Raw genomic sequence first — 52,592 nt, forward strand, 5'->3', positions numbered from 1 at the left:
CGGCCAGCGTCGTCGTGGACTGGAGGCGCGTGGCGCCACCCCCAAGGCGGAGGACCGGACCTATCACGCGGCCCACCGCAAGGCGAAGTCGGCGGACCGCAAGGCGCAAGGTGCGCAGCAGCGCCGCCAGTACGCCCAGAAGAAGGCGGACGGGCCCGAGCTCGTGGTGGGCCGCAACCCGGTCGTGGAGTGCCTGCGGGCCGGGGTCCCGGCGACCGCGCTGTTCGTGGCGGTGGGCGCCGACAACGACGAGCGACTCACCGAGGCCGTGCGTTTCGCCGCCGACAACGGGATCTCGATCCTGGAAGTGCCGCGCGTCGATCTGGACCGCATGACGTCCAACGGCATGCACCAGGGGATCGGGCTGCAGGTCCCGCCGTACGAGTACGCGGACCCGGACGACCTCATCCAGAGCGCTATGCACTCGTCGCAGCCGGCGCTACTGGTGGCGCTCGACAACATCACGGACACGCGGAACCTCGGCGCCGTCATCCGCTCGGTCGCGGCCTTCGGCGGCCACGGCGTCCTGATCCCGGAGCGTCGCAGCGCCTCCATCACCGCAGTGGCGTGGCGGACCTCGGCAGGCGCCGCGGCCCGCTTGCCCGTCGCCCGCGCCACCAACCTCAACCGCACGCTGCTGGACTGGGCCAAGTCCGGTGCCCAGCTCGTCGGCCTCGACGCCGGTGGCGACGTGTCGTTGGACGACTACGACGGCACCGGCCCCACGGTCATCGTGGTGGGATCCGAGGGCAAGGGCCTGTCCCGGCTGGTACGCGAGAACTGCGACTCGATCCTGTCGGTCCCGATCGCCTCGAAGGTGGAGAGCCTCAACGCCTCCGTCGCCGCGGGCGTGGTGCTGTCGGAGTTCGCGCGTCAGCGGCGCGTCAAGGGCTGACGCCGGCTGTCCGGCCAGGCGGGTACATTGCTTGGTGCACTTCGCTTGTGACCTCTGATTTAGGGAGATAGACATGCTCGGTTCGCTGTACAACGGCTCGATGGAGATCGCCGGTGGTATCGCCAACCAGTTCCCCGGCACGGAAGGCGGGGGGATCAGCCTGGGCTCGCTGATCGTTGGATCTGCGGCGGCCCCGTGGAGCCTCGTACAGGCGGGCGCGCAGGCGCTGGGGATCCCGCTTGAGTGGCTCTTCCCGGCACCCTGATCCACCCGCCGCGGATGCCCGCGCGAGACCTGACGCGCTACCCGTGGGGGCCGACGGTCATGCCCGCGGGCGGCGGGGTGAGCGGCAGCGATCGAAGGTCGATCGCGCGTACTCCCACGTCTCCTCGCCGTAGTACATGTGGCCCGCGAGCATGTAGAGCCCGGCCAGCCGCTGGTAGGTCCACGCCCGGTCGAGAAAGTCGGGGTCGATACGGCCGACATAACGAGCGAGGACGTCCTCCACGAAGCGCGGGCCGTATTCGTACAGTTCCGCGAAGTCGATGGCCGGGTCGCCGATGCACATGTCGGTGAAGTCGATCAGGCCCAGCCGTCCGGCCGGGGCGGCGCCCGCGTCCCAGTACAGGTGACGTTGGTAGATGTCGTAGTGCACGAATACCCGGGGCAGCAGGGTGGACTGCAGCGCGGCCACCTCGTCGCAGATCTCGCGGGCCGTGCGCATCTCGTCCGGTGCGAGCACGTCGGGCATGTTGTTCTCCACGATCCCACGGACAAAGTCGAGGTTCTCGGGCTGGTACGACGGCGCGACCAGATCCATCGGCGGCGCCGAGGTGTCCTGGACGTGCAGCGCAGACAGCAGAGAACCCAGCTGTGTCGCGATGATCGTCTGCTCGGTGACGGGCAGGCTGTGCAATAGGTCCGGGGTGAGGCGTTCTCCGTGGATCATCGGGTAGCCGGCGAATGGGACAAGACGCTTGTCTGGCTGCGCGCTCGCAGACACATGCGTGTAGCGGGGGAGCGCGGCCTCGATCCGGGGCGCCAGGTGCTCGAGCACCGCGATCTCGGTGGGCAGCTGCGCGAGCGCCTGCTCGTCGGAGGGGAAGCGGAACACCAGATCGGCGTATCCGAGGGCGTCCTCGCCGGAGCAGCCGCGGCAGATGATCACCACGTGGTCCCAGCCCTCGTCGGTGCGACTGACCGACTCCCAGCGCAGCGACGGGTAGGCCGTGCGGATCGCGTGGAGTTCTGCCCCGGCTTCAACCCCGGCCACGGCGTCGTCGGCGTCGGGTCCGGCGCCAGCGTCGGGCTCGGGCTCGGAGGCGGTGTCCATCATCTCCCAGACGTTAGTAGCGACAAGCGCGGACGCCGTGCTTCCTCGCGGCATGGCGGGCTGACCTGGCCCGACCCGGCGTCGCGAAGAGGGTTTCGCGCAGTGCCTCTCGGGCGATGTGGGCGAAAGGCTCTTCGCGACGATAAGCGGCGGCGCTGTGGAGCGCTGTGGAGCTCTGTGCGGCGGGCGCGGCGGGGCCGGGGGCGTCAGCGACGCAGGGCTGCCACGACCCGGCAGGCCAGGTAGATCACGAACGAGATCGTGGTGACGAAGACGGAGACCGGCACGCCGGGCGCCAGCGAGAGCAGCATCCCGCCGACCGCCGCGATCTCGGCGAACAGGATCGTCAGCCCGATCGCCTTGGCCGGGCTGGAGGTGACAGCAGCTGCGGCGGCGGCCGGGGTGATGAGCAGCGAGAGCACCAGCAGCGCACCCACGACCTGCACGGCCTGCGCGGCGGCGAGTCCCACGAGCACGGCGAAGACCATGTTGATCGCCCGCACCGGCACGCCGCGAGCCTCGGCGACCTCGGGGTCGGCGGAGGAGAACACGAGTGGCCGGTACAGGGCCACGAGCGCGGCGCAGATGATCGCCGCGACGATCGCCATCTGCAGCAGGCCGTTCTCGGACACCCCCACGATCTGCCCGGTGAGCAGGGCGAAGGCGGTTCCGGACCGGCCGGGGTAGAGGTGGATGAACAGCACCGCCAGGCCCAGTCCGAACGCCAGCACCACGCCGATCGACGAGTCGCGCTGGGAGGCCCGCGATCCCATGAGCCCGAACATCAGGGCGGCGATCACCGATCCCACGATCGCGCCGAATCCCAGGTTGAGGCCGAACAGCAGCGCGGCGGCGGCACCGGTCAACGCCAACTCGCTGGCACCGTGCACGGAGAACGACATCTGTCGCATCACGATGAACGGCCCGATCGCCCCGGCGAGCAATCCGAGCAGCGCGATGGCGGCCAGGCCGAGCAGGACGAAATCCTGCTGCAGCAGGTAGGCGGTGACCTCGGTGTCGGCGATGGACCCGAAGATCTCGAGCAAGCGGTCCATCAGTGCGCTCCGTGTCCGTGGTCGTCGTCGTCATGATGGTGGTGCCCGGTCGACCAGGGCTCGGCCACCAGGTGCTGCGTGTCGCCCACCACGACGATCTGCCCGCGCACCCGCAGCACCTCGACGGGCGAGGAGTACAGGTCGGACATGACCTCGGAGGTGAACACCTCGTCGGGCGTGCCGATGCGGTGCCGGCCGTCGACGATGTAGAGCACGCGGTCGACCATCGGCAGCACCGGGTTGATCTCGTGGGTCACGAAGACGATCGCGGTGTCGTCGTCGCGACGCCGGTGATCGAGCACGGAGGCGACGGTGCGCTGGCCGGTGAGGTCGAGGCTGAGAAGCGGCTCGTCGCACAGCATGACGCACGGGTCGCACGCGATGGCCTGGGCCACGCGCACGCGCTGCTGCTCGCCGCCGGACATCCGGCCGAGCGGCTTGTCGGCGAGCTTTCCGGCCTCGAGCCGGGCCAGCGAGTCCTCGACGATCCGCCGCTTCTCACCTCGCCGGCCGGGCCATCCGGGACCCCAGCGGGTGCCGTCGATCCCCAGGCTGACCAGGTCGCGGCCGCGCAGGGTGATGCCGGGGTCGAACGCGCGCTGCTGCGGCACGTAGCCGAGGTGGGTGCCGCGGTCGCCGGGCGCCCGGCCGTCCACGACGACACGGCCGGCGTCGGGGGAGAGCTCGCCGAGCAGCACCTTGAGCAGGGTGGACTTGCCGGCGCCGTTGGGTCCGAGCACGGCCACGAACTCGCCGGGCTGGATCTGCAGGTCGAGGTCGCGGATCAGGGTCCGGCCGCCGCGCGAGATGGTCACGCCGTCGAGCGAGACCACCGGGCCGGGCCCGGGGATGCCGCGCTCGTGGTCAGTGCCCACCGTCGCCCTCCGGTGTGGCGTCGGAGAGGGCGCGGGTCAGCTCGGCGACGATGTCGCGCATCCAGGTGAGATAGTCCGTGCCGTCGGGGAGGGTCTCGGTCAGGTCGACGACGACGACACCGGCCTCCACCGCGGCGTCACGCACCCGGGCGGTGACGGCCGTCTCGGTCTGCGAGTTGAACGCCAGGAACGCGACCTCCCGCTTGTGGAGGAGGTCGATCAGGGCGGCGAGGTCGGCGGCCGCCGGGTCCGTATCGTCCTCGACGGAGGAGAGGAACCCGCGCGGCGTCAGGTCGACCATGTGTGCGTAGTCGAACAGATGCGCGCCGATACGCTCGGTCTGGGCGTAGGGGAAGTGCCCGCGCTCGTGGATCTCGTCGAGCTGCGCACGGAGCGGGCTCAGCTCCTCGCCGAAGTCCCGGGCGTTGGCCCGGTACTCCTCGGCGTGCTCGGGATCGAGTTCCGAGAGCTGCTCGGCGACCCGCTCGGCCACGGCGGCCGTGGTGGGCAGGCTGAACCAGACGTGCTCGTTGGTCTCCGAATCGTGCGAGTGGCCGTGGTCGTGACCGGTGTGATCTTCGTGACCCGCGTCGTCACCGTGGTCGTGGGAGTGCTCCGGCGCGGCCTCGCCGGTGACCCGGGAGTACTCGTCGACGGCCCGCACCACCGGCACATCCCCGGCGTTGGCCAGGGCGAGGTCCACGAACGAGTCGTAGCCGCCGCCGTTGTAGACCACGAGATCGGCGGTGGCGACCCGGGCGGCGTCGGCGGGGCCGGCCTCGTAGGAGTGGGGATCGGCCGCGGGGTCGGAGATCACGGACTCGACCTCCGCGTTGCCGCCGGCGACCTGCCGGGCGATGTCCGCGTAGACGGTCGTCGACGCCACCACGGACGGGCCGTCGCCGTCGGCGGGCCCGGTGCCCGAGGCGCCGCCGCAGGCGGTCAGCGCGCCGGCGCCGAGGAGGGCGGTGGCGAGCACGGCCAGAGTCCGGGACAGGCCGGCGCGGCGGGGCTGGCGGGAGGCCGGGCGGGAGGTCGACACGGGCACCACTCCTCGGGGTGAAGGCGAACGGTAATGGGAACCGTTGTCGGTAAGTGTACGACCGCGCCTGCGCGGGGCGACAACCCCGGGGGTGTTCGCCGCATTTGCTCAGCCGCGGAGGTCGGCCAGGGTTCCCAGCAGGCGCACGACGGCGGGGATGTCCTCCACGCGGTGGCCGGCCGCGGTCTCGCCCGGACCGACCTTGATCCCCACGTCCTGCGGGCGCAGTCGCGCGAAGCCGCGCTCGTCGGTGACGTCGTCGCCGATGAAGATCGTCACGTCGGCGTCGGCCTGATCGGTGAGCCGCTCGAGGGCCGCACCCTTGCTCGCCTCGCGGACCGCGATTTCCACGACGTTCTTGCCCTCGGTCACGAACACCCCGCCGGCGGCCGCGGGCCCGGCCATCGCCCGGGCCGTCGCCCGCTCGCGTGCGGCCGGATCCTCGACCGGCCGGACGTGCAACACGGCGGCGGTCGGCTTGGATTCGACGTGCGCCCCGGGTGCGTCGGAGGCGATCTCCGTGAGTTCGGCGTGGATGCGGGCCAGGAGGGCGTTGTCGTCGTCGTCGAGTGGGGCGTCGAACCCACCCTCCCACTCCGAACCGTGGCTGCCCACCAGCACCACCGGGGTGCCCGCGCCGCTCACCTGGGCCAGCGCGGCGCGGTTGCGGCCCGACAGGAGGGCGACAGTCGTGCCGGGCAGTTCAGCGAGTCGCGCGAGGGCCTCGAGCGCGCCGGGGGCGGCGAAGGCGCTCATGGGCTCGTCGGCGAAGGGAGCGAGGGTGCCGTCGTAGTCGCACGCCACGACGAGGGCGGATGCGGCGGCGGCGCGGCGCAGTGCCTCGGCCAGGGCCGGGGTGAGGTCCGGCCCGGTGGGCTCTGAGGTGGAGGCGGTGTGGTCGGCGGCGCTCATGGCTCCAGCGTAGAAGATGTCCTTGACGTGGCGCGGGTCGACTGTACGATTGTCGACAATCCGACGAAAGGTGGCCTGATGACCGCGTCTCTCACCGCACTGCAGCTCGCCGAGCGGTTCCGACGCGGCGAGCTGTCGCCCGTCGACGCGGCGCGTGACGCGCTGGCCGCGATCGAGCGGGTCGACGGCCGGCTGAACGCGATCTGCCACACCGGCCCCGAGGAGACGCTCCGGCAGGCACGGGCGGCCGAGCGGCGCTACCGCGACGGCGCGGCGATCGGCCCCATCGACGGCGTCCCCACCACCATCAAGGACATCTTCTACACCCGTGGAGTGCCGACGCTGCGCGGCTCCCACCTACTGGCCGACAAGCCCGGCGCGTACGACCCGGCCTCCTGGCCCGACGACGCCCCCGTCACCGCCGCGACCCACGAGGCCGGCTGCGTGGTGATCGGCAAGACCACCACGCCCGAGTTCGCGTGGAAGGGCGTCACCGACAACACCCTGACCGGCATCACCCGCAACCCCTACGACCCGGCGCTCACCCCGGGCGGCTCGAGCGGCGGCGCGTCGGCCGCGGTCGCCGCGGGGCTCGGGCAGCTCGCGCTCGGCACCGACGGCGGCGGATCGGTGCGGATCCCGGCCGCGTTCTGCGGCATCGTCGCCCTCAAGCCCACCTACGGCGTCATCCCCATGTTCCCGTCGAGCCCGTTCGGCACGCTGGCCCACGCCGGGCCGATGACGCGCACCGTCGCGGACACTGCCGCGTTCATGGACGCGCTCCTGCGCCCCGATCCACGCGACTGGTCCGCGGTGCCCGCCCGAGCCACCACGCCCACCGCCGGTGGATACCTCGCCGCCGCCACCGACGGCGCCCGCGGCGACCGGTCGCTCGAGGGGCTGCGCGTCGCCTACAGTGCGACCCTGGGATTCGGGAGGAACGACGACGACGTCGAGCGTGAGGTCGCGCGGGCCGTGGGCGTGCTCGAGGCGCTCGGCGCGCGCGTCGACACGGTGGATCCCGAGATAACCGACCCCGTCGACGCGTTCCACGTCCTGTGGTTCGCCGGGCTCGAGGCGGTGCTCGCGCCCCACGGCCCGGGGGCGATCGAGCGAGTGGACCCGTCGATGCGGGAGGCGCTCGGCCGCTACCACGAGTTCTCGGCCGCCGACTACCTCGACGCGGTCGCGATCCGGATGGCGCTGGGCGCCCGGATGGCGGACTTCCACCAGAACTACGACCTACTGGTCACGCCCACCACGCCGATTCCCGCGTTCGCCGCGGGCTCGGACGTCCCGCCGGACTGGCACAGCCCCGACTGGACCTCGTGGACGCCCTACACGTACCCCTTCAACATGACCCAGCAGCCGGCGCTGTCCGTGCCGTGCGGGCTCACCGATTCCGGGCTGCCGGTCGGGGTGCAGCTGATCGGGGCCCGGTTCGAGGACCTGCTCGTGATCCGCGCCGGGGCGGCGCTCGAGGCCGCGCTCGGTCAGGTGGTCCCGGCACCGCCCGTCCACGCCGATGCGACGGCGCTACCGGGGAGCGCCACGGCATGACCGAGCCGGATCATCTCGCCGGGCTCGACCCGGTGGTGCAGGAGTCGACGCCCGCGATCATCGCGCGGGCCCTGCGCCGAGCGATCTCCGACGGCACCTTCGCCCCCGGTGACCAGCTGGGGGAGGCCGCGCTGGCGCGCACCCTCGGGGTGAGCCGGGGGCCGCTGCGGGAGGCGATGCAGCGGCTCACCCAGGAGGGGCTGCTGGTCTCACATCGCAACCGCGGGCTGTTCGTCGCCGAGCTCACCCCCGAGGCCGTGGCCGACATGTACCTGCTCCGCACGACCATCGAGACGGCAGCGCTTCAGCGGGTCCTCGAATCGGGGGCGGGTTCCCGGACCGCTGACGAGCTGGACTCCGCCGTGGACGCGATGGCGGCACTGGCGTCGGAGCCCCGCTCGGCCGCGATGGTGGCTGCCGATCTCGACTTCCATCACGCGTTGGTCGAGGCGGCGCGCAGCCCGCGATTGTCCCGGGTCCACGAGACGGTGCTGGTGGAGACGAGCATGTGCCTGCACGCCATGAGCGCCACCTACTCGGACGCCGAGTCCCGGTTGTCGGAGCATCGCGCGATCGCGGACGCGGTCAGGGTTGGGGACGCCGCGCGTGCCACGTCGCTGCTGGTGGAGCACATGCAGGACGGGCTCGCCCGGGTCCGGGCGGCCGGTCCGGCGACCTGACCCAGGCGAGCCGGCCGGGTCAGGTCGCCGGGTCAGCCGAAGGTCGGAGATGGTGAGGTTGAGGCGGTTGCGGATTGCGGTTGTGTCGGGAGCCACAAGTGACCCGTGATAAGTTCGGAAACAGCTAAGAGAGCATCGGGCGTGAGCCCACGTTCCGGTGAGACGTGAAGGTCGGACCGCGGGAGGGCCCGCGGTGCGATCGCGACCGGAAGGCTGGCAAGACAATGGCACCCTCGGTGTTGAGAAATCCCGCACGAACCCGTGCGATGGGCGCGATCGCCGCGACCGCGGCGGCCGTCATGGCGCTGTCCGGCTGCACCTCCACCTCGACGGATGAGGACGGCAGTCTCCTCGAGCAACTGCAGGACAAGGGCTCGGTGACGGTCGGCTTCGCCGGGGAGGCCCCGTACTCCTTCGAGGAGAACGGCGAGCTGACCGGTGCCACCGTGGCGCTGCACCGCGAGATCTTCGGCAACCTGGGGATCGACACCGTCGAGGGCCAGAACGCGGACTTCGGCGCCCTCATTCCCGGCCTGCAGGCCAACCGCTTCGACGTGGTGAGCGCGGGCATGTCGATCCTGCCCGAGCGCTGTGAGCAGGCCGCGTTCTCCGAGCCCGAGTTCAACTACACGACCGCGCTGATGGTGCCCGAGGGCAACCCGATGGGGCTGACGGACCTGCAGTCCGTGCTCGACAGCGGCGCTCGCCTGAGCACCATGACCGGCGCGATCGAGTCCGACTACGCCGCCCAGATGGGTATCGACAACACGCAGGTCGCCACCCCGCAGGACGGCATGGACGCCGTCACCTCCGGCCGCGCGGACGTGTTCGCGCTGACCGCCATCTCGCTGAACTGGATGGCCAACAACAACCCCGACGCCCCGGTCGAGGTGACCGAGTCGTTCGTCGCCGAGATCGACGGCGTGCCGCAGGTCGGCGCGGGTGGCACGGTGTTCCGCACCGACGACCAGGAGCTGCTCGACGCGTACAACGAGGAGCTCGCCAAGATCACCTCGGACCCCGAGAAGTACCTGGAGATCGTGGGCGAGTACGGGTTCACGGCCGAGGAGCTCCCGGATCCGGAGCTGACGACCGCGGACCTCTGCGCAGGGGCGTGATCCCGATTCCGAGAACCGAGGTGAGCGGCAGTGGACCGTAACCTCGACGCCTTCCTGGATTCCTGGCCCGGATTCCAGGAAGGCATTCTCATCACCATCTACCTGACCCTGGGTGGGGCGGCGCTGGCGTTCGTCATGGCGCTGGTGCTCGGCGTCGCCGCGGGGTCGCGACTCATCGTGCTGCGCGGGATCGCCCGCACGATCATTGAGTTCTTCCGCGGAACCTCCCTGCTCGTGCAGCTCTTCTGGCTGTTCTTCGTGTTGCCCCTGCTCGGGTACGAACTCGACCCGCTGTTCTGCGGGATCCTGGCACTGGGCCTGAACTACGGCGCGTATGCCGCCGAGGTCGTCCGCGGAGCGCTGGCGGCCGTGCCGGCCGCGCAGACCGAGGCCGCGATCGCGCTCAACCTCTCGACGTGGCAGCGGCTGTACAAGGTGACGTTCCCGCAGGCCTGGGTGCAGATGATCCCGCCGCTGAACAACCTGCTGATCCAACTCCTCAAGGGCAGCGCGCTGGCCAGCTTCATCCTGCTGCACGACCTGACCTTCCAGATCGGTGAACTGCGCAAGACCACGGGCGACACCCTCTTCGCGTTCGGAATCGGCCTGATCCTGTACTTCGTGATCGCCTACGTACTGACTCTCTTCATGAACCTGCTCGAATTCCTCGCCAAGGCCCGTCTCGGGACCGGACCGACGCTGCGGGGGCTGCTGAGTCTGCGGCCCGAACGCGTCGACGACGCGGTGGGGGTGGACCGATGAGCGTGAACTGGAGTTGGGAACGCGCGGTCGAGAGCATCCCGTTCCTGCTGGAGGGCTTCAAGATCACCCTGCTGGCCACGGTGGCGGGTTTCGTCATCGCCGCGATCCTCGGCCTGGTGGTCGCGGTGCTACGGCGCTCCGGCCCGAAGGTCGTGACGGTGCCGCTGCGGATGGTCACCGAGTTCATCCGGCTGACGCCCCTGGTGGTGCAGCTGCTGTTCGCCTACTTCCTGCTGCCACAGTTCTCCGCGCTGCAGATCGGTATCACCGTGCTCGGCATCCACTACGCCACCTACATGGCCGAGGTGTACCGGGCCGGCATCGACGCGGTGCCCCGCGGGCAGTGGGAGGCCGCGCGAGCGCTGTCGCTGCCCCCGGGACGGACCTGGCGCGCGGTGGTGCTGCCGCAGGCCATCCGGAACACCGTGCCCGCGCTCGGCAACTACGCGATCTCGCTGTTCAAGGACACCCCGTTCCTCTTCGCGATCACCGTGGTCGAGATGGTCACGGCCGCGCAGCAGTACGGCGCCCGGAACTTCCAATACCTCGAGCCGATCACGATCGCCGGCGTGATCTTCCTGCTCGCGAGCTACCCGACGTCGATCCTGATCCGGAGACTGGAGAAGACCCTTGTCTACTGACGGAAACCCCCCGACCGGACCCGCCCGGCCGGCGGACCCACCGGGGGCGGGCGATGACGGCTCGCACATGGTGGTGTTCGACAAGGTGCTCAAGCAGTTCGGCAGCAACGTCGTACTGGACCACCTGGACTTCACCGTGCGACGGGGCGAGCGTGTGGCCCTGATCGGCCCCAGCGGCTCGGGTAAGACCACCATCCTGCGTCTGCTCATGACGCTCGAGGAGGTCAACGACGGCGTGATCTGGGTGGAGGGCCAGCCCCTGACCCACCAGCGCAAGGGCGACAAACTGGTCAAGGCGTCCCAGAAGCACCTCCGGCAGGTCCGGTCGAAGATCGGGATGGTGTTCCAGCAGTTCAACCTGTTCCCCAACATGACGGTGATGGAGAACATCACCGAGGCCCAGATCCATGTCCTTAATCGCTCCAAGGCCGAGGCCGTGGACCGGGCCCGCGAGCTCCTGGCCACGGTCGGGCTGTCGGACAAGGAGAACGCCCACCCCACCACGCTCTCGGGCGGTCAGCAGCAGCGGGTCGCGATCGCTCGCGCGCTGGCCATGGACCCGGACATCCTGCTGCTCGACGAGGTGACATCCGCCCTCGACCCCGAGCTCGTCGCCGACGTCCTCGGTGTGCTGAGGACGATCGCCGAGACCACTGACATCACCATGCTGCTGGTCACCCACGAGATGGGATTCGCCCGCGACGTGGCCGACCGGGTTCTCGTGTTCGACAAGGGCAAGATCGTCGAGGAGGGCACGCCCGAGGCAATCTTCACCAACCCGCAGAAAGAGCGGACGCGGACGTTCCTCAAGGCCGTCCTCGACCGCTGACCGGGGGCGTCAGGCGGGCAGGACGCCGGCTGCCCGTAGTCCCTCTGCCTGCTCCTCGGTGATCCCGAGCTCGGAGAGCACCTCGGCGGTGTCCGCGCCGCGGTCGCGCGGGCCGAAGCGGACGGCGCCCGGGGTGTGCTCGAGCTTCACCGGGATGCCCACGCTGCGGTACCCGTCCCGCTCGACCACCATTTCGCGGTGGAGGACCTGGGGCAGCGACATCGCTTCCCCGACCGTGTTGACCGCCCCCGCCGGCACCCCGGCTGAGCGACACAGATCCGACAGCTCCGCGCGGCCCCACTCGCCGACGATCGCGCCGAGCGTCTCGCGCAGCTCCGCCGAATGGGCGAGCCGCTCGGCATTGGTGACGTAGCGCGGGTCCTCGGCGAGCTGGCCGACGCCGAGCGCGGAGGTGAGAGACCGGAACTGCGAGTCGTTTCCCACGCCGATGAAGAACGGGCCGTCCGCGCACTGGAACGTCTCGTACGGGCAGATCGTCGGGTGTGCCACGCCGGTGCGCGGCGGGGTCTCGCCCGTGGCGAACCACTTGCCGGCGTGCGGGTGGAGAATCGATACGGCGTTGTCGAGCAGTGCGAGGTCGACCAACTGGCCCCGGCCGGTCGTCTCCCGGGCGTGCACGGCCATGAGGATCCCTGCCATCGCGTTGAGGCTGGTGATGATGTCGACCAGGGGGATGCCGACGCGCATCTCGGGACCGTCGGCCTCACCGTTGATGCTCATCAGGCCGGACAGTGCCTGGAGGACGGCATCGTATCCGGGCGCGCCGCCGAGCGGACCGTCGACGCCGTACCCGGTGATCCGGCAGTGGATGAGCCGCGGGAACTCCACGGCGAGCACCTCGTCGGATAGGCCCCATCGGTCGAGGGTGCCGGCCTTGAAGTTCTCGATCACCACGTCCGCCTCGGCCAGCAGTCGGCGAAGGAGGGCCTGCCCCTCGTCGGTGCGCAGGTCCACGCTGATGTTGCGCTTGTTGCGGTTGAGCCCGTCGAAATAGGCGCTGTGGCCCGGTTTGACGAACGGCGGGCCCCACCACCGGGTGTCGTCGCCGGCGGGAGGTTCGACTTTGATCACGTCCGCGCCGTGGTCGGCGAGCATCTGCCCGCAGAGCGGCCCGGCCAGGACGCGGGAGAGGTCGACGACCCGCAGGTCGGTGAGTGCGCCGGTGCGATCGGTGGTGTCGGTCATCTGTCACTCCTGGTGTTCGGTGTGGTCTGGTCGCGGGGGTCGGGCGCGTGGCGGGTCGGCAGGGCGCCGACGCTGCCGAGCTCGTCGAAGGGATGCCGGCGGAGCGAGACGCTCGTGGTGGCCGCCGAGGCGGCGGTGAGCGCGCCGGAGAGGAGGAAGACGCTGCCCGGGCCGGCGATCCCGGCGATCGCGCCGGCGCCGAGGGGGACGAGGACCTGGGCGGCCCGGTTGCCGGTCAGTCGCAGCGACAGCGCTGCGGCGCGCTCCCCGGGCGGCGCGGCCGCGGTCACCCAGTTCATGGTCACGGGCTGGTTCATGCCCCAGAAAAACCCGATCACGGCGAGGCAGGCGAACATCGTCGCGGCGCCGCCGGCGAGGCCGAGTACGACCACCGCCGGGGTGGTCACGACGGGGGAGGCGATGAGGATCGCGCGCTGGGACCACCGCCGCAGCGCCCACGGTGTGGCCGCGCGGGAGATCATGGAGAACACCGAGCGCGTCGCGACGAGCAGGGTCACCACGAGCGGTGTCAGCCCCACGGACTCGCCCAGCACGGGCATATACGCGGTGATGAGGTCGAAGCCCGTCACCACGATGAGCGCGGCGAAGATCGACGGCGGCATGCCCTTCCGGCGCAGGAGCGCGGTCATCGACTCCGCACGGGGCTGACCCGCGCTTCGCGCGGGGGGCGTCGACCGGGGCAGGGCGAGCGCGAACGGCAGCGAGATGACGATCGCCGTCGCCATCACCCACAGCGCCGGGCCGGTGTCCACGTGCTCACCGGCGCGTCCGGCCTGGAGCAGGACGCCCATGACCGGCGTGCCCACCGCCTGGCCGACCGAGACGGCGAGCGTGAACATCGCGAAGCCGTTCACGTGCCGGTCGCGGGTGGTGAGTTCCATGACGAATCCCTGGGCGGCGATGAGCGTCATGACCTGACCCAGGCCGACCATCGCGTTGGCGGCGGCCAGGACGGGGATGGAGGGCGCCACCGCGGTCAGGGCGACCGCTGACGCGGACACCGCGGTACCGACGGCGAGGACGCCCCAGCTGCCGCGCCGGTCGACGAGCCGCCCGAACTGCAGGGCGACGAGCATCGGCAGCGCCGCGAACGTGGCGGCGACCAGCCCCACCTGGGCGGCGTCGCCGCCGAGCGCGAGTACCCGGTACGAGACCGCCACCCGCACGGCGTCGTACGCGCCGTTGACCAGCACGACGGCGACGAACAGTCGGGCGAGCGGAGCGGTCACGGATCGGCCTAGGCGCCGGTCACGGCGTCGAGCCACGCCGAGGGGATCCCGTCGACGGGGGCGCCCTCGACGATCATCGGCCAGGCCCCGTCCATCCCGCCGGTGACGGCGGCGCGGCTGAGGAAGCCCTCCCAGAAGGCGGCCGAGCCGAACTCCGACCGCCACTGCAGCGCGGGGAGGGTGAGCCGGTGCAGCGTGTGCTCATGCGTCGTGCCGATCGCGCCGTGGATCTGGTGTGCGTTGCGCACGGCGACGGCCAGCGCCTGCGAGACGACGCTCCGGGCCACGGCCACGCGGAATTCCGACAGGCCCCCGGCGAGATCGTCGGTCAGGGCGTCGACGAGCGCGGTGTCCACGGCGGCGCGGGACAGTACCGATTCGGCGGCGATGTCCACGACCAGGTTCTGCACCGACTGGAACTTCGCCAGGGCCCGGCCGAACTGGTTCCGCTCGGTGGTGTGCGCGATCGACGAGGCGAGCATCCCGTCCATCGCCCCGACGCACTGGAGGGCGCGGGCGAGGGCGCCGCGCAGGACGTGGGCCTGCACCGCCGAGGCGGGGACCGGCGCCCACGGGTGGTCGCCGTCGGCGGTCACGGAGCCGGTGGGGACGGCGGAGATGCCCTCGGACTCGACGACGACGAGGTGGTCGGTCGCCACGTCGGCGACCTCGTAGTCATCTGATGCCCGCCGGACGCACAGGACTGTCGCGGTGGCGCCGGCCCAGGGCACGCGGTGCGCGGTGCCGTCGGACCCGAGGACCGCCACCGTTGCGGTCTGCACGGACGAGTCGTCCAGGCCGGCAGCGCGGCGGAGGGGGCCGGCGAGCAGATCGGTCTCGGCGAACGGCACGGCCACACCGGCAGCCGCGAGCGTCCGCAGGAGGGCCGCGGCCTCGGTCCAACCCGCGCCGCTGCCGCCGGACTCCTCCGGCGCGGTGAGTCGGGCGAGGCCGACCTCGGTCAGGGTGGCCCACACCGCATCCGGGTCGGGCTCGACGTCGGGTCCGGAGAAACCGGAGACGAGGTCGTCCATGAGGTTCTGCAGGTCGGGATCGACACCGAGGTCGATCTCGGTGGTGTTCGAGGTGGTCATCAGCGCATCCCCAGTCCCCGCGCGATCACGCCGCGCAGGATCTCGTTGGTTCCGCCTCGGAGCGTGAAGCCCGGGCGTTGGTGTAGCCCTGCACGCAGGAGGGCGTCGATCTCTCCGGGGGCGACGGGTGTCTCGTCGCCGAGCCCGGTGGAGACCACGTCGACGAGGTCACCCTCGGTCGTGGTGCCGAGCAGTTTGACCAGCGCGGCCGCGGTGTCGGCCTTCTCTCCCCATTGCAGGGCGCCCGCGATGTTCTGGCTCAGGGCGTGGAGACCGGCCATCCGGGCGACGGATCGGCCGAGGTCGGTCCGCTCGGGGAGCCTGCCCGCGGTGATCTCACCGATCTCGGCCGCGAGCAGGCGGAACGAGGACAGGAAGCGTTCGGGCCCGCTGCGTTCGAAGGCGAGCTCGGAGTTGACCTGCTCCCAGCCGTTGCCCGGGGTGCCGAACACGCGGGAATCGGGGACGAACACCTCGTCGAGCACGACCTCGTTGAAGTGATGGTCCCCGGACAGCGAGACGATGGGGCGGATGGTGACGCCCTCGGCGCGGAGGTCGACGATGAACTGGCTCAGGCCGGCGTGCCGGTTACCCGTGTCGAGTGGCTCGGTGCGGGCCAGGGCGATGAACGCCTCGGCGTGCTGGGCGCCGGAGGTCCACACCTTGGTCCCGGTGACCGTCCACCCGCCGTCGACGCGCACGCCCCGCGTGCGCACGCTCGCGAGGTCGGAACCCGAGTCGGGCTCGCTCATGCCGATGCCGAAGCAGCAGTCGCCGGCCGCGATCCGCGGCAGGAACTCCTGCTTCTGCTCCTCGGTGCCGTAGCGCAGTAGCGAGGGGGCGATCTGCCGGTCGGCCACCCACTGCGCGGCGACCGGGGCGCCCACCGCGAGGAGTTCCTCGGTGATGACGAAGCGCTCGAGGTGTGTGCGACCGCGGCCGCCGTACTCCTCGGGGATCGTCATGCCGACCCAACCGCGATCGGCCAGGCGCCGGGTGAACGCCTCGTCCCAGCGGGTGAGCCACGTGTCGATCCACGGGGTGAATGCGCCCGCGGTGATCTCGGCGGCGAGAAACTCCCGCACCTGACCGCGGAGCTCCCGCATCTGCGGCGTCTCCACGGTCGTGGGCGGGGCGAAAGTGGTACTCATCGGTTCTCCTGCTGGTGAGGGCTGTCGGGCCGCGTGATGTCACTATGACACCGTTCGGCTATTTACGCAATAGAGCAACGGGTTACGGATTTAAGTAAGTATGGGCTGCGGCTTGGTAGGCTCGTGCTCATGACCACCACTGCCGAGCTCGATGCCCAGATCCCGGAACGGCCCAGGCATCGGATGGTGGACAGGGTGGCGTCAATCCTCGAGGCGGTGGCCCGGTCCGGATCGGGGATGACGCTCACGGCGATCGCCAAGGCGCTCGGCGCACCGGTCAGTTCGACGCAGGGACTAGTCAACGGCCTGGTGGCCACCGGGTATCTGGACGAGCGGGACCGGGTCTACACCCTCGGGATGGCGCCGTACCTGCTCAACGTGATCGCGGGTCGCCCTCCCGTGACGCAGGTCCCCCACGACGCGCTCGAGGCGATCAACGAGGAGACCGGGATGGTCACCGTTCTCTCCGCCGCGGTGGGCGACGACCTCTTCTACGTCGATCACGTCTCGTCCGACCCCGCCTATGCGTACCTCGCCGAGAACCGTCTGCGGCGCTCGTTGCTCCGGACGTCGGCCGGGTGGGTCCTGCTCGCGGCGCGGGAGAACCGGGACCTCTGGGCCTACCTCAACGCCCGCCCCGAGGCGGATTCCGGCCGGGTCGAGGCCTTCCTCGAGGCGCTCGCGCAGATCCGCGAGACCGGGATCTGCGCGGCGCCCCACGCCGCCGAGAAAGGCGCTGATGGCGTGTCGGTCGCGGTGACCGAGCGGGGCGGCACGATCGCCGCGGTGGGCGTCATCGGTTCCCGTGCCGAGATCGACGAGCGACGTGACGACCTCGTGGAGATCCTCGGCCGTCACGTCGCCACCTGGCAACTCGACTGACCGCGCCCGGTCAGCGACCCTCGTAGTTCCCCGGTCGCTTCTCGCCGAACGCGGCGAGCGCCTCGCGGTGGTCCGCCGTGTGGTGGGCGAGGGCCTGCATGGCCGCGGAGAGCTCAAGCACCGACTCCAGGGACTGGTGCTGGGATTCGCGGAGGAGTTTCTTGGCCATCCGGACCGAGTGCGGCGGGTTCTTGGCCACCCGCGCAGCCAGCTCACGGGCCGCGCCCATCAGCTCCTCGGGCTCGACCACCCGGGAGACCAACCCCCAGTCGAGCGCGGTCGCGGCGTCCACGCGGTCGCCGGTCAGCGCCATCTCGGCCGCGCGGGCCGGGCCTACGGCCTTGGTCAGCAGCCACGCGCCGCCGTCGCCGGGGATGATGCCCAGCTGGACGAAGCTCTCGGCGAACCATGCCCTGCTCGACGCCACCCGGAGATCGCACATGAGGGTGAGATCGCAGCCCGCGCCGACGGCCGGGCCGTTCACGGCCGCGATCACGGGCACCTCGCAGTGGTAGAGCGCGCGCGGGATCCGCTGGATGCCGTCGCGGTACCCGCCGCGCACCTCATAGGGGCTCCCCCCGAACATTCCGCTGCGGTCGACCATGTGCTTGACGTTGCCGCCCGCGGAGAACGCGGAACCGGCGCCGGTGAGGATGACGGCACGCACGTCGGGGTCGGCGTTGACGACGGACACCCGGTGGACGAGCGCCTCGATCACACGGTCGTCGGAGATGGGGTTGCGAGCGTCCGGCAGGTTGATGGTCCAGGTCTCGATGTGATCGGCACGGTCGATCAGCAGCGCGTCGTCGGAGGTGTTCTCTGTCATCGTCATTCCTTTGCGGGGAGGGTTGGAGTGGGTGTCGGAGTGGGTCGGTCGGTTGGGTCGGCTCAGGTCACATTGTCTCCGGGATCCAGAGCACGATGCCGGGGAATATGAGGAACAGCAGGGCAACCGCCAGCATGGCGATCACGTACGGGAAGGCACCGCGGAAGACCTCCTCGACCCGGCGGCCGGCGGAGCGGGCAACCACGAACACGTTGAGGCCCATGGGCGGGGTGACGAGGCCGACCTCGGCCAGGAGCACCATGAACACCCCGAACCAGATGGGGTCGTAACCGAGCTCGACGACCAGCGGGAGGACGACCGGGACGGTGAGCGCGATGATCGCGATCTGGTCCATGAAGAAGCCGAGCACCACGTAGACGATGCCGATGCACAGCATGATGACGAACGCGGGGAGCGTGAGGTCGCCGATCCACGCGACGAGCGTCGGCGTGACCTTGGTCTCGGTGAGGAAGTGGCCGAAGACGTGTGCACCGATGATGATGGCGAAGATCATGGCCGTGGACTTGGTGGTCTCCACGAGGGTGTGTCCCACGCCGGCGAGGCTGAACCGCCCGCGCGCGATCACGAGAACCAGCGCCGCGACGCTCCCCAGCGCCGCCGCCTCGGTCGGGGTGGCCCACCCCATGTAGATGGAGCCGACGACGGCGAGAAAGACCAGTGCAAGCGGGGCGGCCGTGCCCAGTGCGCGTCCCTTCTCGGCCCACGTGGAGGGTTGCCCCGACGGGACGGTCTCGGGGTCGCGCAGCATCGTCACGTAGAGCATCACCACGAGAGCGCACGCGATGATCACGCCGGGCAGGGCGCCGGCGATGAGCACGTCGCCCACGCTCACCTCGGCGGTGATCGCGTAGAAGACCAGGATGATCGACGGCGGGATCATGGCGGCGAGGGTGCCGACCACCGCGACGAGGCCGCTCGCGGTCTTGGGGCTGTAGCCCTCGTCGATCATCTTGAGCGTCGAGGTCTGGGCGAGCGTGGCGGCCGCTGCGGTGGAGGAGCCGGACACCGACGCGAACGCGGTGCCCGCGCCGATGGAGGCGACGGCCGTGCCGCCCCGGATGCGGCCGACGATGGCCCGCGCCGCGTCGAACAGTGAATCGAGCAGTCCCGAGAGCATCAGGAGGTGCGCCATGAGGATGAACAGCGGTACGGCGGACAGCGAATAGCTCATCACCGAGGTCGCGGGCACGGTCTGCATGACCCCGTCGACCACGCCGAAGCCGCCCACGGCGAACAAGCCGATGATGCCGGCACCGAGGATCGCGAACGACACCGGGACCCGGATGAGGATGAGGACGAGCAGGAGCACGACTATGGCGAGTGCGAGCATGTCAGATCTCCTCTGCGTGGATGCCGGGCTCGTAGTCGGTGGCGACTCGACTGAACGGGGTGGTGAGTTCGCGATAGAGGTCGATGGCCACCACGACGAAGCCGAGGCCGGAGGCCACCGGGATGATCGACTTCCACCACCAGCTCGGAAGTGACAGTTCAGCCATCCCGGGTGGAGGGATCTCGGAGGTGACGAAGGAGAACTGCATTGCGCGCGTTCCCGAGTACACCAGGAGCACGAGCCCGGCGAGGATGATGAGGTACGTGATCAGCAGCAGTACCTTGCGCACCGGCTCGGGGGTCTTCTCGAAGATCGTGACCACGGCGACGTGCGCGCCGGCGCGGTAGGCCGTGACCGTACCGAAGAAGGCGAGGGCCATCATCAGGTACTGCTCGACCAGGCCGACATTCCAGCCCAGCGGGGCGTCGAAGGCGGTCCGGGTGAACACCTCGAGCGCGGTGAGGGCGACGATGACGACGATCGCGACGCTGGCGATCACCGCGCAGAACGCGGAGATCCCGTTCTGGATGCGGTCGAGCCTCGGGTGGGTGTCGGTGAGGTAGCCGAACGGCGTCCGACGGGCGGGTGTGGATCCCTGGCGGGGGACGATGACCTCGGGTACCTGGTCGCTCATGATCGCTCGCTTCCGTGCTCGGACTCCGCACGGGCGAGTGCGGCGGTGAAGTCGTCGAGGACCCGGCGGGCGGGCAGACCGATGCTCTCCAGGTCCTCGACCCAGGACTCCCGGACGGGCGCGGCCAGCGCCTCCCAGTGGGGGCGCTCGGCGTCCGTGACCTCGATCATCTGTACTCCCGCGTCGCGCATTGCCTGCTTCGACTCGTCCATCGACCGGTTGATCTCGCGGCACACGGAGTCCTGTGCGACCTCGGACGCCTCGGCGAGGACGGCCTGCTGCTCCGGGGTCATCTCGTTCCAGACCGTGTCGGAGACGGAGTAGGTGACCGTGAACGAGCCGAGGTTGGCACCGTCGGTGGAGTACTGGATGACCTCCTCAAGGCTGTACGGCGTGATGCTCAGGGGGCTCGCGAGGGTGCCTTCGACGGTGCCGCGGGAGATCGCCTCGTACATGTCACCCAGCGGCATAGAGACGCCGGCCGCGCCGGCTGCGTCCACCACGCGGTCGGCCGCGCCTCCGGTCGACCGCATGATCTTGCCGTGGAGAGCCTCGACGGAGTCGACGGGGAACGCGCCCGACATGGCTTCGTAGCCGGGGATATAGGCGACCCAGAGCGGGTGCACGTCCTGCGGCGCGAGCTCGGTCTCGAACAGCGTGGTCCCCGGCTGCATGATCTCGAGCATCGCGTCACCGCCGACGCACGAGTCCTGGGTGAAGCCGGGAAGGTCTCCCACGTTCGCCAGGGGGAGTTGCGTTCCCACGTACGCGGGGGAGACGGCTGCGATCTGGGCGATCCCGGTGCGCAGCACGGCGGGCATGTCCCGCTGCTTTCCGAGCTGGCCGGAGTCGAAGTACACGATCTCCATCCCGGCGGACGGCGCCGTGTCCCGGAGGATCTCCATGAAGTCGGTCGTGCCGCTGCGCCCGATGGGGTGGGTGGCGGCGAAACTGTCCGCGACCCTGATCTCCAGAGGCTCGGACGGGGTGTCGGGCTCGCCGGAACATGCCGTCGCGGCGATCGCCACGGATAGGCCGGCCGCGACCGTCGACGCCGCGCGACGGGCTGTGGTCCGCCGGGCTGTACCGCGGATCGGACGAGGGGGGCGTCTCATGAGAATCCTTAACTAGGGAACTCACTACGCATATACGTAGCAAAACGGGACGTCGCTAGACTATGCCGTGACGCGAGTCACTGTCAATCCCGCTGGGCGAGGTAGTTCGATACGACGACGTAGGCATCACTCGCGAGGAGCACGTTCGCTACCGGAGGGATTTCGACGGGTCAATGCCCCGGCTCGGGGCGTGCGAGCGGGGACTGCCAGTCCGGGCTCGTGTCCGGGATCAGTGCGCGGGCTCGAGCCCGTTCCGCATCCCCCACGCCACGGCCTGCGCCCGCGTGGTGACCCCGATTTTCCGGTAGGCCTCACGGATGTACGACTTCACGGTGTTGGGCGAGAGATAGCGCGACCGGGCGATCTCCTCGTTGGAGTAGCCCCGCACGATGAGTGAGAGCATCTCGGCCTCGCGGGGGCTCAGGCCCACGCCTTCCGCGGGCCAGTGATCGCCGGCGACGCCGCCGTCCCGCGCGCCGAGGTCCACCACGCGATGCCCGCCGGCGATCGACTCGATCCCCTCGACGAGCGCCTCGGCGGGAAGCGACTTGGCCAGGAAACCGCTGGCGCCCGCGGCGAGTGAGTCCTCCACGGCCCGTGGGTCGGTCATGAACGAGTAGACCGCCACGGCGGCCACCCGCGGGTCGGCCGCCAGCTCTGTCAGCTGTACCTGCCAGTCCAGGGGAGCGGCGAACGTATCGAACAGTGCCACATCCACCGTGAGATCGGGGTCCGTCCGAAGCTGCGTTTCCACGACTGAAACACGGTCGTGAAACGGTGACAGCAGCGCGCGCACGCCGGCCACCACGACGTCGAAGTCGTCGATTACGCACACGCTGACCGGCATGGGGAAAAGGTAGCAGCGGTTGGCACGCAACCTTGTCGGGGCCTGCCGATTCCTCACCAGACAGATGTGACCACACCCCTGGGGGTGTGGCGCGGTTCCTCAGGCTGCAAGAAGCTGAACGTCAGCGAGGAGGAGATGACCTGGATGACACCGCCGACGGGGATCCGCCGGATCGACGAACGATGGGCATGGGCAGATCACGGGCACTGTCAGGAGTTGCCGGATCTGTTCTACAACTCCGAGGACGAGCCCAAGCGGGTACGCCGCCGCAAGGAGGCCGCCGCCAAGAAGATCTGTGCCGGTTGCCCCGTCCTGGCCGAGTGTCGCGAGCATGCCGTGACCAACAGTGAGTTGTATGGCGTCTGGGGCGGCTTGACCGAGACGGAACGTCACCGCCTGGCGGGCCGCGTCCGCACCGGCTGACCCCGTCGGCGGCGCGTCAGCGCACCGGGATCGCGACGAGCTTGGTCTCGAGAAACTCCTCGATCCCGGTCCTCCCGCCCTCGCGGCCCAGCCCCGACTGCTTGATGCCGCCGAACGGCGCCGCCGGGTTGGAGACCACGCCGACGTTGACGCCGACCATTCCCGCCTGCAGCCGCTCGGACATCGTCATCGCGCGGTCGAGGTTCTCGGTCATGACGAACGAGACCAGGCCGAACTCGGTGTCGTTGGCCAGCTCCACGGCCTCGTCGTCGGTGTCGAAGGGGATCAGCGCGGCGACGGGTCCGAAGATCTCGGTCGACATCAGTTCGGCCTCGGGCGAGACCCCGGTGAGCACGGTGGGCGGGTAGAAGAACCCCGGCCCGTCTCCGCGACTGCCGCCGGTCAGGACCTCGGCGCCCCGCGAGACGGCGTCGTCGACCAGCCCCTCGACCTTGGCGACGGCCTTCTCCTCGACCAGCGGGCCCACGTCCACGCCGTCCTGGACACCGTTGCCGACGGTGAGCGCGCCCATCTTCTCGGTGAGGCGCCTCCCGAACTCGTCGATCACCGAGCGGTGCACGAGGATCCGGTTGGCGGACGTGCACGCCTCACCCATGTTGCGCATCTTGGCGGCCATGGCGGCGTCGACCGCGGTGTCCATGTCCGCGTCCTCGCACACGACGAACGGTGCGTTCCCGCCCAGTTCCATGGACGTGCGCAGCACCCCGCGTGCGCACTGCTCGAGCAGCGTCCTGCCGACGGGGGTGGAGCCGGTGAACGACAGTTTGCGGGCGATCCCGGAGTCGATCCACGGCTCCACCACGCTGCCGGCCGAGGTCGTGCACACGACGTTGAGAACGCCGTCGGGCAGCCCGGCCTCCCGCAGCAGATCGACCACGTACAGCGAGGTCAGTGGTGTGAGGTTGGCGGGCTTGAACACCATGGTGCAGCCGGCGGCGATCGCCGGCCCGATCTTGCGGGTGGCCATGGCCAGCGGGAAGTTCCACGGGGTGATGAGGATGCACGGCCCCACGGGCTCGGAGGTGACCATCAGCCGGGTGTTGCCGTCGGGGGAGCGGCGGGCGTCGCCGGAGATACGGCAGGCCTCCTCGGAGAACCAGCGGAAGAACTCGGCGCCGTAGGTCACCTCGCCGCGCGCCTCGGCCAGCGGTTTGCCCATCTCGGTGGTCATGATCAGCGCGAGCTCGTCGGCGTTCTCGAGGAGTAGTTCGTAGGCGCGCCGGAGGATCTCGGCCCTCTCCCGCGCGGGCACGGCCGCCCAGCTCGCCTGGGTGCGGCCGGCGGCCTGGATCGCCGCGGCGGCATCGTCGGCACCGCCGTCGGCGATCGTCGCCACGGATTCGCCGGTGGCCGGGTTGTGCACCTCGAACGTGGCGCCGGTGGCGGCGTCGCGCCACTGGCCGTCCACGTGGATGCCGGTGCCGAGGGTGGCGATGAGGTCGGCGACGGAGCGGGTCATGGCTGCCTCCTGGGGGTCGGGTCGGTCGGGTCGGGGTCGAGGAGTTCGAACAGGTGACGGCCGGTCCGGCGGCCGACGCGCGGGTCGCGCGCCGCGAGGTGGGCTACCTGGGTGGCGCACGAGAACCCGTCGGCCAGGACGGGGGCCTCGGGGTCGGCACGAAGGGCGGGGGCCAGGGCCTGCTGCGCCACCGCGTCGGCGACGGCCTCGTGCCCGGCGGTGAACCCGAAGTCCCCGGCGAGGCCGCAGCAGCCGGTGGCCTCGCGGACCGAGCCCACGCCGAGGGCGGTGAGGGTGGCGCGCTGGACCCGGTTGCCGAAGGTGGCGTACTCGTGGCAGTGGGTCTGGACCGTGACGCGGTCGGGCGGGGCACCGCCGGGCCAGGCGGGGGCGCGGCCGGAGGCGGCCAGCACGCCCAGGTACTCGGCGGCGGAGCGCACGCGCGCGGCCACGCGGCGGGCGAGCTCGGCGTCAGAGGTCTCCGCGAGGAGGCGGGGGAGATCGCCGCGCAGGGCGGCGGCGCAGGAGGGTTCGACGACGAGGACGGGGACCTCCTCCCCGTCCGGGCCGCGGATCCCGTCGAGGTGCCGCGCGGTGTCGCTCAGGGTGCGGCGGGCGGCGTCCAGCCGTCCGGTGGTGATGTGGGTCAGCCCGCAGCAGTGGCCGGAGCTGCACGCGACGGACGTGTGCGAGCTGCCGAGGACGCGGGCGGCCGCGCCGGCGACCGCGGGGCGCAGTCCCCGGGTGAAGGAGTCGAGGAAGAGCACCACCTCGGCCGAGGTGCGCGTGGCCGGGGCAGAGGCCGACGTGGGGGCCAGCGTGGGGGCCCCGCGCTTGACTGCCCAGACGCTGTCGGGGGCCCGGGCCAGTTCGGTGCGCAGTTCGGCGGCGGAGGTGAAGCGGGGCAGCTCGCGGTCGGCGGCGACCCCGCCAACCCGGGCGGCGGCCCGCCCGAGCCGCGTGGACATGACGGCGTTGAGCGGCCCGGCGATCCGGCCGGTCGCGCGCAGCCACACCGGCAGCAGACCGAGGGAGTAGTGCACCCGGGGTCGGGGTCGCCCCCGGTAGCGGCGGTGCAGGGCCTCGGACTTGAAGGCGGCCATGTCCACACCGGTGGGGCAGTCCGACGAGCACGCTTTGCAGGCCAGGCACAACTCGAGTGATTCCTCGACCGCCGGGTCGTCGACGGGCAGGGTGCCGCGCACGACCTCCTGCAGGACGCGGGCGCGGCCCCGGGTGGAGTCCTTCTCGTCGCCGGTGGCGCGGAACGACGGGCACATCACGCCGCCGGTGGAGGTGCGGCAGCGGCCCACCCCGATGCAGGCCTGGACCGGGTGGGCGCCCCCTGCGGAGGTGAGCAGGCCCAGGTCGCGCGGGTGGCGCCGGTCGGGGATGCCGTCCAGGGCCAGATCGGCATCCAGTGGTCGGGTGGCGGTGAGTCCGCCCGGAGCGAGCAGTCCCGCGGGGTCCCAGAGGCGCGCGAAGCGGTCGAACGCGCCGAGCATCTCGGGCGAGTACATGACCGGCAGCAGTTCGGAGCGGGCCCGGCCGTCGCCGTGCTCCCCGGACAGCGAGCCGCCGTGGCGCACGGCGAGGTGGGCGGCGTCGGTGCAGAAGGCGCGGAAGACGGCCCGTCCGGCGTCGCTCCGGAGGTCGAAGGTGATGCGGATGTGCATGCAGCCGGCGCCGAAGTGTCCGTACATCACACCGGTGAGTCCGTGCTGGTCCAGCAGCTCGCGGAACTCGGCGAGGTAGTCGGCCAGGCGCTCGGGCGGGACGGCCGAGTCCTCCCAGCCGGGCCACGACTCGATGGTCCGGCCGGTCGCCGGGTCGGTGAGCCGCGAGCTGAGCCCGGCGCCGTCCTCGCGGACCCGCCACAGGTCGGCGCGGGCCACGGGGTCGGTCACGACGAGCGCTTGCATGGCGTGGCCGGTCCGGACGAGTTGGTCGGCCAACCCCGCCATCCGGGCCTCGAGCCCGCTGTCGGTGGCGGCGTCGGGGGTGGCGGCCTCGTCGTCGTCCAACTCGATGAACAGCCACGCGCGTCCGTCGGGGAGTTCGGCGACGGAGTCCGCGCCGCGCCGGGAGCGCATAGTCGCGACGATCACCTCGTCCACGCCCTCTACGGCTGTAGGACGGTGCGGCAGGATGGCCGGCACGTCGCGTGCGGCGTCCACGACGTCGGCGTATCCCACCACGAGCAGGCCGGTACGGGCGGCGCGCGGCACGATCCGCATCCGTGTGGCGGTGACGATCGCGCACGTGCCCTCGGACCCCACGAGCGACCGGGCCACGTCGAAGCCCTCCTCGGGCAGGAGGTGCCGCAGGTGATAGCCCGACACCTGGCGGGGGATCCGGCCGAGCTCAGTGCGGATGGCGGCGAGGTGCTCGGCGGCCAGGTCCCGGAGTCCGGTGGTGAGGTGCTCTGCGCGCGCGGTGGCGGCGGCCTCGCGCGGGTCGGTGGCCTCGATGCCGTGGCGGGTGGCGGTCAGGCGGAGTCCGTCGGCGGTGACCAGGCGCAGCGCCTCCACGTGGTCGGCGGTCCGGCCGTGGCGCACCGAGTGGTTGCCGCACGCGTCGTTGCCGATCGCCCCGCCCAGGCACGCCCGCGACTGGCTGGACGGGTCGGGGGCGAAGGTCAGGCGGCTGTCGGTGGCGGCGTGGACGGCGGCGCGCAGGTCGGTCAGGACGGCGCCGGCCTCGGCGCTGACCACCCCGGCGGCCTCGTCCACCGCGAGTACGCGGTTCATATGCCGCGACAGGTCCAGCACGAGGCCGCTGCCGATCGCGTTGCCGGCCATCGACGTGCCGCCGCCCCGAGCGGTGGCCGGCACGCCGAGCCGGTGGCATGCCGCCAGTGCCGTGGCCACCTCGTCCTCAGTTCGGGGGAACACCACGGCCGCCGGGACGACCCGGTAGTTGGAGGCGTCGTAGGAGTATTCGGCGATGCGGCGGGGATCGGACTCGGGCGACAGGCCGGCGGCGGTGAGCGCCTCGATCAGCGCGTCGCTGCGGGCCCCCACCGTCGCGGTCACGACCGGCCCACGACCCGGTGGACGGCGCGGGTCAGGCGCTCGACGCCCGTGTCGACCTCGTCGGCGGTCACGACCAGGGCCGGGATGACGCGCACGATCGAGCCGGTCGGGCCGCAGGTCAGGGTGAGCAGGTCCTCGTCGATGCACGCCTGCTGCACGGCGCCGGCCAGACGGGCGCCCTCGAGCGCGCCGGGGTTGCCGGCGGGCGCGGCCGCGTCACCGAACTCGACGGCCAGCATGAGCCCGGTACCGCGGATGTCGCAGATCTCGCCCACGTCGCCGAGGCTACGCCTAAGCCCGTCGAGAAGTTGCGTTCCGCGCTCGGCCGCATTGGCCACCAGTCCCTCGCGATCGATGACGTCCAGCGTCGCGACGGCAGCCGCGGCCGCGACCGCGTTGCCGCCGTAGGTGCCGCCCTGTGACCCGGGCCAGGCCCTGGCCATGAGCTCCTCCGGCGCGGCGATCGCCGAGATGGGAAAGCCCGAGGCGATGCCCTTGGCGGTGATGAGGACGTCCGGCACGAGTCCCTCGGTGTGCTGGTGGCCCCAGAACCGACCCGTGCGGCCGACGCCGGCCTGCACCTCGTCGAGCACGAGCAGCGCGCCGTGCGCCGTGGCGCGCTCGCGCAGCCCCTGCAGGTAGCGCTGCGGGACGGCCATGTAGCCGCCGTCGCCGAGTACCGGCTCGATCACGATCCCCGCCAGCTCACGCGGGTCGATGCGGGTGGCGAGCAGGAAGTCGAACTCGGCCAGTGCGTAGTCCACGGCCTCATCGGTGGTCATCCCCAGGCGCAGCGCGTCGGGGTAGGGGGTCTGCGCCACGCCGGCCATGAGGGGGCCGAACCCGGCGGAGAACTTGGTGCCGGCGGTGGTCAGGCTCGCGGCGGCGACGGTGCGCCCGTGAAAGCCGCGCTGCACGGTGACGATGTACTGCCGACCGGTGGCCATGCGCGCCAGGCGCACCGCGGCCTCGACCGCCTCCGAGCCGGAGTTGGCGTAGAACACCGAGTCGATACCCGCCGGCAGGTGCTCACCCAGCTTTTCGGTGAGCTCGAGAAGCGGCTGGTGCATGACGGTCGTGTACTGCGCGTGGATGATCTTCGCGCACTGCGCCTGCGCGGCCGCCACCACATCGGGGTGGCAGTGGCCGGTCGAGGTCACGCCGATGCCGGTCGTGAAGTCGAGGTAGTCGCGGCCGTCGGTGCCGTGGATCCACGAGCCCAGGGCGTGGTCCACCACGACGGGCGTGGCCTGCTTGAGGACGGGGGACAGGTGCGCGGTCATGCGGTCAGTGTGTGACCGGCCGGGGCGATTGTCAACAATCCGACAACACCGGATTCCGGCGGGTTACGGTGGTGACATGACGCAGGAGAAGCCGACCGTCGTACTGCTCACCGCCGACGGCGTCCCCGAGCCCGCCGACCTCGTCGAGGTACGTGATCTCGCCGACGTACGGGTCTGCACCGCCGGCACGCTCGCCGAGACCCTGCCGGGCGCCGAGATCCTTCTCGTCTGGGACATCTTCTCCGGCGCGCTGGCCGACGCTTGGCACGCCGCCGACTCGCTGCGCTGGATCCACGTGGCCGCCGCGGGTGTCGACGCCCTGCTCTTCGACGAGCTCCGCGAATCGGATGTGCTGGTCACCAACGCGCGCGGGGTGTTCGACGGCCCCATCGCCGAGTACGTGCTGGCGTGCGTGCTGGCCCACGACAAGCGCCTGCACGAGACCGAGGCCTTCCAGCGCGCCGGGCGGTGGCGCCACCGCGAGACCCTCCGGGTGGCCGGCCGCCGCGCCCTGGTCGTGGGGACCGGCGGGATCGGGCGGGCCACCGCGCGCCTGCTCCGCGCGGTCGGGCTCGAGGTCCACGGGGCGGGACGACGACGACGGGACAGCGACGAGGATTTCGGCCACGTCGTGGATTCCGCGGACCTGGCCGCGCACCTGCGCGAGGTCGACCATCTCGTCATGGTCGCGCCGCTGACGGAGGCCACCCGGGGGATGCTCGGGGCGCAGGAGTTGGCGGCCCTGCCCGACGGCGCCCACGTGATCAACGTCGGACGCGGAGAACTCGTCGACCAGGATGCGCTGACCGCCGAGCTCGCGACGGGCAGGCTGTCGGCGCACCTGGACGTCGTCGTCGTCGAACCTCTCCCAGGTGGCGACCCGCTCTGGACACTCGGGGGCGCGCACATCAGCCCCCACATGTCCGGCGACGTGGAGGGCTGGCGCGACACACTCTCCGCGCAATTCGTCGCCCACCTGCGGACATGGCTCGGCGGCGACGAACCGGCGCCGACGGTGGACAAAGGTAGAGGATACGTCAGCAGCTGAGTGGTTGTCCAAGGTCACAGGGTCTTCTACGGTCGGGCCCATAGGCGCGTGAACCATCCGTGCCCCCGACCGAGAGGAGAACAATGACCCTGGCCGTCGATGACTACATCACCCGAGTGAGCGGTGCCCCGGTGATCGTCGACCGACCGGACCCGGTGGTGTGGTCCGACCTGGACGATCCCGAGATCCGGGACTTCGCCGACCGCGGGTACATCCAGCGTGAGGGCGCGATCGACGACGCCCGGATCGACTCCTGCCTCGAGGAGCTGCAGCGGATCGGTCACCATCCCGACATGGCCGAGGACCCGCGGATCATCCGCGAGGCCGGCAGCGAGGCCGTCCGATCGATCTTCGATGTGCACCTGCTCAGCGAGGTCGTGTGGGAGGCCGTCGAGAGCTCCGGCGCGATCGAGTTGGCCCGCGAGATCCTCGGTTCGGACGTGTACGTGCACCAGAGCCGACTGAACTACAAGCCCGGTTTCGCCGGCGGCGCGTTCTACTGGCACTCGGACTTCGAGACCTGGCACGCCGAGGACGGCATGCCACGGCCGCGCGCCTGCAGCGCCTCGATCGCGCTCACGCCCAACCGCACCTACAACGGGCCGCTCATGATCATGCCCGGCACCCAGAAGTACTTCGTGCAGTGCGCGGGCGAGACGCCGGACGACTACTTCAAGGAGTCCCTGGTCTCGACGGCGCCGAAGGTCGGTGTGCCCTCGGAGGAGCACATCTCCGAGCTGTACCGGCGGCACGGCCTCGACGTGCTCACCGGCGACGCGGGGTCGATGACCGTGTTCGACTGCAACGCGCTGCATGCCTCCGGCGGGAACATCACGCCCATGCCGCGGGCCAACGTGTTCATCGTGTTCAACAGCGTCGACAACGCGCTGGCCGAGCCGTACGCGGGCACCCCGCGGCGCCCGGAGTTCCTCGCACGCCGACCCTGACCGGGCGACCGACCGGTCACGCGGCGGGCAGGCCCATGAGGTCCGCCGCCTCGGCGAACGCGTCGACGAACGCCCGGAGCTGGCGCTGTCTGGTATCGCGTTCCCGGAAGGTGACCGACACCGTGCGGGTGGGGGATTCGACGAGCGGCAGTACGTCCACGCCCTCGGGTGTGGTGACCAGTCCCAGGTCGGAGGCGATCGTCACGCCGAGGCCGGCGGCGACCAGCGCGAGGGCGGTGGACTGCTCGCCGGCCTCGTGGCGGACCTCCGGATCGAAGCCGGCCTCGCGGCAGGCGATCCGGACCGCCCGACCGAAATGCGACCGTGGGTGCGCGATCACCCAGGGCGCGCCCGCGAGGTCGGTCAGCGACACCTCGCCGGTCGGGATCGACCCTTGCGGCACCACCGCGCGCAGGGACTCGACCGCGACGGGCAGGCGGTCCAGGTCGGGAACCCGCGCCATCGGATAACTCGAGTAGTCGAGGACGAAGGACAGGTCGAGCGAGCCGTCCCGGACCGCGCCGGTGGTGTCCTCGGGTGCCAGTTCCCGGGTGCGGACACTGATCTCCGGGTGGTCGCGGCCGAGAACCCGCAGGCCCGCGGGCAGCAGGGCCGTGGCCACCGACGCCCACACCCCGGCCGTCAGCGTTGTGGCCCCGCCTTCGCGGGCCGACTCCATGGCGTGGCCCGCGTCCTCGACGGCCGCCAGGATCGTGCGGGCGTGCCCGGCCAGGACCAGTCCCGCCTCGGTCAGCACCAGCCCTCGGCCCCGCCGCTCGAACAACGGCGTGCCCGCCTCCCGTTCCAGCAGCGACAGTTGCTGGGACACCGCCGAGACCGTGTAGTCCAGCGCGGACGCGACGGCCGTGACGGTGCCGCGCCGCTCCAACTCGTGGAGCAACCGCAGGCGGTGCAGGGACGGCTCCATGGGCCAGAGCGTAGGAGGGGGAGCGACATCGTGCAGGAAAAGTGAACGGTGGACTCCATGAATCCTCGCTGGACCGGTCGGGAAAGGGCCCTCATGCTGGGGGTACGCCACCGGACAGGCTGGTCGGCGCGGTCGCCGCCCACGGGGCGGACACCACAGCGAGGAGGCGAGCATCATGACGTCGATCGAGATTCCCGGCAGGGCAGGCCTTCCGGCGGTGGCACCGGGCGCCTCCGGCACTCCCACCTCGCCCTCGCAGGCGCCCGGTCGGGCGACCCGCGAGCCGTACCTGCGCCTGCACTGGGAGGACGACCTCACCGACGCGCGCGGCTACCTCGTGGTGGACACGCTCGTCGGGGGACTGGCGACCGGCGGGACCCGCATGCGGGCCGGCTGCACCATGGGGGAGGTGGAGGACCTCGCCCGCGGCATGACCCGTAAGACCGCGGCGTTCGATTTGCCCGTGGGCGGCGCGAAGGGCGGGATCGACTTCGACCCCAAGGACCCTCGCGCCGTGGAGGTGCTGGCGCGGTTCTGCGAGGCCATGCACCCGTTCCTCGACCGGCACTGGGTGACCGCCGAGGATCTGGGCGTGACCCAGCAGCTCATCGACGAGGTCTTCGCCCGGCTCGGGATGCGCCAGTCGTACCACGCGGCCATCGAGCGCTCGTCGAACTGCGCGGACACCACCGAGCGCATCTACCGTGGCCTCAACGCGCAGGTGCCGGGCGGCCTGCTCGGCGACGTGATCGGTGGGTACGGGGTCGCGCAGGCATGCCTGGCCGCCGCGAGCGTGCGCGGCTGGGACATCGAGCGCACCTCGGTGGCGGTCCAGGGCGTGGGCACCATGGGCGGGGCTGCCGCCTGGTACCTGCACGAGGCCGGGATGAGGGTGGTGGCCCTCGCCGACGCCGGTGGCACCCTTTACGACCCGGCGGGGCTCGATGTCCACGCGTTGCTGGCCACCCGCGACCGCTACGGCGAGATCGACCGCGACGCAGTCCCCGCCCGGGTGCATCGCCTGGACCGCGAGGCGATCCTCGGCATGGACGTCGACGTCCTGGTCCCCGCCGCCGTCTCGTACGCGATCACCGCCGAGAACTGCGCCCGGGTGACGGCCCCGGTGATCGTCGAGGCCGCCAATGCCGCCACGACGGTGGATGCCGAGCTCGACCTCACCGCCCGCGGGATCGCGGTGGTGCCCGACTTCGTGGCCAACGCCGGCGCCGTGGCGTGGGCGTGGTGGCTCATCCTCGGCGAGGTCGACGAGCGGGCCGAGACCTCGTTCCTGCGACTGGGGCGGGCCATGACGACGAAGGTCGCCGACCTCATGAGCGACTGGACCCCGTCCGACGGCCCGCTGCGGTGGGCGGCTGACGTCTCCGACAGGGTGCGGGACGTCCCCGCGGTGGTGGTGCCCTGACGCCCGCGAAGGCGCCTCGTCACTCCCGGGCGGGCTCGCGAGCCCCGTCGCCGAGCGCCTCGTTGATGCGTCGCTCCCACGGCAGCCAGACGTGCGAGCGGCGCATCCCCTCGCGGATTTCCGGCGGCGGCCCCTCGAACAGGAACGTGCCCTCCTCGCGGCCGAGGAGCTGCCGGACCTCGGGATGTGAACGGGCCGCGCGGATGACGTTGAGCAACGTGTCCTCGTCCACGTCGAAGTTGAGCAGACTGATGGGATACGCTCGTTCCCCGACGCGAAACGGGCCCTCGGGGATTGTGGCCTCGTCGGTGGTGGTGAAGACGATCTCGGCGCGCTTTCCGATCCCGAACGGCCGCATCGCGCTCGGGCCGCGGTGGACGTGCACCTCGAGGATCGAGTCCCACGGGATCAGTGCGACCAACGAGTCGTTCTGGCCGGCGAGCCCGTGCGGCGAGAACTCCAGGCGTCGCCCCAGCGGCACCTTCGCCAGCATCCAGAAGATGTAGACGATCAGGAAGATGTTGAGGGCCACAAAGGCGGGGTACTGCCGGTGGTGCGAGATGTGTATGGCGCCCACCCTGTCTGCTGTGATGGCCCCGATGCCGAGCATCACGAACCCGAGAACGGCCATGCCGCCAGCGGTCCACGGCGTCCAGTCCCCGCGGGCGCTGACGTATGTGATGCCGTCCCTGACGCTCACGCGCCCCCGTCGGACAGGGATCGCACCGGAGCGGCCGACATAGGCGAGGGCGCCGCCGCAGAACAGAATGAACACGCCGGCCAGGGCGACGATGACGCTCGGGTGCGTGGAGGACCACCTAATGTTGAAGACTGTCCAGGCGAGCGTGGCGGCTGCCCCTACCCCGGCGAGCACGGCGGCGACCAGTGCGGCCGGGTCGGTGCGGTCGTAGAAGTGTCGGCGCCACTCCAGCGGCGCGGCATCGTACTCCTGCCGGGTCTCGGGTGAGCTCACCATCCGAAGCCCTCCTTTCCGTCAGCACGTTCTCGTTCGATGTGGTTCCGCAGGGCGGCGGTGGCCGCGGGGCCGGCCAGCAGCCTGACGCCTGCCCCGAGCGCGAATCCGAGCGCGGTACCGGGGCCGGGCAGGACGCTCCCGGCGGCCGCCCCGGCCACCGCGGACGTCGCCACCCCGGCGCTCTCGATGGCGAGCGCCTCCCCGAGGGACTCGTGCTCCGGTCTCGTGGCGAGCCCGATCGTCAGTCCCAGGCCGGTGCCGAGCACCGGGAGGCTCCGGGTGACCGCGCTCGCGGCGTCCATCACCTGGGCTGTCGAGTCCAGGGCGTCGAGACTTCCGGAGATGGCCGCGCCGGCGGCCACGGTCCGTGGGTCGACCTCGATCAGTTCCGGTTCGTGGGGATAGTGGACATACGACTCGGTCATGGACATGAGGTTCAGCGCGTTGGCCGCCGCGAGGTCGAGGTCCTCCAACGCGCGCAGGAGCGGCAGGATCCGGCTCTCGATCGCCGAGGCGTCGGCCTCGCCGCGCTGGTGCGCACGGGCCACCTCCGGGTCCGAGGGATCACCGATGAGCAGCGGGCCCCGCACCGTGCCGTCATCCGCCACCCGGCAGCGTGCCACGGCAGCCTCCTCGACGGCGTCCGACAGTCGGCTCTGCAGGCCCGGGGCCCGGTCGCAGAAGTCGGTGAGGGCCCGAACCGCACTCCCGGCCTTGCGGGCGACGATGGTGATGTCCCGCGTGAGCTCGGCGCAGCTTCCGGCGGAAGCGGAGACCGTGTCGCCCGCGAAACCGACGAGGTGCGCGCCCGCGGCGGCGCGCACGGTCGCGGCCGAATCCAGGAGGATCTCCTCGTCGGCTCGCAGGTCGTCGACCCGGGCGCACACCGTGTCGAGGTGCCAGGACATGACGTCCGGCACGGTCAGGCTCATCGCGGCGGCCCCACCAGTCCGAGGGCCGCGGTGGTGGCCCATTCCTGGTCCTCGAGGACGCCGGCCGCGGTGACGAGCGCGTCGATCTCGGCATCGAACCGCGTGGCGATATTCTCCTGGAACTCCAGCGTGTCAAAGGCGACCGCACCGTTGCACTCGGCGATGAGCGAACCGCGCAGGGCCGCTCCGATGGTCGTGAGCGCATCGGCCGGGGTCACGCCGGCGGTGCGCTGTTCCTCTGTACCGAGGGTCCGGGCGAGCGCGCGGAGGCGGGACGAATCGACGTCGGTGATGTCAGCCATGGGCCCTCCGGGGTGATGAATGTTCGTCACCAGGTCTGACGGGCCGGGCCGCCCATCTGGTTCCCCCGGAAGGAAAGTTCGCCGGAGCTAGGCCTCCGCTGCCCCGCCGTTCGCGCTCTCGCCGCCGCCGCCGTTACCGTTGCCTATCGCCGAATGCAGACTCACCCGCCTCGGGGAGTCGTCGGTCCCCAGCAGCAGGTCGATGGTCAGCCCGAGGCGGTTGCTCACGTCCGCGGCCGTCGACCGGCGGGTCAGCCACGAGACCAGATTCGACATCCACACGTCGGAGATCACCCGCGCGATCGACAGCTGGACCTCGTCCGGCGTGCCCTCGGCGATGGCGCGGGCGATGATGCGGTCCATGAGGAAGCCCACCTCCTCCACCTCGTTGGCCACGCTCGCGTCGGCGAACATGAACGCCCGGGTCATGGCCTCGGTGAGGTTGGGATCGCGTTGCATGGCCTTGGTGATCCCGTCCACCACGACCTTCATCCGCTCCTGCGCCGTGTCCCCGGGCGGGGCGGTGCGCTCGGTGCGCTGATCCAGGCGCCGGAACTCGCGGGCCAGGGCCGAGACGAGCAGGTGCACCTTGGAGGGGAAGTAGCGGTAGAGGGTGCCCACCGCGACCTCGGCCTTCTCCGCGACCGCGCGCATCTGCACGGCCTCGTACCCGCCCTTCGCCGCCAGCGCCAGGGTCGCGTCGAGGATCCGCCGCCGGCGTTCCCGCTGGGACGAGGTGCTGGGCTCATCGGAGCGGGCGGCGGTGTCGGAGGCGCTACTGCCGGAACCGGTCTCGGTCGAGCTCTTGGTCATTGGGCGAACCTTCTGCGCTGGGCGGATCTGGGACCCGGTTGTGCGGATCGTGGCGTGCTGATGCATTCTAGAACACGTTTCCTAGAACAGGTTCTATTATGTCGGGAGGGCGCGATCCGTGATGGTCGTGCCGCCACCGAATCCAGTCGCGCCGAGGAGTCATACGTGAGCATCGCCACCACCCCGGATCAGACCGAGATCCAGAACTCGATCAAGGCCTGGGCGAAGTCCGCCGATCCCGTGACCACCGTACGCGCCCAGGAAACCGACCCCGACGCGTGGAAGGCCCTGTGGCCGCATCTCGCCGAGCTCGGCCTGTTCGGCGTGGCCGTGGCCGAGGAACACGGCGGAGCGGGGGCGGAGATCGTCGACCTGGCGTGCATGCTCGAGGCCGCGAGCTCGCGCATGGCCCCCGGCCCGATCCTGACCACGGCTCTGGCCGGCGTCCTCGTCTCGAACGCGGGCGGCGACGTGGCCGCAGCGCTGGGTGAGACGATCGCCGAGGGCGGGCTGCCGGTCGGCATCTGCCTGGGCTTCGGGACCGAGACCCTCGACGCCTCCGGCGCGGTGACCGGGGATGCCGGCATCGCCTACGGCGGGACCGTCGACGGCGGACTGCTGCTGCCCGTCGTGGTCGACAGCCTCACCCGCTGGGTCCTTCTGGAGCCCGGCACCAAGGGCGTGACCATCACCCCGTCGACCCCGTACGACATCTCCGCGTCCATCGCGCGGGTGTCGCTGGAGGACGTGGCGATCCCGGCCGACCGGATCCTCGACGGCATCACGACCGCCCACGTCCACCAGCTGTTCGTCACCCTCGCCGCGGCCGAGGCCGCCGGGGTCGCGGACTACACGCTGAACACGGCCGTCGAGTACGCCAAGATCCGCGAGCAGTTCGGCCGCACCATCGGCTCGTTCCAGTCCATCAAGCACCTGGCCGCCGACATGCTGTGCCGCACCGAGCAGGTCCGCGCCCTGGCCTGGGACGCCGCCGTGGCCGCAGAGGACCTCACGGACGCGGACTCCGAGCTTCCCGTGGCCGCCTCGGTCGCCGGCGCGCTCGCGTTCGACAACGCGGTGGCCAACTCGCAGGACTGCATCCAGATCCTCGGCGGCATCGGCTTCACCTTCGAGCACGACGCGCACTTCTACATGCGTCGAGCCGGCGCGCTGCGTCAGGCGATCGGCGGCGCCGCCCGCTGGCGTCGGTCGCTCGCCGACCTCACGCTGGCCGGCAAGCGTCGCCACCTGGACATCGACCTGTCCGAGATCGTCGGGATCGACGCCAAGCGCGAGGAGATCAAGACGCTGGTCGCCGAGGTCGCCGCGGTGGAGGGCGCCGAGCGCAAGCAGGCCCTCGCCGATACCGGCCTGTTCATGCCGCACCTGTCCGAGCCGTGGGGCCTGGGTGCCTCCCCGGCCGAGCAGCTCATGATCGACGAGGAGCTCGAGGCCGCGGGAGTGTCCCGCCACGACATCAACATCGGCGGCTGGGCCGTGCCCACCATCCTGCAGGCCGCGCCCGAGCACGCCGACCTGCTGGTCCGCGACACCATGGCCGGCAAGATCAAGTGGTGCCAGCTGTTCTCCGAGCCCGGCGCCGGCTCCGACCTGGCCGCCCTGCGCGCCACCGCGGAGAAGGTCGACGGTGGCTGGAAGCTCAACGGTCAGAAGGTGTGGACGTCGCTGGCCCGCGAGGCCGACTGGGCCATGTGCCTGGCCCGCACCGACAAGGACGCCCCCAAGCACAAGGGCATCACCTACTTCCTGGTCGACATGAAGTCGGCGGGCATCCGCACCTCACCTCTGCGCGAGATCACCGGCGAGGCCCTGTTCAACGAGGTCTTCCTCGAGGACCTGTTCGTGCCCGACGAGTTCCAGATCGGCACGGTCAACGACGGCTGGAAGATCGCCCGCACCACCCTGGCCAACGAGCGCGTGGCCATGGGGGGCGGCTCCTCGCTCGGTGACGCCGCCGAGGAGATCATCGGCCTCATCGAGGCGGCCGGCGTCTCGGACGACGCCCTCGTCCTGGACGAGCTGGGCAAGCACATCGCCGACGGCGTCGTGGGCAGCCTGCTCGACCTGCGCACCGCGCTGCGGAGCCTGGCGGGCTCCGGCCCGGGCGCCGAGTCGAGCGTCCGCAAGATCGTCGGCGTGCGCCACCGCCAGGACATCGCCGAGTTCGGCCTCGAGCTCACCGGCACCAGCGGTGTCGAGTTCACCGAGCAGGGCCGCAAGTTCCTCATGGTCCGCTGTCTGTCGATCGCCGGCGGCACCGAGCAGGTCCTCCTCAACGTGGTGGGCGAGCGCATCCTCGGCCTGCCCCGCGACTGAATCACCTCCCCTCCCACTCCCGAACAGGACTGATCCCCCGTGGACTTCACCCGTACCGAGACCCAGGCAGCCGTCGCCGAGGCGGTGGCCGGCGCCCTGACCACCGCAGCACCCGCCGAGGACCTGCTCACCGCGTTGCCCAGCCGCAGCGTGGAGGACGCGGGCTACGACGAGCGCCTGTGGGCGTCGTTCGCGGAGTCCGGACTGCTCTCCCTTGGCCTCCCCGAGGACCTGGGCGGCGACGGCCTGACCGTCGCCGACGTGGCCGTGGTGCTCGAGGAGGTCGGCCGCGCGGGCGTGGTGATCCCCGCCCTGGAGACCCTGGGCTTCGGCGTGCTGCCGATCGTCGCGCTCGGCACGCCGGCGCAGCAGAAGAGGCTGCTCGAGGGGATCGAGGACGGCCGGATCCTCACCGCCGCCGTCGCGGAGCCCGGGCGTCCGCTGCCCGCCGTGCCCACCGTGCGGCTGAACGGCGGGACGATCACCGGCACCGTCACCTCGGTGCGTTACGCGGCCCAGGCGCGATCCGTGCTGGTCCCGGTGTCGACCCCCGAGGGTGCGGCCGTCGTCGTCGTCGCCCCCGACGCCCCGGGGCTCACCCTGACCCCCACCCTCGGCTCCCTGGGGGTGCCCGAGTACGCGATGCGGTTCGAGGCCACGCCGGTCGACGACGACGACGTGGTCCGCGGCCGCGGCGACGAGCCCCTTCTCGAGGTGTTCCGGCGGCTCATCCTCGCGGCGTGCGTCGCGCACGGCGACGGCCTCATCGCCGGTGCGCTGGACATGACCGCGGACTACCTGAAGGAGCGGGAGCAGTTCGGTAAGCCGCTCGGCTCGTTCCAGGCGGTGCAGCAGGAGCTCGCCGACGTCTACATCGCGTCGCGGACGCTGCACGTGATCGCGCAGTCGGTGGCGTGGCGGATCTCTTCGGGACTCACCGGCTCGTCCGACCGCTACGAGACCGACCCGACCATCGGCGCCTACTGGCTCGCCGCCGAGGGGCCGCGCGCGGTGCAGGTCCTGCACCACCTGCACGGCGGCGTCGGCGTGGACATCACCTACCCGATGTTCCGGTACTCCTCGGCGGTCAAGGACCTGGCCCGCTTCGTGGGCGGCCCACGCCTGCAGCTCACCGAGCTCGGCGAGGCCGTGGCGGCCGACCCGGTCGACGCGGTGTCGGTCGGGTCGTCGAGCGACGACGCGGTAGCCGACGACGGCGAGGCGTTCATCGACCTCACCCCCGCCCAGCGCGCCCTCCAGTCCGAGCTGCGCGAGTACTTCTCCACCCTCATCTCCGCCGACGAGGCCGCCGACATCGGCACCACCCGGCACGGCAAGACCTACGAGGAGATCATCAAGCGGATGGGCCGCGACGGCTGGCTGGGTGTCGGCTGGCCCGCCGAGTACGGCGGCAAGGGATTCGGCCACCTCGAGCAGCAGATCTTCACCAACGAGGCCACGCGTGCCGACGTGCCGCTGCCCTCGGTGACGCTGCAGACGGTGGGCCCGACCCTGCAGAACTACGGGACCCAGGCGCAGAAGGACAAGTTCCTGCCCGGCATCCTCTCCGGTGACATCCACTTCGCGATCGGCTACTCCGAGCCCGACGCCGGCACCGACCTCGCGTCGCTGCGCACCACCGCCAAGCGCGACGAGGCCACCGGCGACTGGATCATCAACGGACAGAAGATGTGGACCACCGGCGGCCACCACGCCGACTACATCTGGCTGGCCGCCCGCACGGGCACCCCGGACTCCCGCCACCGCGGTCTGACGATCTTCATCGTCGACACCTCCGACCCGGGCTTTACGTTCACGCCGATCATCACCTGCGACGGCGCGCACCACGTCAACGCCACCTACTACTCCGACGTGCGCGTGCCCGCCGACATGGTGGTCGGCGAGGTCGACGGCGGCTGGAAGATGCTCACCACCCAGCTCAACCACGAGCGCGTCATGCTCGCCCCCTCCGGGCGGCCCGGCGGCTACTACGACGAGCTGGCCGAGTGGGCGCGCGGCACCGGGCCCGACGGGGTGCGCCACCTGGACCGACCCGAGGTCCGCGACGGACTGGCAGAGATCTTCGCGATCGTCCGCCTCAACGAGCTGCTCAACTGGCAGGTCTCCGCGATGGGCGACAACCCGTCGATGGGCGACTCCGCCGCCTCCAAGGTGTTCTCCACCGAGAAGATCCAGCACGTCGGCCGCATCGCCGAGGAGCTGCTCGGTCGCTTCGGCGACCCCACCGATGCCGGCACGGCCAAGCTGCAGCGCTGGTTCGACATGATGAACAAGCGCAACGTCGTGATCACGTTCGGCGGCGGCGTCAACGAGGTCATGCGCGAGCTGACCTGCATGGGCGGCCTCGGCATGCCCCGCACCGCCCGCTGATCCGACCCGTACGAAAGGCACCCATGAGTGACGACACGGCTACCGACGCCCAGGCCGGCCGGATCCTCGCCGCATCCGAGGAGATCCGGGCCGCCGGCGGCAGCGCCCCGCGCGCGGGCCGCGATCCCATCAACACCCCGATGATCCGCAACTGGACCGAGGCGATCGGCGACGCCAACCCGATCTACGAGTCCGAGGAGGCGGCCGTCGCGGCCGGCCACGGCGGACTCGTCGCCCCGCCCGCGATGGCGCAGGTCTGGACCATGCGCGGTCTCGGGAAGACCCGCGAGTCCGACGACCCGCTCGGCAACATGACCGATCTGCTCGACGGCGAGGGCTTCACCTCCGTCGTGGCCACCAACTGCGACTCCACCTATCACCGCTACACCCGCCCCGGCGAGGAGGTGACCATCTCCTCGGTCCTGACCGACGTGGTGGGCCCCAAGAAGACAGGCCTGGGCGAGGGCTGGTTCTTCACCACCCGCAACTACTGGCGGGTCGGCGACGAGGTCGTGGCCGAGATGGACTTCCGGATCCTCAAGTTCCGGCCGCCGGTCAAGGCTGAGCCGGCCGCCGCCGGACCCGCCGCCGATCAGATCGTCGCGAGCTCGGGCTCGGCCACGGACGACCTGGTGGTGGGCAAAGTCCTGCGCCCGTCGGTCTCGCAGGACACCCGCTTCTTCTGGGACGGCGTCGCCGCCCACGAGCTGCGCATCCAGAAGCGCGAGGACGGCTCGCTGCAGCACCCGCCCGTGCCGGCGCTGTGGAAGGACAAGTCCGAGCAGACCGACTACGTGGTCTCCTCCGGCCGCGGCACGGTGTTCAGCTTCGTCAACCACCACGCCCCGCGCGTGCCGGGGCGCACCCGGTTCCCGTTCGTGATCGCGTTGGTGGAGCTGGAGGAGGGCGTGCGAATGCTCGGCGAGCTGCGCGACGTCGACCCGGCCGAGGTGGAGATCGGCATGGACGTCGAGGTGGAGTTCCTCGACATGCCCGGGGATTCCAGCGAGGACGCGGCGTTCGGCACCGAGCCGTGGACGCTGTACGCGTGGCGGCCGGCCGGTGCGCCGCCGGTGGATCGTCAGATGCCTGCAGTCACGGAAGGTGGCGCCAAGTGAGCGAGAACAGTGCAGTGACCGGCGCGGTCTGCCCCGCCGAGCCGCCCGCCGCGCGAGTGGGGGACACCCTGCCCGAGCTGGCCATCGAGGGGACGCCGACGTTCATCGTGGCCTCGGCCCTGGCGACGCGCGACTTCCAGGATGTCCACCACGACCGGGACCTGGCCCACCAGAAGGGCTCGAAGGACATCTTCGTCAACATCCTCACCGACACCGGCCTCGTCCAGCGGTACGTCACCGACTGGGCCGGACAGCAGGCGCGGATCACCTCCATCAAGTTGCGTCTCGGTGTGCCCTGGTACGCCTACGACACGCTGACCCTGACCGGTGAGGTCACGGAGATCGCGCCCGACGGCCTGGTCACCCTGAAGATCGTCGGCAACGACTCGCTGGGCGCGCACGTCACCTCGACCGCGACCCTCTACATGAACGGAGACCCGCAGTGAGCACGCTGGCTTCTGAGTCACTCGCCAACCGGGCGGCGATCGTCGGGATCGGCGCCACCGACTTCTCCAAGGACTCCGGCCGCTCCGAGCTCCGACTGGCGGCCGAGGCGGTGCAGGCCGCCGTGGCGGACGCGGGACTGCAGCCGTCTGACGTCGACGGCCTGGTGTCCTTCACCATGGACACCAACACCGAGATCGCCGTGGCCCGCGCGGCCGGCATCGGCCACCTGAACTTCTTCTCGCGGATCCACTACGGCGGTGGAGCGGCGTGCGCGACCGTCCAGCAGGCCGCGATGGCCGTCGCGACGGGTGTCGCCGAGGTGGTGGTCTGCTACCGCGCCTTCAACGAGCGCTCGGGCATGCGGTTCGGGCAGGTCAACTCGGCGCTGGTGCAGCAGGTCAACTCCTCCGGCACCGACAACGCGTTCTCCTACCCGCACGGGCTGTCCACGCCGGCCGGGTTCGTCGCCATGGTCGCGCAGCGCTACATGCACGAGTACGGCGCCACCAGCGAGGACCTCGGCCGGGTGGCCGTGGTCGACCGCAAGCACGCCGCCGTGAACCCGGCCGCGTTCTTCTACGACAAGCCGATCACGTTGGAGGACCACCAGAATTCGCGCTACATCGCCGAGCCGCTGCACCTGCTGGACTGCTGCCAGGAGTCGGACGGCGGGCAGGCGATCGTGGTGACCACGCCCGAGCGCGCGAAGGACCTGCCGCACAAGCCGGTCTCGATCGCGGCCGCGGCGTCGGGCTCAGGACCGGACCAGTACATCATGACCTCGTACTACCGTCCCGAGCTCGCGGGTCTGCCCGAGATGGGGATCGTGGGCGACCAGCTGTGGAACCAGTCCGGGCTGCGCCCTGACGACATGGACATGGCCGTGCTCTACGACCACTTCACCCCGTACGTCCTCATGCAGCTCGAGGAACTGGGCTTCTGTGGTCGCGGCGAGGCAAAGGACTTCGTCCGGGAGCCGGGCGCCCTCGAGGTGGGCGGCCGCCTGCCGCTGAACACGCACGGCGGCCAGCTGGGCGAGGCGTACATCCACGGTATGAACGGCATCGCCGAGGGCGTGCGCCAGCTGCGGGGCGATTCGGTGAACCAGGTCGCGGGAGCGGAGAAGCTCGTCGTCACCGCCGGCACCGGTGTCCCCACCTCGGGGCTCGTCCTCACCGTCTGAGCCGGCCGGGCTCCGCACTGCCCCGATCCGCTCGGCTCCCGTCCCTCCACGTCGTCAAGAGTGTTTCGCACACGTTTACCGAGAAGGGGGTGTGCGAAACGCTCTTGTCGTTGATGGAGGTGGGCGGAGACCGGCGTGTGCGGAGTGGTGCCCGGGGCCTCTCATCGTCCGGTGGTGCGGTGACGGGTGCGCGTCGGCGACCCTAGCCGCGCAGGCAGCCGCGCACGAACGAGCCGATGTCGCGGACCGCGGCCCTGGCCTCGGGGACCAGCGGGTGGAACGCCTGGAACACGTGGAACTGGTGCGGCCAGAGCTGGAACTCGTGAGTCACGCCGTGCTCGGCGAACTTCTCGGCCAGCCTCGCGATCCCGCCCGCGAAGTTCTCCGCGCCCCCGCACTGGATGAGGAAGGGTGGCCAGTCGGGGGAGGGGCGGTAGTTGATCGGCGAGATCGCGGGGTCGTCGGCGTCGGTGTCCGGCGCGTACCGGGCGCGGCACAGTTCAGCCATCCCCAGGGCCAGGAACGGGTCCTTCTTCGCCCTGTCGCGGGCGGACATGTCGGAGAAATCCAGGTCGACCCAGGGGGACATGAGGACGACGCCAGCGGGCATCGCCTCGCCCGTCTTCTCCAGGTGGGCGACCAGTTGCAGCGCGAGGTTGCCGCCCGCCGAGTCGCCGGCCACCACGATGTTCTCGGCGGGAAATCCCATGTCGAGCAGCCACTGGAAGCCGGCGATCGTGTCCTCGGTCGCGGCCGGATGCGGATGCTCGGGGGCCAGGCGGTAGTCGGGCAGGAACACCGGTGTACCGGTCTCGGCGGCCATCCGCGAGGCCAGGGCCTTGTGCGACCAGGGCGAACCGAACGTGAACCCGCCGCCGTGGACGTGGTAGATCACCTTGTCCGAGTCGAAGAACCGCTTCCGACCGACCCACAGCCCCGGCACGGGCCCGTCCGAGGACCAGTCGGCGGTGGTTTCCAGGGCGGCCGCGCGGCCCGCTCCCGAGGTGAGGGCACGGAGCCGGTTGAGCGACGCCTCGGTGGGCGGCATTCGATCCAGCGCGGGACGGACGAACATCCGCAGGCCCCCGGCCAGACCGCGGGCGCGCAGGGTGCCCTGCACGCCGGGGCCGGCCAGGAGCGGCGCGCGCTGGGAGGGCCGCTCCGCTTCGACGTCGGCGGACCGCTGACCGTCCGCCGGGACGTCCCCGGACCCTGTCGCCCGGGGCAGTCGGAGTCCACCGTCGTACGGCGCGCCCGTCCGCCGGGGCCGCGATCCAGTCATGTGCGCAATGTAGATGTCGGAGTGAGGTGACGGGTGTCGAATCGCCGCTGCTACCATAAATCCCAGCTAGAACTCGTTCTCGTTCTCTGGGGATAGCGCAGGCCACGGGCCGGTCTGGACACGAGAACAAGTTCAGGTCACAATGTGACAGTAGCCACATCTGCCCTCAGCTAGAAGGAATTATTCCCGCGATGACCGACGCAGTAGCCGATCACACGTCCGACCCCCTCGCCGGGACCAATCCCGAGATGAACCAGGCCTTGGTGTTCGAGGCAATCGTCGACAAGATTCCCGACAACCTGCTCCTCACCATGGACGGCGAGGACTTCACGTACCGGCAGATCGATGATCTGGCCAACCAGATGGGGCATGTGCTCCGGGCCCACGGTGTCGAGCCGGGCAATCATGTCGCGCTGTACATGAAGAACAGCACGCCGCACATGGCCGCGATCATCGCGACCATGAAGATCCGGGTCGCCGGCATCAACGTCAACTATCGCTACACCCCGGCCGAGCTGGTCTACCTGTTCAACGACTCGCAGTCGACCGGTGTCCTGGTGGACGCCGAGTTCGCCGAGACGATGGCGGCCGCGGCGCCCAAGCTCGAGACCGTCAAGACGATCTTCTCCGTGGGTGGCGTGCCCGAGGTCCTGGCCACCGCGTGCGCCGAGAACGGCATCGCGGTCGTCGACCTGGACGCCGAGATGGCCACTCAGTCCACCGCGCGGGACTTCGAGCCTGCGCGAGGGGACGACAAGTGGATCGTCTACACCGGCGGTACCACCGGTTTCCCCAAGGGCGTGCAGTGGAACCACTCGGACTACTACTACGCCTGCCTGTCCGGCGGTAACCCGTACGGCGACAAGCGACACAGCCCGGCCGAGGTTGCCGAGCACATCAACCCGGACGGCGGTTTCCGCGTGGTCGTCTCCGCGCCGCTCATGCACGGCGCCGGCCTGTTCACCCTGCTGACCTTTGTCAACCTCGGCGGACACCTGCTGATGTTCCGCGACTTCGACCCGCAGGCCATCGTCGAGACGGTCGCCGAGCGCCAGGGCCAGATGCTGGTGTTCGTGGGCGACGGCATGGCCGTGCCGATCACCGACGCGATCGTGGCCAACAAGGACAAGCTGGACTTCAGCTCGCTGTTCATGGTCGCCTCCGGCGGCGGCATCTGGTCCAAGGCCACGCGTGACCGCCTCCTCGAGGTCCTGCCGAACATCATGACGCGCGACAACTTCGGCGCTTCGGAGTCGGGCAACGACGGCGAGTTGGCCATCACCGACAAGGCAGAACTCACCCTGCCGTCGAGCGCGCGCATCGGCCTGATCAACGAGTCCAACCAGCCGATCAACCCGGGCTCGGACGAGATCGGGTACATCGTGCGCCGCGGCCACGTTCCGGTGGGCTACTGGAACGACCCGGAGAAGACCGCCAAGACCTTCCCCGAGGTCGGCGGACGGCGTGTCTCGGTGCTGGGTGACATGGGCCAGATCCGCGAGGACGGCACCATCGTCTTCCTCGGTCGCGGCTCGGGCTGCATCAACACCGGCGGCGAGAAGGTCTTCCCGGAGGAGGTCGAGCAGGCGATCAAGGCCCACCCCGCCGTCCACGACGCGCTGGTCGCCGGTGCCCCCGACGAGCGGTTTGGCCAGAAGGTCGCCGCGGTGGTGTCCTTCCGCGAGGGCCAGTCGGCCACGAGCGAGGAGCTGACCACGTTCCTGCGTGAGTCGCTGGCCAACTACAAGGTGCCCAAGACGATCGTCGACGTTCCCGAGATCCGTCGTTCACCCGCCGGCAAGGCCGACTACAAGTGGGCCAAGGACCAGGTGTCCTGACGGACCGGTAAGCATTACTGGCCCACTGCGAAGGCCGGGTCCGCCACCAGGGCGGGCCCGGCCTTCGCACGTGCCCCGTACCATCGGTGGCATGCGCAGATTCGATCCGACGCCGCGGATCCGCGGCCTGGTGCGGTCGTATCGTGGCCGGCACGGCCGTCGCGCCCGTGTGCTCGCGGCGCTGTTGGAGGGCGACGACGACAACGCCGCCGCCGAGGTGACCGTCCACCCGTCGCAGGTGCGGCTGCCCCGGACCGTGATCTATGCGGCCGCCCGAAGCAGGGGGCTGGAGCCCGCCGGTGGTGCGGCAGCGCTCGCGCAGCGCGGGCCGTGGATCGAACCGATGCGGTTCGCCCGGCCGGCGGAGGGGAGTGCCGGATGAGCGTGGGGTGGCTCCTCGTCGCGCTGGCGCTCCTGCCGCCGGCCTTGTGGCTCCTGGCGATCGCGGTGGTTACGGCGCGCGGGAAGCTTCGCCGCAGAGGGGATGAGAGGACGCGCCGCCTGCGACTGGCCCGCATGTTCGGGCGCGGTTTCGGTGGTGATGTCGTCGTCGTCCCCACCGCGGATGTCGATCTGCCCGAGCACACCGTCCTCGAGGTGGCCGCGGGGGCGGGGTTCCGGTTCGTCGGGTATGAGCGCGCCGACACGCCACTGCGCAGGCGGGTGGGGGTGTTCGTCCGCGTCGGCGGGCCGGTCGACGCGGTGATCAGGGGCCCGCTGGGGCCGGACGAGCGGGCGAAGTCGGCGGTCCACGCGGGGAGGGCCCCGGCGCCCCGGTAATGTCGCGCGCATGCGCATCGGAATGGCCCTGAACTACAGCGGCGGGTTCGCCGAGACCGCGGCGGAGGCCGCGGACCTCGAGCGGGCCGGACTGGACATCGCCTTCGTCCCGGAGGCCTATTCGTTCGACGCCGTGAGCCAGCTCGGCTACCTCGCGGCCCGCACGTCCACCATGGAACTCGCGTCCGGGATCCTGCAGATCTACACCCGTACGCCCACGCTCACCGCCATGACCGCCGCCGGTCTGGACTTCGTGTCCGAGGGCCGCTTCACGCTCGGACTGGGTGCCTCGGGCCCGCAGGTCGTCGAGGGTTTCCACGGCGTGAAGTACGACGCGCCGCTGGCCCGCACCCGCGAGATCATCGAGATCTGCCGCCAGGTGTGGCGGCGCGAGAAGGTCGTCCACGACGGCGCCAAGTACCAGATCCCGCTGCCCGCCGACCAGGGGACCGGGCTGGGCAAGCCGCTCAAGCTCATCAACCACCCGGTGCGCGAGAAAATCCCCATCGTGCTGGCCGCGCTCGGGCCCAGGAACGTGGAGTTGGCCGCCGAGATCGCCGACGGCTGGCAGCCGCTGTTCTTCCACCCCGAGAAGGCGCACCTGGCGTGGGCCGACCCGCTGGCCAAGGGGCGCGCCAAGCGTGATCCGTCCCTCGGTGAGCTGGAGGTGTACGCCGGCCCGCCGCTGGCGATCTGCGACGAGAGCGAGGTCCCGGGCTATCTGGACTTCGTGCGCCCGCACCTCGCGCTGTACATCGGCGGCATGGGTGCGCGCGGCAAGAACTTCTACAACGAGCTCGCCTGCCGCTACGGCTACGAGGCCGAGGCCGAAGAGATCCAGGATCTGTACCTGGACGGCAAGAAGGACGAGGCCGCGGCGGCGGTACCGGACGAGCTCGTGCGGTCCGTCTCGCTGATCGGGCCCGCCTCCTACGTCGCCGAGCGGGTCGAGGCGTTCCGCGAGGCCGGCGCCACCACGCTCACCGTCGTCCCGATGGCCATGGACGCGCCGGGCCGCATCAAGCTCGTGGAGCAGTTCCGCGCCCTCTGCTGAGCAGCGCGGGACCCATGCCGGCATCCGCTCCCCGCCCCGGTCGGTTCCCGTGAAATGACCACACCCCGCGGCACGGGGCCGCGGGGTGTGCAGGTGAGCCGAACGGCCCGATCGGATCAGCGATCAGGCGAGGTCGACCACCACGTTCTTGAGGACGGGGGCGTCCTCGCGCTCGACCACAGTGGCCGCCACGAGCAGCTGCGTGCCCTCCTTCCACACGCGGATGCGCATGGTCTCGCCGGGGAAGAAGATGCCGCCGAAGGTCACGCCGTAGCCGCGGACCTTCTCGACGTCGCCGCCCAGCACCTCGTCGACGACCGCGCGCAGCACCAGGCCGTACGAGCACAGGCCGTGCAGGATCGGGCGCGGGAAGCCCGCCGCCTCGGCGAAGGCCGGGTCGGAGTGCAGCGGGTTGCGGTCGCCACACAGGCGGTAGATCAGGGCCTGCTGCGGCAGGGTCGCGACCTCGATGGTGTGGTCGGCCTCGCGCTCGGGGTACTCCACCTTCTCGGAGGTGCCCCGCTCGCCGCCGAAGCCGCCCTCGCCACGGGCGAAGATGCCGGACCGGGCGGTCCACAACTTCTCACCGTCGGCGGAGACCGTCTCGGACTCCTGGATGATCACCGCGGCCGAGCCCTTGTCCTGGATCTCGGCGATCTTCGTCGTCGTCGTCGCGGTCCCGTCGGCCGGGATCGGACGGTGCAGGCGCACGGACTGGCTGCCGTGCACGACCTTGGCCAGGTCGATCTCCACGCCGGGGAACGACACCCGCGGCGCCTCGGTCACGTTCATCGTGGCCGCGACGGTCGCGAACGACGGCAGCACCTTCGGCGCGGTGTCGTGGATGTACTCCAGCCCGGTGGTGTCCATCGGGTCGCCCGCGGCGCCCACCCCCAGCGCGTAGAGCGCCACGTCGGAGGCGGTCCAGGAGAACTCCTGCGAGGGCAGCTCCGCCCCGAGGGCGGTGTTCAGATCGATCGGCACTTTTCAGACTCCGGTTTTCTCGGTGGTCGGGGCGGTGGCGAGCATGTTCTCGATCGCGAGGTAGCCGAACACCAGCGCAGGTCCGATGGTGGCGCCCGGGCCGGCGTAGGTGTGGCCCATGACCGGCGACGAGGCGTTACCGGCGGCGTAGAGGCCCTCGATCACGGAGCCGTCCTCGCGCAGGACACGGCCGTGGACGTCGGTGTTCGCGCCGCCCTTGGTGCCGAGGTCACCCGGGACCATCTTGACCGCGTAGAACGGAGCCTTGGCGACCGGGCCGAGGCTCGGGTTGGGCTTGTTCGTGGGGTCGCCGTAGTAGTGGTCGTACCCGGAGGCGCCGCGGTTGAAATCCTCGTCGCGGCCGTTGGCGGCGAAGCCGTTGAACCGGTCGGCGGTCTTCTGCAGTGCCTCGGCGGGCACGTCGATGAGCTCGGCGAGCTCGGCGAGGGTGTCCGCCTTGTGGAAGTTCTCGGTCGCGAGCCACTTCTTGGGTAGCGGCTGCTTGGCCTGCAGGCCGGCGAAGAGGTAGCGGTTCTTGTACTCCTGGTCGAAGACGATCCAGGCCGGGACGTTCTCACCCGGGGCATCCTTCTGCCCCTCGGGAGCCTGGCCGAACTCACCGCCGTACATCTTGTGGCCGGCCTCCACGTACGGCAGCGACTCGTTCATGAACCGTTCGCCGCGGGAGTTGACCATGAAGGAGCAGGGCAGCGACCGCTCGGCCAGGGCGAACCACGGGCCACGCGGCATGAGGATCGTCGGACCCCACCAGGCGTCCTCCATGAAGGACAGTGCGGCGCCGGCCTTCTCCATGTACTCGATGCCCTCGCCGGTGTTGGCCGCGGCGCCGACCGACCACGAAGTGGGGATGGGCTGACGCTGGTACTTGTCGCGCATCTCCTGGTTGTGCTCGAAGCCGCCCGAGCCCATGACCACGCCGCGGCGGGCACGGAGGGTGACCTCCTCGCCGTTGCGGGTGACGGTGATGCCGACGACGCGCTCGTCCTGCCCCGAACCCTCGGTGACCAGGCCGGTCATCGGCGTTTCGAGCCACACCGGCACGCCGGCGTCGAGCAGGCCCTTGCGCATGGCGGCGATGAGCGCGCGGCCCATGCCCACCGAGTTCTGCTTGCGGGCCTTGGCCAGGAACATGCGGGCGGCGACGCGGATCGAGCGCCGGATGCCCTTGGTGTGCGGGCGCTGGAGGAGGTTGAGCCAGCGGTAGTCGGACTGCATCACGACCATGTTGGCCGGGGCCTTGGCGTAGCCCGGCTCCAGCTTGTCGGCCTCGGGGCCGAGCTGGTTCAGGTCGAAGGGGCGGGGCTCGACCGAGCGGCCGCCGAGGCGGCCTCCGGGGGCCTCGGGGTAGTAGTCGGAGTAGTCCTTGACCCACTCGAGCTGCAGCGGACTGTTGGCGAGGATGAAGTCGAGCACCTCGGGGCCGCGGTCGATGTAGGTGTCGATGCGCTCGGGTTCCACGACGTCGCCGATGATGGACCGCAGGTAGGTCCTGGCGGCCTCCGGGGTGTCCAGCACACCGTCGCGCTGGAGCACGGAGTTGCCCGGGATCCACACGCCGCCGCCGGAGCGGGCCGTGGAGCCTCCGTAGTGTGGGGCCTTCTCAACGAGGACCACGCTGAGGCCCTTCTTTGCTGCCGCGAGGGCGGCCGTCATGCCTGCTCCACCGCTGCCGACGACGACGACGTCGAATTCCTGGTCTGCCATGTAGAACACGTTATAGAACTGATGGCAATCGCGCCAGACGCCCCAGGTAGCATCCCCCTCATGCTCAATGAGGAGACCCGTGCCACTCTCGCGCAGCGACTCTGGGACGCCGAGGCCGGCGTGACCCCGATCGCCCCGCTCACCGACGACCACCCGGACCTGACCCCGGACGACGCGTTCGAGATCCAGCTCATCAACATCCGGCGCAAGCTGGACGCGGGCGCTGTGGTCACGGGCCACAAGGTGGGCCTGGCCTCCAAGGCCATGCAGGAGATGATGGGCGTCGACGAGCCCGACTACGGCCATCTCCTCGACACCATGGAGTACCCCGAGGGCGCGCCGATCGAGGCGGCGAGGTTCTGCTTCCCCCGCGTCGAGGTCGAGGTGGGCTTCATCCTCGGCGCCGACATCCCGCCGGAGGGTTGCTCCCAGGAGGAGGCCGCCGCCGCGATCGAGTGGGTCGTGCCGTCCATCGAACTGATCGACTCGCGGATCAAGGACTGGAAGATCACGCTCGGCGACACGATCGCCGACAACGCCTCCTCGTGCGGCTACGTGGTGGGCTCCGGCCGCGTGCGCCTGGCCGACATCGATGTGGCGGACATCGAGGCCACCCTCTACAAGAACGGCGAGTTCCTCGCCTCCGGTCGCTCCGATGCGGTGCTGGGCAACCCGCTCAACTCGGTCGGTTGGCTGGCCTCGACCGTCGCCAAGTTCGGCGTGCGCCTGCGCAAGGGCGACGTGATCCTGCCGGGCACCGCCATCCGCGCCATTGACGCGACCCCGGGCGACGCCTTCCGCGCCGACTTCGCCGGGCTGGGCTCGGTCTCGATGGAGTTCCGCTAGCGGTCTGCGGCCAGCGCACGCCCGGCCGCCACGGCCACCCGGGTGACCAGCGGCTCCAATCGGGCAAGCGCGCTCTCGTCCGCCGCGCTGGCCGACAACGCCGCAACCGCCCGGGTGCCACCGGTGGCCGGCCCGGAGTCGACGGCGGCGGCGTCGTCGTCAAAAATCGGGGCGGCCACGCAGTACAGGCCGGGCGTGAGCTCGGCGTGGTCCAGCGACCTCCTCCTGCGACGGATCTCGGCGAGCTCGACCGCCAGCGCGTCCGCCGAGGTGACGGTGGTGTCGGTCCACGCCACCATCGGCTCCCGGGCCACCCGCGCGGCGGCCTCGTCGTCGAACGCCAGCATCGCCTTGCCGACCCCCGTGCAGTACGCGGGCAGCCCGCCTCCGATCCGTGACGGCGACGGGATCGGCCGCGGCCCGTGCAGCTTGTTGAGGTAGACCACCTCGTCGCGGTGCAGTGTCGCCAGGTGGACGGTCGCGCGCGTGGCCTCGAAGAGGTGCGCGAGAAAGGGCGTGAGGACCCGGCGGATTCGCTCGTACTCCGGCGACACCGGGATCGGATCCAGCTCGTGGATCAGCGGACCCAGCCGGTAGTGCTGGCCGATCCGCGTGACCGCGCCGTTGCGCTCGAGCGCGGCGAGGAGCCGCAGTGTCGTGGACTTGGCCAATCCCGTGGCGCGCGCGAGTTCGCTCAGCGTCAGGCCGCCGCTGCCTGCGGCCGTCGCGCGCAGCACGTCGAAGGCGCGGTCGACGGGGGACGCGGGGGGCAGTGTCATCTGGCGAGTGTAGCGCGATCCCCCGACACAGTGCCCGATCGGATTCGAACACTTGCGCGATAGCGGAACGGCGGGTAAGGTCGTACATACGTTCTACTAGTGTGCGGCGGGGGTGGCGATGTTGACGACGATGTCGGCGGGTTCGTTGTCTGCGGTTCCAGAGTCCTCCTGCTGCGAGGA

General features: G+C 70.8%; 48 protein-coding genes and 2 pseudogenes. 24 read left to right on the forward strand and 26 right to left on the reverse strand.

Annotated elements, in window-relative coordinates; all coding sequences use genetic code 11:
• Both rlmB and K3888_RS16420 read left to right on the forward strand, forming a co-directional pair.
• The coding region (gene rlmB / locus K3888_RS16415; RefSeq protein ID WP_230931359.1) for a 23S rRNA (guanosine(2251)-2'-O)-methyltransferase RlmB at positions 1-895 on the forward strand (895 nt) is incomplete at its 5' end.
• Positions 896-968: 73 nt separating this feature from the next.
• The gene (locus K3888_RS16420; RefSeq protein WP_230931360.1) at positions 969-1,160 is read left to right on the forward strand and encodes a hypothetical protein; all 192 of its coding nucleotides are present in this window, start codon (positions 969-971) and stop codon (positions 1,158-1,160) included.
• 57 nt (positions 1,161-1,217) lie between these two features.
• Here the strand turns inward: K3888_RS16420 and K3888_RS16425 are convergent, their stop codons facing one another.
• The 5 genes and pseudogenes from K3888_RS16425 to otsB all read right to left on the reverse strand — a co-directional run bounded on the left by K3888_RS16425 (position 1,218) and on the right by otsB (position 6,112).
• Complete coding sequence (locus K3888_RS16425) at positions 1,218-2,231, reverse strand: aminoglycoside phosphotransferase family protein (protein WP_230931361.1); 1,014 nt, start codon at positions 2,229-2,231, stop codon at positions 1,218-1,220.
• 203 nt (positions 2,232-2,434) lie between these two features.
• The gene (locus K3888_RS16430; protein WP_230931362.1) at positions 2,435-3,283 is read right to left on the reverse strand and encodes a metal ABC transporter permease; all 849 of its coding nucleotides are present in this window, start codon (positions 3,281-3,283) and stop codon (positions 2,435-2,437) included.
• Positions 3,283-4,053, reverse strand: a pseudogene (locus tag K3888_RS16435) (metal ABC transporter ATP-binding protein); the annotation flags it as partial. The gene K3888_RS16430 and the pseudogene K3888_RS16435, both read right to left, overlap by 1 nt.
• Before the next feature lie 94 nt (positions 4,054-4,147).
• Entirely contained in the window at positions 4,148-5,200 is a 1,053-nt protein-coding gene (locus tag K3888_RS16440; protein WP_230931363.1) for a metal ABC transporter solute-binding protein, Zn/Mn family, read from the reverse strand.
• 108 nt (positions 5,201-5,308) lie between these two features.
• The gene (gene otsB, locus K3888_RS16445; RefSeq protein WP_230931364.1) at positions 5,309-6,112 is read right to left on the reverse strand and encodes a trehalose-phosphatase; all 804 of its coding nucleotides are present in this window, start codon (positions 6,110-6,112) and stop codon (positions 5,309-5,311) included.
• Positions 6,113-6,190: 78 nt separating this feature from the next.
• On the opposite strand from otsB, the gene K3888_RS16450 reads away from it, so the two are divergent.
• From K3888_RS16450 to ehuA, 6 genes are all read left to right on the forward strand, one after another.
• Positions 6,191-7,672 (forward strand): amidase, encoded by a 1,482-nt coding sequence (locus tag K3888_RS16450; protein ID WP_230931365.1) that lies wholly within the window; start codon positions 6,191-6,193, stop codon positions 7,670-7,672.
• Positions 7,669-8,352 (forward strand): GntR family transcriptional regulator, encoded by a 684-nt coding sequence (locus K3888_RS16455; RefSeq protein WP_230931366.1) that lies wholly within the window; start codon positions 7,669-7,671, stop codon positions 8,350-8,352. The genes K3888_RS16450 and K3888_RS16455 overlap by 4 nt, the downstream gene beginning before the upstream one ends.
• Before the next feature lie 266 nt (positions 8,353-8,618).
• A complete protein-coding gene (ehuB, locus tag K3888_RS16460; RefSeq protein WP_230931405.1) occupies positions 8,619-9,470 on the forward strand; it encodes an ectoine/hydroxyectoine ABC transporter substrate-binding protein EhuB in 852 nt (283 codons plus the stop codon).
• A gap of 30 nt (positions 9,471-9,500) precedes the next feature.
• Positions 9,501-10,232, forward strand: a complete 732-nt coding sequence (ehuC, locus tag K3888_RS16465; protein ID WP_230931367.1) for an ectoine/hydroxyectoine ABC transporter permease subunit EhuC — start codon at positions 9,501-9,503, stop codon at positions 10,230-10,232.
• The gene (gene ehuD, locus K3888_RS16470) at positions 10,229-10,873 is read left to right on the forward strand and encodes an ectoine/hydroxyectoine ABC transporter permease subunit EhuD (protein ID WP_230931368.1); all 645 of its coding nucleotides are present in this window, start codon (positions 10,229-10,231) and stop codon (positions 10,871-10,873) included. The genes ehuC and ehuD overlap by 4 nt, the downstream gene beginning before the upstream one ends.
• Positions 10,874-10,940: 67 nt before the next feature.
• Complete coding sequence (ehuA, locus tag K3888_RS16475; protein ID WP_230931369.1) at positions 10,941-11,702, forward strand: ectoine/hydroxyectoine ABC transporter ATP-binding protein EhuA; 762 nt, start codon at positions 10,941-10,943, stop codon at positions 11,700-11,702.
• A gap of 9 nt (positions 11,703-11,711) precedes the next feature.
• Here ehuA and K3888_RS16480 read toward each other — a convergent pair whose 3' ends face one another.
• The 4 genes from K3888_RS16480 to K3888_RS16495 are packed head-to-tail and all read right to left on the reverse strand — an operon-like array spanning position 11,712 to position 16,403.
• Positions 11,712-12,908, reverse strand: coding sequence for a CaiB/BaiF CoA transferase family protein (locus K3888_RS16480; protein ID WP_230931370.1), 1,197 nt, complete (start codon positions 12,906-12,908; stop codon positions 11,712-11,714).
• Positions 12,905-14,158 carry an MFS transporter gene (locus K3888_RS16485; RefSeq protein ID WP_230931371.1) on the reverse strand — a complete coding sequence of 418 codons (1,254 nt, stop codon included), beginning with the start codon at positions 14,156-14,158 and terminating at the stop codon, positions 12,905-12,907. The genes K3888_RS16480 and K3888_RS16485 overlap by 4 nt, the downstream gene beginning before the upstream one ends.
• Positions 14,159-14,166: 8 nt before the next feature.
• Positions 14,167-15,252, reverse strand: a complete 1,086-nt coding sequence (locus K3888_RS16490; protein ID WP_230931372.1) for an acyl-CoA dehydrogenase family protein — start codon at positions 15,250-15,252, stop codon at positions 14,167-14,169.
• Entirely contained in the window at positions 15,252-16,403 is a 1,152-nt protein-coding gene (locus K3888_RS16495) for an acyl-CoA dehydrogenase family protein (protein WP_230931373.1), read from the reverse strand. Before K3888_RS16495 ends, K3888_RS16490 begins: the two co-directional genes overlap by 1 nt.
• A gap of 129 nt (positions 16,404-16,532) precedes the next feature.
• Between K3888_RS16495 and K3888_RS16500 the strand changes: the two genes are divergently transcribed.
• Complete coding sequence (locus K3888_RS16500) at positions 16,533-17,285, forward strand: IclR family transcriptional regulator (RefSeq protein WP_230931374.1); 753 nt, start codon at positions 16,533-16,535, stop codon at positions 17,283-17,285.
• A 10-nt stretch (positions 17,286-17,295) separates the two neighbouring features.
• Here K3888_RS16500 and K3888_RS16505 read toward each other — a convergent pair whose 3' ends face one another.
• From K3888_RS16505 to K3888_RS16525, 5 genes are all read right to left on the reverse strand, one after another.
• Complete coding sequence (locus K3888_RS16505) at positions 17,296-18,111, reverse strand: crotonase/enoyl-CoA hydratase family protein (protein ID WP_230931375.1); 816 nt, start codon at positions 18,109-18,111, stop codon at positions 17,296-17,298.
• A gap of 67 nt (positions 18,112-18,178) precedes the next feature.
• Complete coding sequence (locus tag K3888_RS16510; RefSeq protein WP_230931376.1) at positions 18,179-19,462, reverse strand: TRAP transporter large permease; 1,284 nt, start codon at positions 19,460-19,462, stop codon at positions 18,179-18,181.
• 1 nt (position 19,463) lies between these two features.
• A complete protein-coding gene (locus tag K3888_RS16515; RefSeq protein ID WP_230931377.1) occupies positions 19,464-20,096 on the reverse strand; it encodes a TRAP transporter small permease in 633 nt (210 codons plus the stop codon).
• Complete coding sequence (dctP, locus tag K3888_RS16520) at positions 20,093-21,211, reverse strand: TRAP transporter substrate-binding protein DctP (protein ID WP_230931378.1); 1,119 nt, start codon at positions 21,209-21,211, stop codon at positions 20,093-20,095. Before dctP ends, K3888_RS16515 begins: the two co-directional genes overlap by 4 nt.
• Positions 21,212-21,440: 229 nt before the next feature.
• Positions 21,441-22,058, reverse strand: coding sequence for a helix-turn-helix transcriptional regulator (locus K3888_RS16525; protein ID WP_230931379.1), 618 nt, complete (start codon positions 22,056-22,058; stop codon positions 21,441-21,443).
• Between the two features lie 66 nt (positions 22,059-22,124).
• Between K3888_RS16525 and K3888_RS16530 the strand changes: the two genes are divergently transcribed.
• Positions 22,125-22,481 (forward strand): WhiB family transcriptional regulator, encoded by a 357-nt coding sequence (locus K3888_RS16530; RefSeq protein WP_372459590.1) that lies wholly within the window; start codon positions 22,125-22,127, stop codon positions 22,479-22,481.
• A gap of 16 nt (positions 22,482-22,497) precedes the next feature.
• Here K3888_RS16530 and K3888_RS16535 read toward each other — a convergent pair whose 3' ends face one another.
• Genes K3888_RS16535 through K3888_RS16545 form a run of 3 tightly spaced genes read right to left on the reverse strand, consistent with a single transcriptional unit; the run spans position 22,498 to position 28,279 of the window.
• Complete coding sequence (locus K3888_RS16535) at positions 22,498-23,961, reverse strand: NAD-dependent succinate-semialdehyde dehydrogenase (RefSeq protein ID WP_230931380.1); 1,464 nt, start codon at positions 23,959-23,961, stop codon at positions 22,498-22,500.
• A complete protein-coding gene (locus tag K3888_RS16540; protein WP_230931381.1) occupies positions 23,958-26,996 on the reverse strand; it encodes an FAD-binding and (Fe-S)-binding domain-containing protein in 3,039 nt (1,012 codons plus the stop codon). Before K3888_RS16540 ends, K3888_RS16535 begins: the two co-directional genes overlap by 4 nt.
• Positions 26,993-28,279 carry an aspartate aminotransferase family protein gene (locus K3888_RS16545; protein WP_230931382.1) on the reverse strand — a complete coding sequence of 429 codons (1,287 nt, stop codon included), beginning with the start codon at positions 28,277-28,279 and terminating at the stop codon, positions 26,993-26,995. The genes K3888_RS16540 and K3888_RS16545 overlap by 4 nt, the downstream gene beginning before the upstream one ends.
• A gap of 76 nt (positions 28,280-28,355) precedes the next feature.
• On the opposite strand from K3888_RS16545, the gene K3888_RS16550 reads away from it, so the two are divergent.
• Together K3888_RS16550 and thpD are read left to right on the forward strand one after the other, a co-directional pair.
• A complete protein-coding gene (locus K3888_RS16550) occupies positions 28,356-29,327 on the forward strand; it encodes a D-2-hydroxyacid dehydrogenase (protein ID WP_230931383.1) in 972 nt (323 codons plus the stop codon).
• An 83-nt stretch (positions 29,328-29,410) separates the two neighbouring features.
• Complete coding sequence (gene thpD / locus K3888_RS16555; protein WP_230931384.1) at positions 29,411-30,274, forward strand: ectoine hydroxylase; 864 nt, start codon at positions 29,411-29,413, stop codon at positions 30,272-30,274.
• A gap of 16 nt (positions 30,275-30,290) precedes the next feature.
• Here thpD and K3888_RS16560 read toward each other — a convergent pair whose 3' ends face one another.
• Positions 30,291-31,202 (reverse strand): LysR family transcriptional regulator, encoded by a 912-nt coding sequence (locus tag K3888_RS16560; RefSeq protein WP_230931385.1) that lies wholly within the window; start codon positions 31,200-31,202, stop codon positions 30,291-30,293.
• A gap of 175 nt (positions 31,203-31,377) precedes the next feature.
• Between K3888_RS16560 and K3888_RS16565 the strand changes: the two genes are divergently transcribed.
• A complete protein-coding gene (locus tag K3888_RS16565) occupies positions 31,378-32,625 on the forward strand; it encodes a Glu/Leu/Phe/Val family dehydrogenase (RefSeq protein ID WP_230931386.1) in 1,248 nt (415 codons plus the stop codon).
• A gap of 19 nt (positions 32,626-32,644) precedes the next feature.
• On the opposite strand, the gene K3888_RS16570 is transcribed toward K3888_RS16565, so the two are convergent.
• The 4 genes from K3888_RS16570 to kstR all read right to left on the reverse strand — a co-directional run bounded on the left by K3888_RS16570 (position 32,645) and on the right by kstR (position 35,648).
• Positions 32,645-33,601: a hypothetical protein gene (locus tag K3888_RS16570; protein ID WP_230931387.1), complete on the reverse strand. Its 957-nt coding sequence runs from the start codon at positions 33,599-33,601 to the stop codon at positions 32,645-32,647.
• Positions 33,595-34,533 carry a hypothetical protein gene (locus K3888_RS16575; protein WP_230931388.1) on the reverse strand — a complete coding sequence of 313 codons (939 nt, stop codon included), beginning with the start codon at positions 34,531-34,533 and terminating at the stop codon, positions 33,595-33,597. The genes K3888_RS16570 and K3888_RS16575 overlap by 7 nt, the downstream gene beginning before the upstream one ends.
• Positions 34,530-34,835 (reverse strand): hypothetical protein, encoded by a 306-nt coding sequence (locus K3888_RS16580; RefSeq protein WP_230931389.1) that lies wholly within the window; start codon positions 34,833-34,835, stop codon positions 34,530-34,532. Before K3888_RS16580 ends, K3888_RS16575 begins: the two co-directional genes overlap by 4 nt.
• A gap of 87 nt (positions 34,836-34,922) precedes the next feature.
• On the reverse strand, positions 34,923-35,648 hold the full coding sequence (gene kstR / locus K3888_RS16585) for a cholesterol catabolism transcriptional regulator KstR (protein ID WP_230931390.1): 726 nt from the start codon (positions 35,646-35,648) through the stop codon (positions 34,923-34,925).
• Positions 35,649-35,813: 165 nt separating this feature from the next.
• On the opposite strand from kstR, the gene K3888_RS16590 reads away from it, so the two are divergent.
• The 6 genes and pseudogenes from K3888_RS16590 (at position 35,814) to K3888_RS16610 (ending at position 43,124) form a co-directional block, all read left to right on the forward strand.
• Positions 35,814-37,985, forward strand: coding sequence for an acyl-CoA dehydrogenase family protein (locus K3888_RS16590; RefSeq protein WP_230931391.1), 2,172 nt, complete (start codon positions 35,814-35,816; stop codon positions 37,983-37,985).
• A 150-nt stretch (positions 37,986-38,135) separates the two neighbouring features.
• Positions 38,136-39,050: pseudogene (locus K3888_RS17945) on the forward strand (acyl-CoA dehydrogenase family protein); the annotation flags it as partial.
• Between the two features lie 108 nt (positions 39,051-39,158).
• On the forward strand, positions 39,159-40,376 hold the full coding sequence (locus K3888_RS17950; RefSeq protein WP_308282013.1) for an acyl-CoA dehydrogenase family protein: 1,218 nt from the start codon (positions 39,159-39,161) through the stop codon (positions 40,374-40,376).
• A gap of 23 nt (positions 40,377-40,399) precedes the next feature.
• Positions 40,400-41,494, forward strand: a complete 1,095-nt coding sequence (locus K3888_RS16600) for a bifunctional MaoC family dehydratase N-terminal/OB-fold nucleic acid binding domain-containing protein (protein ID WP_230931393.1) — start codon at positions 40,400-40,402, stop codon at positions 41,492-41,494.
• Positions 41,491-41,940 carry a MaoC family dehydratase gene (locus K3888_RS16605; RefSeq protein ID WP_372459591.1) on the forward strand — a complete coding sequence of 150 codons (450 nt, stop codon included), beginning with the start codon at positions 41,491-41,493 and terminating at the stop codon, positions 41,938-41,940. The genes K3888_RS16600 and K3888_RS16605 overlap by 4 nt, the downstream gene beginning before the upstream one ends.
• Positions 41,937-43,124 carry a lipid-transfer protein gene (locus tag K3888_RS16610; protein WP_230931394.1) on the forward strand — a complete coding sequence of 396 codons (1,188 nt, stop codon included), beginning with the start codon at positions 41,937-41,939 and terminating at the stop codon, positions 43,122-43,124. Before K3888_RS16605 ends, K3888_RS16610 begins: the two co-directional genes overlap by 4 nt.
• A gap of 202 nt (positions 43,125-43,326) precedes the next feature.
• On the opposite strand, the gene K3888_RS16615 is transcribed toward K3888_RS16610, so the two are convergent.
• Positions 43,327-44,406 (reverse strand): alpha/beta hydrolase, encoded by a 1,080-nt coding sequence (locus K3888_RS16615; protein WP_230931395.1) that lies wholly within the window; start codon positions 44,404-44,406, stop codon positions 43,327-43,329.
• Between the two features lie 191 nt (positions 44,407-44,597).
• On the opposite strand from K3888_RS16615, the gene K3888_RS16620 reads away from it, so the two are divergent.
• The 4 genes from K3888_RS16620 to K3888_RS16635 all read left to right on the forward strand — a co-directional run bounded on the left by K3888_RS16620 (position 44,598) and on the right by K3888_RS16635 (position 48,078).
• Positions 44,598-46,244 (forward strand): AMP-binding protein, encoded by a 1,647-nt coding sequence (locus K3888_RS16620; RefSeq protein WP_230931396.1) that lies wholly within the window; start codon positions 44,598-44,600, stop codon positions 46,242-46,244.
• A gap of 91 nt (positions 46,245-46,335) precedes the next feature.
• Positions 46,336-46,626, forward strand: coding sequence for a hypothetical protein (locus K3888_RS16625; protein ID WP_230931397.1), 291 nt, complete (start codon positions 46,336-46,338; stop codon positions 46,624-46,626).
• A complete protein-coding gene (locus K3888_RS16630) occupies positions 46,623-47,024 on the forward strand; it encodes a hypothetical protein (protein ID WP_230931398.1) in 402 nt (133 codons plus the stop codon). Before K3888_RS16625 ends, K3888_RS16630 begins: the two co-directional genes overlap by 4 nt.
• Positions 47,025-47,034: 10 nt before the next feature.
• The gene (locus tag K3888_RS16635; RefSeq protein ID WP_230931399.1) at positions 47,035-48,078 is read left to right on the forward strand and encodes an LLM class F420-dependent oxidoreductase; all 1,044 of its coding nucleotides are present in this window, start codon (positions 47,035-47,037) and stop codon (positions 48,076-48,078) included.
• A gap of 123 nt (positions 48,079-48,201) precedes the next feature.
• On the opposite strand, the gene chsH3 is transcribed toward K3888_RS16635, so the two are convergent.
• Together chsH3 and kstD are read right to left on the reverse strand one after the other, a co-directional pair.
• Entirely contained in the window at positions 48,202-49,062 is an 861-nt protein-coding gene (gene chsH3 / locus K3888_RS16640) for an enoyl-CoA hydratase ChsH3 (RefSeq protein ID WP_230931400.1), read from the reverse strand.
• Between the two features lie 3 nt (positions 49,063-49,065).
• Positions 49,066-50,787, reverse strand: a complete 1,722-nt coding sequence (gene kstD / locus K3888_RS16645; protein ID WP_230931401.1) for a 3-oxosteroid 1-dehydrogenase — start codon at positions 50,785-50,787, stop codon at positions 49,066-49,068.
• Between the two features lie 60 nt (positions 50,788-50,847).
• Between kstD and K3888_RS16650 the strand changes: the two genes are divergently transcribed.
• Complete coding sequence (locus K3888_RS16650) at positions 50,848-51,633, forward strand: 2-keto-4-pentenoate hydratase (RefSeq protein WP_230931402.1); 786 nt, start codon at positions 50,848-50,850, stop codon at positions 51,631-51,633.
• Here K3888_RS16650 and K3888_RS16655 read toward each other — a convergent pair.
• Positions 51,630-52,412, reverse strand: a complete 783-nt coding sequence (locus tag K3888_RS16655; RefSeq protein WP_230931403.1) for an IclR family transcriptional regulator — start codon at positions 52,410-52,412, stop codon at positions 51,630-51,632. The two genes, K3888_RS16650 and K3888_RS16655, sit on opposite strands and share 4 nt — an antisense overlap.
• Positions 52,413-52,592: the final 180 nt, after the last annotated feature.

It is taken from the genome of Dietzia aurantiaca (assembly GCF_021033825.1).
Lineage (GTDB): Bacteria > Actinomycetota > Actinomycetes > Mycobacteriales > Mycobacteriaceae > Dietzia > Dietzia aurantiaca.

Excerpts from the sequence above, each read along its gene's own strand:
- K3888_RS16420 (WP_230931360.1), top strand. The coding sequence starts at position 969 with ATGCTCGGTTCGCTGTACAACGGCTCGATGGAGATCGCCGGTGGTATC.
- K3888_RS16425 (WP_230931361.1), bottom strand. The coding sequence starts at position 2,231 with ATGATGGACACCGCCTCCGAGCCCGAGCCCGACGCTGGCGCCGGACCC.
- K3888_RS16430 (WP_230931362.1), bottom strand. The coding sequence starts at position 3,283 with ATGGACCGCTTGCTCGAGATCTTCGGGTCCATCGCCGACACCGAGGTC.
- otsB (WP_230931364.1), bottom strand. The coding sequence starts at position 6,112 with ATGAGCGCCGCCGACCACACCGCCTCCACCTCAGAGCCCACCGGGCCG.
- K3888_RS16450 (WP_230931365.1), top strand. The coding sequence starts at position 6,191 with ATGACCGCGTCTCTCACCGCACTGCAGCTCGCCGAGCGGTTCCGACGC.
- K3888_RS16455 (WP_230931366.1), top strand. The coding sequence starts at position 7,669 with ATGACCGAGCCGGATCATCTCGCCGGGCTCGACCCGGTGGTGCAGGAG.
- ehuB (WP_230931405.1), top strand. The coding sequence starts at position 8,619 with ATGGGCGCGATCGCCGCGACCGCGGCGGCCGTCATGGCGCTGTCCGGC.
- ehuD (WP_230931368.1), top strand. The coding sequence starts at position 10,229 with ATGAGCGTGAACTGGAGTTGGGAACGCGCGGTCGAGAGCATCCCGTTC.
- ehuA (WP_230931369.1), top strand. The coding sequence starts at position 10,941 with ATGGTGGTGTTCGACAAGGTGCTCAAGCAGTTCGGCAGCAACGTCGTA.
- K3888_RS16480 (WP_230931370.1), bottom strand. The coding sequence starts at position 12,908 with ATGACCGACACCACCGATCGCACCGGCGCACTCACCGACCTGCGGGTC.
- K3888_RS16490 (WP_230931372.1), bottom strand. The coding sequence starts at position 15,252 with ATGACCACCTCGAACACCACCGAGATCGACCTCGGTGTCGATCCCGAC.
- K3888_RS16495 (WP_230931373.1), bottom strand. The coding sequence starts at position 16,403 with ATGAGTACCACTTTCGCCCCGCCCACGACCGTGGAGACGCCGCAGATG.
- K3888_RS16500 (WP_230931374.1), top strand. The coding sequence starts at position 16,533 with ATGACCACCACTGCCGAGCTCGATGCCCAGATCCCGGAACGGCCCAGG.
- K3888_RS16505 (WP_230931375.1), bottom strand. The coding sequence starts at position 18,111 with ATGACAGAGAACACCTCCGACGACGCGCTGCTGATCGACCGTGCCGAT.
- K3888_RS16510 (WP_230931376.1), bottom strand. The coding sequence starts at position 19,462 with ATGCTCGCACTCGCCATAGTCGTGCTCCTGCTCGTCCTCATCCTCATC.
- K3888_RS16515 (WP_230931377.1), bottom strand. The coding sequence starts at position 20,096 with ATGAGCGACCAGGTACCCGAGGTCATCGTCCCCCGCCAGGGATCCACA.
- dctP (WP_230931378.1), bottom strand. The coding sequence starts at position 21,211 with ATGAGACGCCCCCCTCGTCCGATCCGCGGTACAGCCCGGCGGACCACA.
- K3888_RS16525 (WP_230931379.1), bottom strand. The coding sequence starts at position 22,058 with ATGCCGGTCAGCGTGTGCGTAATCGACGACTTCGACGTCGTGGTGGCC.
- K3888_RS16535 (WP_230931380.1), bottom strand. The coding sequence starts at position 23,961 with ATGACCCGCTCCGTCGCCGACCTCATCGCCACCCTCGGCACCGGCATC.
- K3888_RS16545 (WP_230931382.1), bottom strand. The coding sequence starts at position 28,279 with ATGACCGCGCACCTGTCCCCCGTCCTCAAGCAGGCCACGCCCGTCGTG.
- K3888_RS16550 (WP_230931383.1), top strand. The coding sequence starts at position 28,356 with ATGACGCAGGAGAAGCCGACCGTCGTACTGCTCACCGCCGACGGCGTC.
- thpD (WP_230931384.1), top strand. The coding sequence starts at position 29,411 with ATGACCCTGGCCGTCGATGACTACATCACCCGAGTGAGCGGTGCCCCG.
- K3888_RS16560 (WP_230931385.1), bottom strand. The coding sequence starts at position 31,202 with ATGGAGCCGTCCCTGCACCGCCTGCGGTTGCTCCACGAGTTGGAGCGG.
- K3888_RS16565 (WP_230931386.1), top strand. The coding sequence starts at position 31,378 with ATGACGTCGATCGAGATTCCCGGCAGGGCAGGCCTTCCGGCGGTGGCA.
- K3888_RS16570 (WP_230931387.1), bottom strand. The coding sequence starts at position 33,601 with ATGGTGAGCTCACCCGAGACCCGGCAGGAGTACGATGCCGCGCCGCTG.
- K3888_RS16575 (WP_230931388.1), bottom strand. The coding sequence starts at position 34,533 with ATGAGCCTGACCGTGCCGGACGTCATGTCCTGGCACCTCGACACGGTG.
- K3888_RS16580 (WP_230931389.1), bottom strand. The coding sequence starts at position 34,835 with ATGGCTGACATCACCGACGTCGATTCGTCCCGCCTCCGCGCGCTCGCC.
- kstR (WP_230931390.1), bottom strand. The coding sequence starts at position 35,648 with ATGACCAAGAGCTCGACCGAGACCGGTTCCGGCAGTAGCGCCTCCGAC.
- K3888_RS16600 (WP_230931393.1), top strand. The coding sequence starts at position 40,400 with ATGAGTGACGACACGGCTACCGACGCCCAGGCCGGCCGGATCCTCGCC.
- K3888_RS16615 (WP_230931395.1), bottom strand. The coding sequence starts at position 44,406 with ATGACTGGATCGCGGCCCCGGCGGACGGGCGCGCCGTACGACGGTGGA.
- K3888_RS16620 (WP_230931396.1), top strand. The coding sequence starts at position 44,598 with ATGACCGACGCAGTAGCCGATCACACGTCCGACCCCCTCGCCGGGACC.
- K3888_RS16625 (WP_230931397.1), top strand. The coding sequence starts at position 46,336 with ATGCGCAGATTCGATCCGACGCCGCGGATCCGCGGCCTGGTGCGGTCG.
- K3888_RS16630 (WP_230931398.1), top strand. The coding sequence starts at position 46,623 with ATGAGCGTGGGGTGGCTCCTCGTCGCGCTGGCGCTCCTGCCGCCGGCC.
- K3888_RS16635 (WP_230931399.1), top strand. The coding sequence starts at position 47,035 with ATGCGCATCGGAATGGCCCTGAACTACAGCGGCGGGTTCGCCGAGACC.
- kstD (WP_230931401.1), bottom strand. The coding sequence starts at position 50,787 with ATGGCAGACCAGGAATTCGACGTCGTCGTCGTCGGCAGCGGTGGAGCA.
- K3888_RS16650 (WP_230931402.1), top strand. The coding sequence starts at position 50,848 with ATGCTCAATGAGGAGACCCGTGCCACTCTCGCGCAGCGACTCTGGGAC.
- K3888_RS16655 (WP_230931403.1), bottom strand. The coding sequence starts at position 52,412 with ATGACACTGCCCCCCGCGTCCCCCGTCGACCGCGCCTTCGACGTGCTG.